The organism is Terriglobia bacterium (assembly GCA_020072565.1).
Classification (GTDB): domain Bacteria; phylum Acidobacteriota; class UBA6911; order UBA6911; family UBA6911; genus JAFNAG01.
The window spans coordinates 1-57,671 of sequence record JAIQGI010000018.1 but is presented as its reverse complement, the minus strand read 5'-3'; the positions used below and the strand labels follow the sequence as shown (position 1 = coordinate 57,671).

Below are 57,671 nucleotides of genomic sequence, written 5' to 3'. Positions count from 1 at the left end.
CGTCGAGCCGACAAACTTGAAGCCGCGTTTCTTCATGTCGGCGCTGATGACATCGGATAGGTCCGTCCATGCCGGCAATTCCGAGAGCTTCTGGAATCGGTTGTGAATCGGCCGGCCGCCGACAAATCCCCAGATATAGCGATCGAAGGTTTTGAATTCTCCCTGCACTTCCAGGAACCGTCTCGCGTTGTGGATGGCAGCCAGAATCTTCAGCCGGTTGCGGATGACGCCAGGATCCGCCAGCAGCCGTGCGACCTCGCGATCGCCATAGCAAGCGACCTTTACCGGATCGAATCTTTGGAAGGTTTTGCGGAAGTTCTCCCGTTTGTGCAGGATCGTCCTCCAGCTCAACCCGGCCTGCATTCCTTCCAGAATCAGGAATTCGAACAACTGCCGGTCGTCGTGCAGCGGCACACCCCACTCGCGATCGTGATACTCCAACATGAGCTCATCATCGCCCAGCCAGGCGCAGCGCCGCTTCCCGTCGCTCTTCATGGACAAATCAAAACACAAAGACCGCTAATAGCTCAAAGAAATAATTCCTTGCAGGTCGTGCCGGCACGTGGGATTGCCGACCGCCTCGGCGCTAAGCTGAAAGCACGGCATCCTCACCGCCTCAGTTTGGCGCTTCCGCCTGCCGGCTGGTTTTCTGTAATCCCTTGGAATTGGAGGGGATTGTGTCGGTGCTCGATGCATTGAACCTTTTGCCTCCACGGTGGATCATATTATTCGGAGCCCGAAGAAGCTGCCTCAGGAACTGTTGAGGCTGCTCGTAAATAGAAGGAAAATGAATATGAAACGCCAAATCTTATTCTGCGGGTTGGCCTTAGCGGCATGCCTCGTTGCCTTGCCATTGTCGGCGGCGCAGAGACAGCCGGGCGAGCCCGCCGCTACCGTTCAGCAGGGGGCCGGAGAGAATACACCCCCTTCAAGCCAGCAGGTTTCTCCCACGTTGACCTTGCCGGTGGGGACCCTGATTACCGTGCGAACCACACAGTTATTGTCGAGCGATCGAAACCAGCCGGGTGATGGCTTCACTGCCGTGCTGGAGCAGCCGCTCGTTGCCCAGGGTTGGGTGGTGTCAAGGCGAGGACAGACCGTGATCGGCCGGGTTGCCGCGGCCCAGAAGGCCGGCCGGGTGTCCGGTGTTTCCCAGCTGGCAGTGGAGTTGGACGAACTGGTCCTGGTGGATGGTCAGCAGTTGCCCATCCGAACCCAATTGATACAGAGTTCAGCCGGCCCGTCGCGCGGACAGGATGCGGGAGCCATCGCGGCCACAACCGGTATCGGTGCCGCCATTGGTGCCGCAGCCGGAGGGGGAGAGGGAGCCGCGATCGGAGCAGCCGCAGGTGCTGCCGCCGGGATAGCCGGTGTCCTGACCACACGCGGGCATGCTACCGAACTCCCACCAGAGACCGTGTTGACCTTCCGCCTGGAGGAGCAGCTCGCCATCGATACCCAGCAGAGCCAGCAGGCGTTCCGGCCGGTAACACCCCAGGACTATCCGGATCACGGCAGGCCGCAAACCTCGGAGCGCTACCCTGCTGCCCGTGTCTATTCATCTCCCCCGCCCTACTATTACGGGCCCTATGACTGGTACGGCTACTATCCGCCTTATGGGTATCCCGGATTTTATGGGTTCTATGGTTACGGTTTTGGGCCGCGCTTCTTCGTGGCCCCCAGGGTGTTTATCGGCCGGGGATTTGGCCGCCGCCGCTAGACTGATTCGGGGACAGCGCCATTCGTGACTGTCCCCGAGTTTGTTACGGCATCGTGACCCGTACCGTAAAGCCGGCGGTCAGGGGTTGCGGCTTTACTTTGATATGCAGCACGCCGCGGCGGTCTCCGGCGTCGAAGAACCAGCCTTCGGGGGCGGCGTTAAATTCTGCTCTGACCTTGTCACGGGATGCCCTGTCCGCCGCATTGGTTTCAAAACCCGGGAGGGACCTGTCTCCGAGCTTCACGCCCGCAGGTTTTGTCGGGACGTGGACGTCGACAACATAGGAGCGGCTCACCGGCATGTCCTTGTATTGGCCCTTGGCAGCTCCCACTTTGACGGCGACCTGTGCGCCGGCGGCATCGAGAAATTTCGGTGCCTCCACCTCGATCAGCGTTCGGGCAAACGCTCCGTTGCGATATTGCTGCGTCGCGCCGTCATCCTCGTAGAGATTGAAACTCGACTTTCCGGACGGATAGACGTCAACCGTCACCGGATCTTTGGCTTTTTCGCGGTCGTGGAGCATCTCCGGATACATGGGGATGATCGCCCCGGCCTTGACAAACAGCGGCAGCTTATCGAGAGGCGCGGCATAACCGTTCAGAACGACCGGACCGTTGAATTCGGTGCCGTCCCAATAATCAATCCATTTCCCCGCGGGCAGATAGATGTCGTTCCGGACGATGGTGTCTTCATAGACGGGCGCGACCAGGAGCCATTCGCCGCTCATGAGCTGATATTGTGTCCGCTTTGACCAGGTCACCGGATCGTCAGGGAACTCGAGGACCATCGCACGCACGGCCGGCACTCCGGTATCATGGGCTTCGCGGGTGTAAGTATAGATGTAGGGCGTGAGCCGCATCTTGAGTTTCAGGTATTTGCGGTTGGCGGTTGTGTAGGGCTCACCGAAGATCCAGGGCTGTTTCATGAGGTTGGTTTGCTTCGACCAGCCGCTGATGATCATCAGGACCGGGGTAAAGCACTTCCACTGCAGGTCACGGACCTGGGTCTGCGCGCTGCCGCCGAAGATCCCGTCCACGTCGCCCGTCGCCGCGTTGAATCCCGACAGGCCCGCGCCGAGCACGGTAGGGATGTGGAAGCGGATGTATTCCCAGTTGCCGGATTGGTCGCCCGACCAGATCGTGGCATAGCGCTGAGCGCCTGACCAGGCACAGGTTGTCCAAACGAAGCCGCGTGCATCGGCGTTCTTTTCGATGCCTTCATAAGCATCGCGCATGCCGTTGAGGGCGAACTGGTACCCACGCCCGACCCACGCCACGTCGAGCTTCATGACCCGCGAGCCGAGCGCGCCTACTTCATTGGCGACGCGATCAAGCCCCTTTTCAGTCCAGAGCCCGGTGTAGAACCCGCGCTTGTGGAGCTCCTGGATCGTGGTGTCGAGCTCGACGTAGCCGCAGCCGTAACCGTCGTTGGGCAGGATCCAGCCTCCCGGCATGTCGTTTGCGCGATAGACGTCCGCGACCTTCGAGATGACATCCGGCGTCTTCCCCTTTTTGTTGTAACAGTCGGCGTCACCGAACTCGAGCCCCCAGCGCGGTGGGAAAAACGGGCGGCCGGTGATGAGCGTGTAACCGTCGAGAATTTTCTTGAGCGACGGTCCATAGAAATAGTAGCAATCGAACCGCGGCTCATCGTGTGACAGGCTCAGGGGCGAGAGAAAATCATATCTGCCCGGCGTCATGGTGTTGCGGAAAGCGCCGTAGCCCGCCGTGCTCATGTAAAAAGGCGCCGGGTTCGGGGTCGTGCCGTCGCCCCAGCCGCGGGTATTGAGCCGGATGTTGACGGACGTGTCCCGGTGGGAAAAGTAACCGTTCTGCATGCCGCCGCCATAGAAGTTCTCGCTTTCTCCGCGCCTCAGGGTTTGGACGGTCGAAGGCCCATAGGTCAGCGGGCGGGTCTCCTGCCAGATGACGGTTGAATTGTCTTGGTCGAAGAGGGCGAACTTCAAAGGCCTCTTATAAACACGCAGCACGCACTGCCTGCTCTCCAGCCTGTAGTACTCGCCGGCATCCCTCCACGGCACCGGCACCGCGGGTCCTTTATAAACGACGATCTGCGCATCTTCCGGCGCCGGCTGCGCTTCGGTAAAAGTGCCGTCCGGCCCCACCCGGATCCTGAAAATGTCGTCGCGGTAGAAGATTACCCGGACCTGGTCCGAACCGGCGGCGATATTGAAAAAGTTGTCCTTGGCTTCAAAGTTCGTGACGTCTCCGAGCGTGATGCTTCTCCCGCGCGGTTGCGCCTGGCGCGCGCCCGCGCCCAGCTGGCCCGGCAGCGGCGCCGTCTGTCCCTGCCCGGACTCCTGGGAGGACTGCGCCCACGACAATTGAAGACCTATAAAAATCGAGCCGATCACAAGAAATCTTCTATGATTCATCTTCTAAGTACTCCTTGGCCGGGTTTGCGGGTTTATGAGAATGAAAGTCAGCGTGAGCTATTTCTATCTTGGGAGTGCCCGGGGCGCAAGCAGAAAAATCCAAAACCACGAAATTCGCCCAACCCCACACATGAGCTCGTTCCTTCTGCTCCGAAAATAGACGAATCGGTATCGCAATCGCTATCACCATCGCAATCGGAACTCTTAGCCGGCAAAAGCCGATAGCGACCTCCATAGCGATTGCGATACCGATGTTCACCAACCGGATAACATGAGCTTTTCATGCATCGCAGGGTGCGCCACGGCGCATGGGGAACTGTTCCGGGTATCCCCGGGTTTCTGCCGGGTCGCGGGCACGAGCCGCATATGCTATCATCCCATCCCATGGAAACGAGGAATATCGAAGAGAATGACGGCAAGCCGAACGAAAAATCTTTGGACTTTATCCGGATTATCATCGAAGCGGACCTGAAGGCCGGCAAGAACAATGGCCGCGTCGCCACACGATTCCCTCCGGAGCCGAACGGCTACCTGCACATCGGCCATGCCAAATCCATCTGCCTGAACTTCGGCATTGCCGCCCGGTACGGGGGCACCTGCAATCTTCGGTACGACGACACCAATCCCACCAAGGAAGAGGTGGAGTACGTCGATGCCATCCAGGCAGACGTTCACTGGCTTGGTTTTGACTGGGGTGGCCGCCGCTTCTACGCCTCCGACTATTTCGAGCAGCTCTGCCGGTACGCGGTCGAACTCATCAAAAAGGGCAAAGCGTATGTGGACAGTCTCAGCGCGGACGAAATCCGCGAGCATCGCGGCACCCTGACCGAACCAGGCAAGGACAGTCCCTATCGCGACCGCTCGATCGAGGAGAACTTCGACCTTTTCGAGCGCATGCGGGCCGGAGAATTTCCGGATGGGGCGCACGTGCTGCGCGCCAAAATTGACATGGCTTCCCCGAACCTCAACATGCGTGATCCCATCATCTATCGCATCCGTCACGCGGCCCATCACCGGACGGGCGACGAATGGTGCATTTACCCGATGTACGACTTTGCCCACGGCTTATCGGACGCCATCGAAGGAATCACACATTCGATCTGCACGCTGGAGTTCGAGGACCATCGCCCGCTCTACGACTGGTTCCTCGATAATCTGGAGGTGCCCTGCCATCCGCAACAGATCGAGTTCGCGCGCCTCAACCTCAACTACACAGTCATGAGCAAGCGCAAGCTGCTTGAACTGGTTGAGGAGGGCTATGTCAAAGGCTGGGACGATCCGCGCATGCCGACCATCGGGGGAATGCGGCGCCGCGGATACACGCCCGAATCCATTCGCGACTTTTGCGATCGGGTAGGAGTAGCAAAAAAAGAGAACGTGATCGATGTCGCCCTGCTGGAACATGCTGTGCGCGAGGACCTCAATCGGCGTGTCCCCCGGGCCATGTGCGTCCTGCGACCGCTCAGCCTGGTCATCGACAACTACCCGGAGGGCAGAGCCGAGGAAATGGAAGCGGTCAACAATCCCGAGGATCCGGCCGCGGGGAAGCGCAGGGTGCCGTTTTCCAGGGTACTGTATATCGAGCGGGAGGACTTCAGCGAGAATCCGCCTCCGAAATATCACCGCCTGGCTCCGGGACGCACGGTGCGCTTGCGCTATTCTTATCTGGTCACCTGCACAGCCGTGGTGAGGGACGGCAAGGGCGAGGTCGCGGAGGTCCACTGTACCTATCACCCGGAATCCCTGAATCCGAATGCCGAGGGTCTCCCAAAGGCCAAGGCTGCAATACACTGGGTTTCAGCGCCCCACGCCATCGGGGTCGAGGCGCGCCTCTACGAGCGGCTGTTTTCGGTGGAGGACCCCACTGACGAACAGGACGGACGCGACTGGAAATCCCACCTCAATCCCGACTCGTTGGAAGTGCTCGCGGGGTGCCAAGCCGAACCGTCCCTCGCCGGTGCTCAACCTGGAGCCAGGTTCCAGTTTGAACGGATGGGTTACTTTTGCGTTGATCCCGATTCCAGTTCCGGACCTTTGGTATTCAATCGCACGGTAACGTTGAAGGACACCTGGGCCCGCATCCGGCAAGCGCAGCAGACCGCGGGCGCGCAGCGTTAGGACTATGTGCGCACCGGAAACTGCCGGCGACCCTTGCGCCGAGTCTGCCTGCTCCGAAAACAGCGCCTGAAAAACGGAAAGCAGCCATTCGTGAAACTCGCCCCAGCCGTGGCCGCCTTTGAAAGCCTCCATTTTCAGGCGCTTGGGTGCGCCATCGCGCAAGAGGAATGTTCCCTTTTTCGTCACTCAGCGCTTGCAATTCCGGCGCCGTTTTCTTAGCATTAGTGCCTATTGGGAGATCGTTCAACGGTAGGACGGGTGGCTCTGGACCACTTAATCGGGGTTCGAATCCCTGTCTCCCAGCCAATCCTTCTCCGTCATCCCCTAATCCGGTGATTAATAAGAAGTTATCTCGCCGGGTTTGGTGGCTCTTCTGGCGTGAAAGTGCATCTTTTCGTCACAGCCCTTGTTGATTGGGATTCTCACCGTGTTGAAAAACGGTTCTTAATGCTTTCAGGATTTTGAAAATTGTCTTTAAGTCCGCCTTTCCATAATGACCCTTCCTGAAAAGCTCTCCGAGAATCCTCTTGGGCTGCCTGTAGAAACCCATATAGGCTTTCACAAGCATCTTTTCGAGTTCCTTGGAAGGAATGTGCGCAGTTTGAAAGACCGAATGCATCGCATCATAATGGTCCCAGTTTCTATCGGTGATTTTCGCCTCGACCTCATTCCATAGCCCCGTGCCGGGATACGGAGTTAAAATTGAAAATTCGGCGACACCGGGATTAAGAAATTTTGCAAACTGAATCGTCCTTTCGATATCCTGTATTGTCTCCGAAGGTTCGCCCAACAAAAAAGCACCCCAGGTCTCGATATCGTTGCGTCTAAGCAATTCGACGGCCTTCACTGAGACATCAGAAGATGCCTTGCCACCCTTTTTGTATGCCTTGAGAACCCGCTCTGTCGGGCTTTCTATTCCCAAGAACATCTGGCGCACTCCTCCCTTAGCCATTATCTCCGCAGTTTCCGGATGCTCGATAAGGTGGTCGCCTCTGCCCATAACCCAGTGAACCACCGGCAGCCCATGTTCGATAAGGGCACCAAACAACTCAACGAGCCTGCTGTTATCATAGTTGACTATGTCGTCGGCTATAAGAATGTTTTCAGCATTACCACATGTAACCACTTCTTCTATTTCCTTTACGACATTTTCCACGGACCGGGTACGAAAATGCCTGCCGGCTAAATTGCCAACATCGCAAAACTTGCAGTTGTATGGGCAGCCCCGCGAGGTGATAAGCGGATATTCCGTTACCCCGTTTGAATTAGTTTTGCTCTTATTGCTGCGCTGCCAATTGACGTCACGGAGCGGAAACGGGATATCGTCAAGGTTCTGAATAAACGGGCGGTCCGGGTTATGAAGCACTCTATGGGAGCCTTCGTCGATCCAGGATAATCCCAGGATCCTGCCTGCGTCGAAATGTCCATTTGAATTCAAACCTTCCAAAAGTTCCACCGAGGTCCATTCGCCCTCCCCCCGGACTACGTAGTCCACAAATCCGCTATTCAATGCTTCTTCCGGACTGCCTGTGGGATGCGGCCCGCCCATCACAACCGTCTTCCCCAGTCCCTTCGCCACTTCAGCAACCGTCAATGCCGAGTTAAATTGCACGGTATTACAGGAAATGCCGACTACATCAGCGCCTGCAAAATCCGGAAGTGTCGTTGGGTCCTCCAAGAGTACGATCTTCACATCGTGGCCAGCTCCCTTCAGAGCTGCGCCGACGTAGGAGATTCCGAGAGGCTGCATTTTCACGCCGGCTAATTCCAACATCGCGCCCCTGTAAGGAGAAACCAACAAGACGTTCATGGCAAATTCGTCCTTTCATTGGCAAAGTCCTGGAGTTGCGTTTGCCCAGGCAATTGTTCTGCAGCAGGATAAAATCGGTCGCAACCTCTCAAGGTCCATTTCTTTTGCTCTCGACCTTGCGGCTTCCACCATCCCGCTCGAGCCCTCTATTACCACAATGGTTGTCACCAATGAATTCTTTCTGCCAAATGTCATCAACTAGTTCGCAAAAATCTCGGTCGTACTTTACCAATCCTTCATAGTAAGCTGGATCTTCCAGAGCTATCGCGGCGTTGGGATCCACAGCCGACGGTTTGGTCTCTTCGAGGAGGTTGTGGGTAAACTCATAATGGTCCCTGATAATGCAAGGCATAATGAAATTACCGACTTCTTTGCCACGCTTCGCCAAACCATACTCGCGCTGCCAGGCTCTTATTCTGACCATCAAGTCGGACTTCAGCGCGTCATTCACATTCCCTCCCCGCGCATAGATTTCCTTTATATTATTCACCGCATACGGGAAAAACACGCAGGGCGGCACATTTCCGTTCCAATCGACATAAACATAGCCGCGCGCGCGGCCTGCTGCCATACATCCTTCAGAGTACACGCCGCCGTTCCAGAAGTCAGGGAAAAACACATGCTTCTCGTGGATGAAATGTTTTTCTCTTTCAAACATCCACTTCCTCTGGCCAGGAGTCACCATTAAATCGAGATTCTGATGCCGACCGATAGGCATATACTGGAAAATCCAACCATATATGGCACCCTGGTCGTCAAAATAAAAATCCACAAATTCATCCGCCAATATTTTCTCGGCATTGTCTCTCGTGGCAGTGACCGAGATGCCGAAAGGTACGCCTACCTCTCTCAGATTGGCCATCGCCTGGAGGATTTTGAGGTAGACGCCCTTACCACGTCTTTCGTCCGTTTCGGCTTCAAATCCCTCCACGGAAATTGCTGGAGTAAGGTTGCCGACGTCAGCCATGTTTTTTGCCATGTCTTTGTCGATCAGCGTACCGTTCGTGTACATCATGAAATAATTGTCAGGATGATCACGACATAAGTCGAGGATGCCTTTGCCGTCCGACTTCCAGAGCAGCGGCTCGCCTCCGGATATGGCGGTGAAGAACGAGGTCCACAGCTCCGTCTTCTCGTTCACTATTCTGCTGACCGTTTCATAGTCGAGCTTTTCAGCGGACTGTCCCGCGCTGGCAGCGTAGCATCCTGTACATGTCAAGTTGCATTTCTTACCGGGGCTGATGGTTATCCATCCGGGTGGCTCATAGCCAAATTCTTTCAAAAAGTCTCTTTTACTTTTCTCTTCGCGGGAATTTTTGTTTTCAAGAAAGACTCTACCGACAAAAACATCGACGAGCTTTTTCCTCACTGATGCAGAGATGTTCCGGTTGGTTAATGCCTTTTCGAGCGAGCGAACCAAATTAAACAATATGGAATACCTCTCGTATCTGATGTTACTCGTGTACGAATCGTCTTCTTCAACTATCTTCGCATAAATATACTTTCGCGCATAGTTGACTGCACGCCTTCTCAGCACGCTGTTTCCCAATATGAAGTTGATAACGTGCGGTGCAGCCTTTCTGAATTGACGATCAAAAGGTGGCATGATTCCCCCCAATTTTGTGTAAGTTGGCTCGACGGAGAGGATTCATCCTCTTATGGTCCGCTTTGGTTTGCCTGCACTCGTTCATGGACTTAAAAAAATGCTGCAGCCTATCTATGTTCTGAAGTTTTCAGCTGACATGGCCGGTTGGCGATCCCGTGGGGCAAGCAAAGATGGCCTTTGCGAGCACCTGGCATCGGAAAAATGAGCGCGCATACTGAATGACCGCAACCCGAGAACAAAATGGCCGCTTGAGCAAACACTTTATTAAAATGCCATAATTATACCACATATCGTTCCACGTCGGCAGGTGACGCCACGTTGGCATGTGGTGCCACGGTGGCGACTTGCGATGCTGGGAACCGATTGATGGCGGCGATGGTCTTGAGTAACTGATTCGTACCAGGCAGGGCAAAGCGTGAGCAGTCGATGGGAATCACTGCGGTGTCGGAGACGATGAGGGCATCCACCCTTGCTGATCGCATGGCGTCAGCTGCCGATCTTCAGCAGCGCCTCCCGCGTCGGGCCGTGGCGCACTTCCCCATCGTGGGTGATTACGGCGCCACTCAGAATTGCATCGCTCCAATCGAGCTGGAACGCATGGTTTTTCCAGCGGTGGCAAAGGCTGTGATCTTCCTGGCCGCCAGAGCACGGACGGCCTCGAGATTTCGCGCGGGAACGAGCGTCGTGACCAGCACGGCGCCGTTTCTCATCAAATCGACTTCAGGACGGCCGGCGGCCGTATTCATTCCCGGCGGATGGACTTTCAATATCATATCGGCGCCGGCTAACAGAGTGCCGGCATCCGGCATCAAAATGGCACCTGCTTCCTTAAAGGCTGCATCGGGGAAATACGCTTCAAGTCCCGCCCCGATCTCGACCCAAACCTCCATGCCTGCCTGGATCAACTTCTTGCAGGAGCCCGGAACCAGAGCCACGCGACGTTCGCCGGGCCATGTTTCCTTGGGAATGGCGACTTTCATTTCTGCGCAGATTCCATCAAGAAGCGACGACGGCATCCGCTTCGAGTTCCACGATTGCGGCAGGATCCGCGAGTGCCGAAACCTCAACCATTGTCGTGGCCGGCCTGACATCACCGAGCTTCTCGGCATGGACACGGCCAACCTCTTCCCAGAGTTGGATATCGGTGATATAGATCCGGGTGCGGATGATGTCGGTCCGGCTGCCACCCAACGCTTCTATCGCCGCGCACACGATCCCCAGCGCCAGGCGCATCTGTTCCGAGGCGGCCGGCGGGCAGGTGCCGTCAGGCCTCAAACCGATCGTGCCTGTGACTGCGATCCAATTTCCCGCCCGGACAGCCCTGCTGTACCCGACTATCGGTTCCCAGCGCGTGCCCGTCGACACAACCCGTCTTCCCGCGACAGTGCTCACTGCCATTACTCTTGCCATGGCTCACCTCTCCTCGCCTAGAGATCACCTCTCAGATCCCTGTCATCAAGAAGGTCCACCACCGGAGGTCTGAATGTCAACTGGCATTAACTGTTCGTTGATATTAATTATATTCCATCAGATTGGGTATGAATTTTATAGAGGGCGCCACAAGTTTATGCGCACGACTAGTGGTCCCGCGATATGAATCCTGTATTTATCTATTTCAATGCCTCCATTCCCGAGAAATCCCGATAGGGATCAAAACTCTTCAGAATGCGCCGGTCATCATCGTCGACCTCTCCTGCCACCATACGCGCAATCAGTTCACCAAGCCCGGGTCCGAGCATGAAGCCCTGGCCGCACATGCCGATGGCGTGGATAAAGCCAGGCAGCTCCCTGCTGCTGCCGACGATGGGGAAACCATCGGGCGTGTTGGGATACTGGCCGCGCCAGGCCCGGCGCACCTTCAGGTTGGCCAGGCGCGGATACAGACTGACCATCCGCTTGGCCACCATGGGGAAAAACTCAGACGTTGAATCGCTGTCCGCACCGTAGATCGCAGGATCCGGGGTTATGCAGAACACCACTTGGCCTTCGAAGTTCTGGTAGAAGTAATAATTCTTCGAGTCCATCGACGGACGCATGTCTACAACCATGGGTCCGAAAAACCGCCGCACCGGTTCACTGATCGCCGCTTCATGGCAGTCGGGCCGGATCAGGTACTCCTGTCCAACGAGGGAAGCAATTTCGGCACCTTCATTGCCGGCAGCATTCACAACGGTGGCGCTGCTATAGGCGCCCTTGTCGGTGATCACTTCGAAACCGTTCCCGTTCCTGGAGTGAATGGCCGTCACCTTTTCGTTGAAACGGTATCGGGCGCCGCATTCCAGGCTTTTAAAGTAGAAGGCATTTACTGCCATCAGGGGAGAGGCGCTGCCATCTCCGGGGGAATAGGTGGCTCCGCGCAGGCCGTCCATGTTGATGCCCGGCACCAGTTCGTTGTATTCCCCGGGTGAAACCCAGCGGATGTCCAGACCGTGGGAATGCTGGATTTCCATCAGCTCCTTGAGCTTCTTCTCGTCCTCTACGGTGTAGGCCGGGTAACTGTAGCCGTTGCGAAGCCATCCGATATGGCGGCCGTGAAGCTCCTCCCAATTCGCAAAAATCTCGATGCTGCGGAGGCAGATCCGGATTTTTGCGAAATCGGAGTGCGTGGCACGGATGCCGCCGATCGCCTTTTTGTTGTTTCCCTGCCCCGTTGACGGACACGGTTCGAGCACCAGCGTCGACAGTCTTTTCCCGGCGAGAGCCATCGCCGCGGGGATGCCGACGGAACCTGCCCCAATGACGATCACATCATAGCTCTCAGCCATTGCGCTCTCCCTCATCCACACCGGCCAGAATGCCGAACGGCACTTCCACAAAGACGGGCCGTCTGGTATTCCCCGTCACGCGTTCCATGGGAATACCCTCTTGCCGTAAAACAGTCTTGATGATGGCCTCGCAGGTTTTGCTGCCGCAGGCTCCCATGCCGGCGCGCGTCACGGCTTTGATCTGGTTGATATCGGTGATTCCCATTCTCACCAGGTCACGGACTTCACCGACGGTGACGCGTTCACACAGGCAAAGCTTGGCACCATCCCCGTCCTCCTCAGCACGAAGCCCTGCCGGCAGAGGCGTGGTCAGCGCCTCGTCCTGGATGCGGAAAGAGACGGCTTTCCTGGCCAGCGGTCTCGGCACCCGGATTTTGACGAGCTGGGTCCTGCTCTTTTTGTTGTTCAGAACTGCGCTGACTTCCATTTCGCCGAGAAAATCACCGTTGATGTCGACCGCTTTGACTCTGTCACCTTTCCTAACCACGAAGTTGGAGACCTCGTACGGCACCGTGACCTCTGGAAACTCCTGGTCCCTGCGGTAATCCAGCAGGGTGATCGCCAGCCCCGGACAGATCGTGACGCATTTGAGACAGCCGCTACATCCGCCTTCGCCGCCTGTGTAGATCGGGAGCCCCATCAGAGGGTCCCCTTCGATGCAGATCGATTCTGTCGGGCAGACGGTGGTGCAGGGATTGCATGGTATTTCCTGCAGGCAGTGAAGCATGGGCATCACGCCGGTTTCCCTTTCGGGAATCTTCTGTTCATGGATCGGCCCGGGATGCGACTTGAGAACTTCCGCCTTGGCATGCCAGCTCTCCGGGATCCCGGCCGCATTCGCCCCCAGTTCCCGGGCGATCGTCAGACCGGCAATCCTGCCGTTGAACATGGCCGAGGAAGCCTCGGCGATTTCGAGGGCGTCGCCTGCCCCATAAACCGGAATGCCGGCGCTGCGGGCTTCCTGGGTGAATTCATCAATTGGATTCAATCCGACCGCAATCAGGATCGTGTCGCAGGCAAACGTTTTTTCGGTGCCGCGAACCGGATGGAAATCACTGTCGACCTCGACGATCGTCACCGACTCGACTCTCTCCCGGCCGTTCGCCGCTTGAATGGTGTGGGAGGTGTAGATGGGCACACCGAGCCTCTTCAGCTTGTCGGCATGCACCTTGTAGCCTCCGCACTGCGGCAGGACTTCGGCGAGTCCCACCACGCCGATCCCCGCCTGGAGGGCGTGGTAGCCTGCGATCAGGCCCACGTTGCCACCGCCCAGGATGAAAAGCTTCTCGGACGGCCGCACCAGATCGCGATTGGCAAGCGTCTGGAAGGCACCGGCGCCATAGATCCCGACCAGGCTGTTGCCGGAAAAACTCAGGAACTTTTCGCGGGCGCCGGCGGCATTGAGAATGATCCTGGGCGTGACCAGCTTGTAGCTGCCGTCTTTGAGAATTCCGACCTTCTTGTCTTTAAAAATAAAAATTGCCGTGCTGTTGAGCCAGACGGTGATGTGAGGATCGCTGCCGGCGGTCTCGGCGAGCATCCGGCCGATCCGGCTGCCGCGGGTGCCGGCGTGGGAGTCCTCTACCGATCCGAAAAACTTATGGGTCTGCAGCACCAGTTTGCCGCCCAGTTCATTCTTGTCGTCGACGATCAGCGTCCTGATGCCTCTCTGCCCGAGCTCTATCGCCGCGGATGTTCCGGCCGGGCCGCCTCCGATGACCAGGACATCGGTCCGGATCTGCTCGATATCCTTCAGACCGGGCACTTCGGCGGCCGGCGGCAATTCGGGGAGACCGTCCACGGTCTCGACAATCATGTTTTCCCTGACGGCAGTCATGCACGACTTTACCGGGATCCCGTTCGCCATCACGGTGCACTTGGAGCACTGGCCGTTGGCGCAGAAAATGCCTTGGGCCGTGCCGTCGCGGTGATGACGCCCGAACACCTTGATTCCATTGGCGATCAGCGCCGAGGAGATCATCTCGTTCGGCTTGGCCGTCAGCGGGCTTTTATTCCAGTAGAAGAGGACGTCGGGCCTCTGTTCGACCGGCAGGATGGGGTGTTCGCTGATACGGCCAATCTCCATGTCGACTCCTTGCACGAACGCGATGATCGTGTACCGCCCATGGCAGGCACCCTAAATTACCATAAGAATGCCGACTCGGTCAACCATTTGTAAAAATTCTGTTTCATATTTCTTGACAAACTATTTATAAAGGCAAATATTTAGCAATCATGTCAAAAAAAGATCCCCATGAAAACAATGTTCGCCTCCGGCAGAACCGGCTTGCCCGCGCACACGGAGTGCCGCGATCGATGCTTGACCTGGCCTCCAAAGACAAGGCTATCCTGGCCGAACTGGGGCTGGATGCCCGACAGAATCTGACCGCACTGGCCCGAAATGTACACCTTTCGAAACAGGTGGTGAGCTATCGCATCAAGCAGCTCGAAAAAATGAACATCATTCGCGGCTATCACGCCATTCCGGACGTCTACCGCCTGGGCAAAGCCCATTTCAGGGTTTTCGTCAAGTATCACCAGCTCGACGGCCAGACTGAGGCCGGGCTGGTCAGGGAGCTGAGCCGGTGTCCCGAGATCTCCTGGCTGACGCTGCTGGACGGCGACTTCGATCTGGAGTTTGTGGTCTGGGCGGACAACATCATGGCATTCGAGGAGATCTACGATGAAATCCTGGCGCGCTTCGGCAGATATTTCCAGGAAAAGTACTTCTCCATAGGCACGCGCGTGGAATACCTCCCCCTCCGATTTCTGAACCCGGACGCACGTGCCGCCCGCGGCCTGGTCTTCGGAGGAACATACGAACACCGGATCCTGGATGAACAGGAGAAGCGAATCCTCTACGAAACCAATCACAACGGGCGCATCTCATTGGCTGACCTCGCCAAAAAGCTTGGAATTTCGGTCGCGGTAGCCAGGAAACGCCTGCAGGAACTGCTGGAAAGCGGTGTCATTATCGGCTTCGGATTGAAAATCGACCACAAACGCCTGGGGCTGACGTATCGCAAGGTGCTGTTGAAGCTGAATACTCCCGCCAAAGAGAGAATCGGTCGCATCGCGGCATACCTGAGAAGGCAGGAGAGCGTGATCTTTCTGGTTAAGACGATCGGCGCCTATGACTTCGAGTTCGAGCTCTTGACGGAATCCAACGAAGAGTTCTACCACTTCATGAAGGCTTTCCGTTCGCATTTCGCCGCCGAAATCAAGTTCCACAGCAACGTCATCGTGCACGACGAACTGAAGTACGGCCAACTCTCCCTGCGCTCCCTCTAACCCGAATTATCCGTGAAGCAGAACCAAACGCCGGTGAAAGGCAACAAAATTGGACGCGGCTAAACGCAGGCAGGAGCTTTTGCACGCCGACCAGGACCGAACGGTCAGCGTCTGTCGGCGTTTTTCCGCGTCCGAAAATTTCTTTTGATCACATATTCATGAATGATCCGTGCTAAGCGCCCGACAACCACGAAATTCACGAAAACTCTTTCGTGCCCTTTGTGCACTTCGTGGTCACTTTTGGGTGTCGGTTTGCCGGGTGAAGGTTTCAGTGGTCGTGATTTGTCCTCTCGCCATGCTTCGGCTGGTCTTGAGTGTCAGGATCTTCCCGTCCTTCGACAGTGAAAACTCCTGTTTGATCACGATGTCAAGACGCGCGGCGTCGTCACTTGAGCTGGACGGCTGCTGGGTTCCCAGAGTCACGAGTTTGTCCTTGTTCCACGATGTTCTCGATCTGAGTTCCCCGCCTGCAGGAAGCACCCGATTCACGCTCTCGCTCCCGTCGAGCTTGAAGACCTGTACCAACTCCTGCTGAGGCCCGCTGGGATTATTGACTTTATGAGTGACCTTCAGTTCGGTGTCCGTCTGGCTGATGATCAGTGCGGAATCCGTCAGCCGGGCGGCGCTGCCTGGGTCGTTGCCGCCGCGGCCGCCGCCGGTGCGCCCGCCACCCGGATACCTTCCGCCAGGGATCTGGCCGCCAGTTCTTCCTCCACGACCGCCGCCTCGTCCCATGCCTCCTGCACCTCCCCTTTGCGCGCCGGGGGCCTGCTCGACTTTGTTCTTCTCAAAAATCCAGGTCCCGCTGAAGTTGACTTTCTTCTGGGCCTTCTCAGCGGCCTCGGCAAAAGCCCCTAAAAATAACGTGAGGCTCGCAAGCAGGATCAAGCTCCGTTTCATTTCCCCTCCTTCCTGGGGGATCCCAACGGATCCACTCCAAGGACTCATTTAGAAGATACGACGCCGACACCTGAGAGTTACGTCGCATCGCACGGATTGTTCTTTTAAATGATGCCACCTTTCGAGTTGTTTCCCTGCGTTGACAGCAGCCGGGAGTCATGGTACGGTCGCGGTCACGCCAATAGGAGGCTCACGATGCGACCGAAGCTCACGATCCTCAGCGATACCATGGTCGACCAGATCATCACCGAGGCGATGGAGCTGCTTCGAGATCCGGGCGTGCGCGTGCACAACGAAGAAGCGCTCGCACTCCTGGCCGAGGCTGGCGCCACGATCGACCGGGCAAACGGAGTAGCTTATATTCCGGAGCCGATGGTGCGGAAGGCGCTCCAGACGGCGCCATCTGAGTTCCACCTTTACGGCCTCGACGGCCGGCCCGCAGTCCGTTACGGCGGTGACAGTGTGCAATTCGATCCCGGGTCCGCCGCGCTCGCGATTCTCGACAGCGGCACCCAGGAACAGCGCACGCCGGTTACGGCCGACTTCGTCAAGTTCGTGAAGCTGGTCGAGATGCTGCCGCAGATCGATGCGCAGAGCACCGCGATGATATGCGGGGACGTTCCAGCCGAGATCGGCGACCTTTACCGGCTCTACCTGGCGCTGAACTTCATGCGCAAGCCGGTCATTACCGGTGCGTTTCGCAAGGACACCTGGTGGACCATGCGCGAAATGCTGGTTGCCGTGGCGGGAGGATCGGCTGAGCTGGCCGAAAAACCGATCGCGGTCTTCGATGTGTGCCCGTCGCCTCCGCTGCTCTGGAGCGATCTGACCTGCCAGAACCTGATCGATTGCGCACGTAACAGCATCCCTGCGGAGCTGGTATCCATGCCGCTGGCAGGCGCGACGGCACCGGTGACACTGGCGGCCGCGGTTATCCAGCATGCCGCCGAGAATCTGAGCGGAGTCACGATCGGCCAGCTTGCCAGGCCCGGCTCGCCCATTGTCTGGGGCGGCTCCCCGGCGGCCTTCGACATGCGCGAAGGCACGACACCGATGGGCGACGTCGGCACGTGGCTGATCGACTGCGCCTATTCGCAGGTCGGCAAGGCGCTCCGGCTCCCGACCCACGCCTACCTCGGGATGAGTGACGCCAAGATCATCGATGCGCAGTGCGGACTGGAATCGGCGGGCGGCACGATGCTTGCTGCCCTCGCAGGCGTGAACATGGTCTCCGGAGCGGGCATGCTGGATTTCGAGAGCTGCCAGAGCTTCGAAAAGCTCGTGATTGACGCCGAAATCATCGGCATGGCGAAACGGCTCATTGGCGGCATCGATGCACGCGAAGACCCGATCGCGCTCACTCTGATGCGCAAGATCGGGCACCGGGCCGATTACCTGGCGCAAACGCACACCTTGAAGTGGTTCAGCAAGGAACTCTATCTGCCGTCGGAAACCATCGACCGCGGCTCGCTCGACGCCTGGAAACGAAAAGGCGCGAAATCGGCATGCCAGCGGGCGGCCGAGCGCGTCGATCAGCTGGTGGCAAAATACGAGCAGCCGCCGTTTTCATCCGAACTCTGCGCCGAGATTCGGGCCATCACCACAGCCGCGGCGCGCAAGTTCGGTTTGGAACATCTGCCGCCGCTTACCGAAGATCGTTGAAACATCAAGCGGCAGCAAGCTGCCGCACTCCAAGGAGCCTGGTTATGTCCAATCATCTCTATTCAAAGATCACCGCAAGCCTCGTCGACGGCGACCCCGATCTGACCGTGGCGGCAACCAGAGAGGCACTCGCAGCGGGTATCGAGCCGCTGGCCATCATCGACCGCAGCCTGGTCCCAGGCATGCGGATCGTGGGCGAGAAATTTTCTTGCGGTGAATACTTCCTTCCCAATCTGATCGTGGCAGCCAACGGCATGAAGCAGGCGATGCAGCTTCTGGAGCCGGAGTTGCGCGCCCGCCGCCAGGCTCTCAAATCCCCCGGCACCGTTGTGATCGGAACTGTGCAAGGCGACATCCACGAAATCGGCAAATCACTGGTAGCCACGATGCTGGCTGCGAATGGGTTCGAGGTGCACGATCTGGGCGTCGATGTGCCGGTCGATAGATTCGTCGGCACCGTCAGGGAGACCGGCGCTGAACTCGTCGGGCTCTCTTCGTTGCTGACGACCACGATGGTCATGCAGAAAAAGGTGGTCGAGGCGCTCGGGGGCGCCGGATTGCGCCGGCAGGTGAAAGTGATGGTAGGAGGTGCTCCGGTGTCCCGCAAGTGGGCCGAAGAAATCGGGGCTGACGGTTATGCCGAAGACGCCGTCGACGCCGTCGATCTGGCCATGAAACTTGCGGCCTCATAAAGCTTCAACGCAGGGGAAGTGTTCGTGTGCCGGGGCGCACCCACACGCATGAAAAACTCGTTCATCTATCGTTGGCGAACGTCGGTATCGGTATCGCTATCGGCTTTTGCCGGCCAAGAGTTCCGATTGCGATAGCGATCCCGATTCCGATGCCGATTTGTCTATTTTCGAAGCAGGGCGCTGAGGCATCAGGGGATTCTACCCTGCGCCGCCGGTATCGAAGATTTCCTGCGGTACAGTATGAAGCCAATGGCAAGTATGATCAGAGCCTGGCCGATGAGGTTGGTCTCGTAGTTCAGCACATTCCCCGTTCCCGGGGGTGGAACAAACACAAGACCGAGGGAGACGGCGGTCGCGATGCCGCCGGCACCGGCGACAAACCATAATCCCACCCGCCCGCCGGGCACGCGATACTGTGCCGCATTATTTTCCCTGGAATCCCGCGCACGCAACCGCACCAGTGAAATGAAAAGATAGAGATAGGGGAGAAAGTAAATCAGAATCGTCAGGTTTACCATGATGTCGTATGCTTCCTGGATCGACGTCCGGGCGCCGCCCACGGTGAAGAACAGGCTGACCAGGAAAATCAGCGAAGCGGCAAGACCCTGGAAGACGAGCACTACATGGGGCGTGCGATACCGGGGGTGAATCCGCGCGAACACAGCCGGAAGCGCCCGGTCGACTCCCGCCGCGAACGGTACGCGTGCCGCCCCGGCAAACCACGAGTTGTTCATGGCAACGGCTCCCAGTGCCAGCAGAGCCCCGGTCAGCGGGCCAAATCCTCCCAGCCCGATCCGTCCGGATGCCAGTTCGATGGCATCCGCGATACCGCTTCGTTCCAGCAGCGCCTTCGACGGCACTGCCACAAGCACCGACACCGAACCTGCCACATAGATGAGCGTCGCAGCCAGTCCGGCGATCATCACGCCGCGCGGCAGGTTCCGTTTCGGATTCTTCACCTCCTGCCCCACAAGAGAGGTCAACTCGAGACCGGAAAAAGCGAAGCAGATCGCCGACCACAAGCTGATCGTGGTCAATATGTCGTGTCTCGGCAGAAGTTCGCGTGGCGCGAAGGAAGTCGCGGATCCAAACCATGTAAAGGCAATCGCTCCGAAAATAATGAGCAGGCCGGCGGGCAGCCAGATGCCGATGCTGCCGATGTTCTGGAGCCATTTCGACCTCGACAGTCCTAGAATATTCAGGCCGACCGAAAACCAGAGCATGACTATGACGAAGGCAACCGAGTAGAGGCGCGAGTCGGCCAGCCAGGAAAGGCTCCCTCCAAAGACAAGCAGCGCATTAGCAGCTGCAAACAGCAGGAGCGAGGGATACCAGAAGAGGTTATTGACCCACAGGCACCAGCCGCAGACGAATCCGTGTGCCGGGCCGAACGCGCGCCGCGCCCAGGCGTAGAGCCCGCCCTGCTCCGGATAGCGGCTCGACAACTCGCAGACGGCCGCAGCAAGCGGCAAAAAAAACGAGATCCACGCAAAAAACCAGAGCGTCACCGACGGCGCTCCCATGCGTGCGGCGCGCGAAATCCATCGGAGCGACACCACTCCCACGAGCGTCATGGCGGCGACATCACGCAGCCCCAGCGCCTTGATGAATTCTGTGCCCTCAGTAGTTCCGGCCGATTTGGACAATTCTGTTACACCTGTTCAGCTGCCACGAGAATCCTCTGCCTTTCTCCGTGGTCTCCGGGTTCCCTGCGTTGAGGTCTTTGGGCTCGCGGCGATGCCGTGCCACGCACTTCAGGTTTAATGACTCCTTGTGTCAATCTGTCCCGGGCATTTTGCGGATCGTCGCCCGCTCGCCTCCCTTCAAGCAGGCAAGAATCGATGGCCGATGCCGGATGCCCCGTGGCATAGAATGCATGGGTAAAGCTTCATATCACAAAAGCGACGGACGCCACAATAGCGCGCCCATCGGGTTGTCTTCGTGGGACGTTCGTGGTTGAGTTAGTGCTGGACTGCGGCTTCCCAGGTTATTGACGAAGCAGCCACGAGTGGCACAATTTCGCCAATGCGCCATTCGTACTGCTTACTTACAGATCCTTGCTGTTTAGGCAAGAAAAATAAAAGATCAGCGCAGAGGTCGCAGAGATCGCGGAGAAAAGTCATGCGGAGGCGGAAATCCGCTGCGGCCTCTGCGCCCTGTGCGTTGAGGGTTTAGATTGCGGATATTCCGCACCGGGACATTCGGAGCCGCTTTCCGTCTTTTGAGGCGTGGTTTTAGGAACCTCCTCTCATGCGCCAGGATCGCTTTCCGGTCATCTCATGCAACTTGTGACTCGATTCACAGGCGTCTTCTCCAATATTATCAGGCGAGTGTCCAGTTTCCGGAGGCACCGCAGTCTTAGGTCCAGGGGGCCGGGAGCGACAACCGATGAAGGATACAAGTACGGCGATGCAAAGCATGAATTCCCGGCTCCTGCTTGTTTTTAGATTCCAGGAACTGTCCATGTACAGGAAAATCCCATGAAGCCCGTCGCATTCTCCGCATCCTCCGCCCCGGTTGATCGCGACACCCCGTTCCCGGGCGCCAGATCGGCGCTCGCGCTGCTGTTGTTGATAAACCTCTTCAACTATATCGACCGCCAGGTCCTTTCTGCCGTGGTCGGCCCCATCAAGGAAACCTTCTTCGATCAGGGCAACGCTACCGCCGCCGCTACCAGGAATGATCTGTTGACCGCCATCCTCAGTTGGTCCCAGACCCGGCTCGGGTTTAAGCCCGAGGACGCCCTGATCGGCTTGTTGGGGACAGCTTTCATGCTGATTTACATGGCGGGGTCACCCGTGTTCGCGCGGCTGGCAGAACGGAAACCACGTTGGGTACTGATTGGCATAGGCGTGATCCTGTGGAGCCTGGCGAGTGGTGCCTCAGGATTGGCAACGACATTCCTGATGCTCCTGATTACCCGCTGCTGTGTCGGCATCGGCGAGGCGGCCTACGGACCGGTGGCTCCGACGATGATTTCCGATTTGTATCCGGTGAAAATCCGCGGCCAGGTGCTGGCGTGGTTTTACGTCGCCATCCCCGTGGGGAGCGCCCTGGGTTACGTTCTCGGCGGCCTGATCGCAGGCTCCGGCATTGGTGCCTGGGGTGCTGCCGCTTTCGGTTTCAAACCCGAGAGCTGGCGCTGGGCTTTTTTCCTCGTCACGTTGCCGGGGATTGTGCTCGGGCTGTGGAGCTGCTTCATGCGGGAACCCCCTCGTGGGCAGGCGGATCTCGCATCCGCTGCCAAGCCTGCCGCCGTTCCCTGGCGTGACTATCTGATTCTGTTTCGCACACCCTCTTACATCCTGTGCACGCTCGGCATGGCGGCTATGACCTTTGCGATCGGCGGCATTGCCTTCTGGATGCCGTATTACCTGTCGAAGCGCCCCGGCGCGCCCGCATATTCAACGACAACGACGATCTTTGGGGGGATCACGGCGGTGGCCGGCCTGGCCGCCACTCTCCTGGGTGGCATCGCCGGGGACAAGTTGCGCGCGCGCTTTCCAGGCTCCTACTTTCTGGTATCCGGCTCCGCAATGCTTGCGGGATTTCCCATCTTCCTCCTGGTGTTAAGAGCACCTTATCCGTGGATTTGGCCGCTGATTTTTCTGACCTGCTTTTGCCTGTTTTTCAACACCGGTCCCAGCAATACCATCCTGGCCAACGTCACGCATCCATCCATGCGGGGGGTGGCTTTTGCGCTCAATATCTTCGTTATTCACGCGCTCGGAGACGTGATCTCACCCGTCATCGTCGGGTTCCTGAATGACTGGTTCCAGGACATGAACAAGTCCTTCCTCGTGGTCGGCTTGATGTTTCTTGCCGCCGGCGTGCTCTGGCTGCTCGGCACGCGCTATCTGCAGAAGGACACAGCGCTCGCGCCGTCACGGCTGGGCGGCACGGCCTCGTGATTGCTGCAGCCGATTGGCGAAGAAGTCCGTCGAGCGCGCAAGCTCTCTTGCGTCTATGGAGGAACAGCGAATATAGTGACAAAAAACTGAGCCCCGAAGGGGCGGCACATCTGACTCAGAGTGTTTGTCACAACATTATCTGATGATCATTAGTGGGCCGGTTTCTGCATTCCCATTCTCAAAGGCGACAGTGAGCTGCCTCGCTCCCGAGCAGCCTTGTCATGGAAATGCGGACAGCATGGTTGGGAGAGCAATCCTGGGAGTGCGCAGAAGACCAAAAGCTACTTCTTGCGCGTGAAGCGGAAAATCTCGATTGTGTCTGCCTTGCCCCGCTCGCGCCACGTCCATTCCTGGGTGAAGTGGTCCCCATCCTGGATCGTGATTGCCAGCCGATGCATGTGTCCTACCCCCGGATCGGCGAGATTGGTGGCTCCAACAAATGTAAAATCCAATTCGTTTGGATCCCCGGCGTTGGGCACGGTGCGCATCCGCGGCTGGTTGTTTGCGCTGCAGTAATGCGTGAGCGCCACCGCATCTCCATCCATGGTATAGATCGTGACCATCTCGGATTCGCCACCCGGGCTCAGAGTCTCCAGCAGCGCGGTTCCGGCAGATACCATCTTGTAGGATACGCGAACCGGTTTCTCCTGGGCATCTTTGCCTTCCCACTCACCCACCAGCATCCTGAGTTTATCAAATCCGGGATTCGCATCGCCACGCGCCCGCGACATTCCCGATACGAGGCTGAGAGTCAGGATCCAGAGCCCGATTCCGGCCGTCTTTTTCATGGTGACCCCTCCCTGAGAACACGATCATTCCTCAGAGAGAATCATATCGTGTCTTGAACCACTTGGCAAAAGGGTCCCGGGAGGTGGCTGCGCCTCAGCCGGGGAGCAGGCTGCCCTTTTCCAGGTGCCGGATGGCGTGTGCAAAAGCGGCAGCATGGGGATCGTGCGTCACCATGACAATCGTTTTGCGGAAATCTTTATTGAGGAGAGCGAGGATTTCCAATACCTCCGTGGCGGAGTGGCTGTCGAGGTCACCCGTGGGTTCGTCGGCCAGCACCAGGGTCGGGTCGCAAACGATTGCGCGCGCGATGGCAACGCGCTGCTCCTGTCCGCCGGAAAGCTGCTTGGGAAGATGGTTGACGCGATCCTCCAATCCGACCAGCTTGAGCGCGGTCATGACGTGATCACGACGTTGCGGCGCCGGGAGCCTGGTCAAAAGGAGAGGCAACTCCACGTTCTCGAATGCGGTCAGCACCGGGATCAGGTTGAAAGTCTGGAAGACATAGCCGACGTGCTCGTTGCGCCAGCGGGCAGCTTGCCGGTCGCTGAAGCCGAAGACATTTTCGCCCGTGACGAGCAGCTGGCCCGAAGTGGGGGGATCGATGCCGGCAATCATGTTCAGCAGGGTGGTCTTGCCCGACCCGGAGGGCCCCATGAGGGCGAGAAATTCCCCCGAGTCAATCTCGATCGAGACGTCGTCGAGAGCCCTGACCTCGAAGGAATCGCGCTTGTACACCTTGCTGACGTTATGCGCTTTCACCACCTCGGAGTTCGGATCGACTTTTGCGGTTGCCGTGCTCATGTTTGCCCCTTGATCTTGATTTTGTCGCCATCCTGCAACTTCGCAGGGCTGACTGTGATTACATCCTCGCCACCGGTGAGCCCTTCGACCAGGTAGCCGTTGCTCCGCGTGGCTGTGATGCGGACTTCGCGGGCTTTCGTTCTGCCGTCATAAGCAATGAGGACGATCTTCTTGCCGTTGCGATCGCGCACTGCCGCCTTCGGCACGAGAACTCCTGAGGGTCGCGTGCCCGCATTCCTGCCCTCGTCAGCCAGAAACTTGACCGAAGCGTTCATTTCCGGGCGCAGATATTCGTCCGGATTGAGAATCTGGACTTTTACCTGGACCGTTGCCTTCTGGCGGTTTGCTTCCGGCGAGATCTCCGCTATGACACCGTCATACTTGCGGTCCGGATAGGCATCGGTCGTGACGATTCCCTTCTGCTTGGCTCCCAGTTTAGAGAAGTCGTCCTGGGCAATGTCAAGTTCCACCTGGAGGTCGGTCAAATCGGCCAGCGCAACGACAGACCCTACAGGACCACCTTCGGCGGCGCTGGCAAATTGGGCGGTTATGAGTTCCCCCTTTTCGGCCGTGCGCTCGAGGATGGTGCCGCTCACGGGAGCGCGAATGATGGTCGCCTCCAGTTGCGACTCCGCAAAGGCCAGTTGCCCTTCAGTCTGCTGCAGCAAACCCTTCGCACGCGCGATTTCTTCCGGGCGTGGTCCGATCTGCGCGAGACGGTAGGCCTGCTCGAGCGAGTTCGCACGTTGCTGATCGGCCTCGAACTTGGCGCTGGTGTCGTCGAGCAGTTGTTTGGACAGGACTCCTTTCGCCACCAACTCTTTGGTGCGGTCCATCGTGATCCTGTCAACGGCCAGAGTTGCGCGGGCCTCGTCAAGGTTGTGCCGCGCCTGCAGGACCTCTTCCGGCCGGGAGCCGTTCTCCAACTCCTGCAGATAGGCCTTTGCGTTCTGAACCGCGCCTTTGGCTTGCTGCACCTGGGCGCGGAATTCGTCGTCTTCCAGGCGAACCAGGACCTGCCCCTGCTTCACCTTGTCGCCTTTTTCCACTCCGATCCAGGCGACACGGCCTGTCACCTTGGAGTTTACGTTGATTTTGTGGTGAGCCACGATATAACCGCTGGCGCTGAGCACGACGCCGGGCAGGTTGGCGTTTTCCGCGGAGGCGCGAACGACCTCCACCTCCAGCACATCCGGCGCAAGCCAGCGGTAGGCCATTGCCGCCATTCCCAGCAGCGCCACCACGATTATGCCGCCGAGGATGGTGCGACGCGCCCACGCAGGCGGTGCCCCCGCATCGCTGCGCTGGGACCGGTCGATACGCAGGTTCTGAAGCTGTTCGTGTTTATCGTCGCCGGGCATATGCATCCAATAGTAAGAGTCCAGCGTCCTGGCGTCGCGGCGGCACAGGGTGACAACCACCGCGAAGACTCAAAGACTCTGACACTGCAGGAATCCTCACTTCGAGGTTTAGTCGCGCAGGGCGGCGACCACGTTTTGGCGTGACGCATGCCACGCCGGCGCCAGCCCCCCGAACAATCCCATCACTACGGCAAAAACGACCGCCACTGCGACCACCCGCGGGGTCATGCGCAAGGCGAACACCACCTCGCTGAAAGTGACCGCGTTCGAGGTTCCAGTGGTCATACCGTTGAACGGCAGCATGAGCACGATGCCTGCCAGTGCCCCCAGCAATGAAAGCAGCAGTGATTCCAGGACAAACGAAGTGAGGATGCTGGGCCGCGAAAATCCCATGATCCGCAGCGTGGCAATTTCACGACCGCGATAGGCAACTGCCGCATACATCGTGTTCATGGCAGCAAAGCATGAGCCGATCGCCATGATAACGGCGACAATCATGCCGACGAAGGCAATCGGCGCGCCCGACCGCGTCTGCGAGGCGTAGTAGGCCGGCTCCAGCATGCCGTTGAGCTTCAGCCTCTGATCATCATTGACGCGGTTTTTCAGGGCTTCGGCGGCCGCAGGATCGGCCGCGCGAATCAGAACCGAAGAGTAGACGGTGCGCTCAAACTCGGTGGCGAGTTGATTAATGTCGCCCCAGATCTCGGATTCGTGAGCCGTCCCGCCGGCATCAGAGATGCCCACGACGTTCCAGCTCCCACTGCCGATCCCGATCGCGTCGCCGATGCCTGCCCGGGCGAATCTCTTGTTGACCGCGCTGCTCACCACGACTTCCCGCTGCCCGGGCGTGAACCACCGTCCGGCGATCAGCTTCACCTTGGGACGCATCTCGATGCCCAGGGGCGTCAGGAACCTGACCGTGACGTTGACTTCCCCGGTGCCGTCCCGCCTCGGCAGTACAATGACCAGGATGTCTTCGCCTGAAACCAGGGGCGTGCCCTGGCGGTTGCGCGCAATTCCGGGCAAGTCCTTGAAGACCTGCATGGCATCCCGCTGGATGCCTCCCGCAGCCAGTTCGGAGTCGGATCCCTTGCGAAGTACCAGAACGTTGCGCGGATCGCCTGTGGTGGGAAAAGCGTCGTTCAAGCCGGCAAGCAAGGCCATGATGAAAATTGCGATGGTGACGGTCAGCGCGATGCCCAGCGCGGTCATCACCGTAGCGCCTTTGCGTAGCCGAAGATTCCGAAGGTTGTAGCGAATGGGAATCGCCATGACTCTCCTCCGCTCACCCGATGTGGCGCAAACCGGCCACGATGTTTCGGCGCGAGGCATTATAAGCCGGCAACAACGCGCTCACCAAGCCTACGGCGACCGCCACCAGCAGTGCCGCCAGCAGCGTAGGAGTGGTGACCTTCATTCCAGTCAGAAACAGGCTGCCCTGCGGCGAGTGGGCCATGGCACTGATCAGGCCTGAAGCCGCCAAAGCCCCGAGCAATCCGCCTGCCAGAGCCAAAGTTGCGGCTTCGCCTACAAACAATCCCAGAATCGTCGCGCGGGTGAAACCCAGGGTTCTTAACACCGCCACCTCGCGAGTGCGTTCCCTTATCGACATGGCAATGGTGTTGGCGGACACCAGCAGGGTGGCGAACACGACCGCCATGCAGATGCTCATTATGAACGCCTTGACGTTCCCCAGCATAGCAATCCAATCCAACTGGAACGCCTTCTCGCTCTCCGTCTTGGTCGGACGCGGAGCATTGCGGAATTCCCCATCAACCTCCCGGGCCACGCGCGGGACTGCCGCCGGCGACTCCGCCAGGACACCAAAGAAGCCCACGTGGCCTTTGACATCCGGATAGGCTTCCTCGAGATAGACGTTGTTGAAGTAGATGGATTGTGTAGGCTGCGGCGCGCTGAATATACCCCGGATGTTGAGTTCGAGGTTCGCCGGGAAAATGGTCCCCTTGATGTACAGGCGGTCACCCGGCTTCCAGCCATATTTCTGCGCCAGATCCCTGTCCACAATGCAGCCGGCCCGGTCTCGTTGCCAGGCAGCGACCTGATCCGCCGGAATCTGCAACTCCGGATATACCTGCAGCAGTTCCTGCGGGTCCGTGCCAAACTGAGCAAAAAAGTTTTCCGGCCTATCGTCCTTGTATTGTCCGCCGAACCAGGTTTCATTGACTACCTGCTTGACCCCCGGGAGGGCCCGGATCTTTTCGCGATAATAGCCCGGCAGGAAAAAGACCAGCGAAACCTTGTGGCGCGTGATCAGGCGCTGCGCCGATTGAGGGTCGCCCTGGTCGATGAAGAAGACCCGCCATATGGTCATCATCAAGGTCAGCAGCAGCAGGGAAAACGCGATGCTGAGCACTGTCAATATGCTGCGGCGTTTGTTTCGAAACGCGTTCTTCGCAACAAAGCGAGTCAGGGTCATGATCAGACTCCTCAGAAGCCGACCAGGCACTCTTCCTGTCGCGGCTTTCAGAAATGATAGCCGACGAAATACCGCGACACAACCATAGTATGGACAACGGCAGCGATTTCAGTGAGAGGTTCCCGGAGTGCGGCGTCATGCCCGTGACGAGAAGGCCAAAGCTAATAAAGATCTAATACGGCCTGCAGTGCGAATTTTATATCTGCCGAAGAGCGAGCACGGATATAATCTGGTTTCGCTGTTCTGAAAATAGACAACCGGTATCGGGATCGCAATCGCTATCGCGGTCGCTATCGGCTTTTGCCGGCTAAGAGTTCCGATAGCGATTGCGATCCCGATACCGACGATCACAAACCGGATAACATGAGCTTTTCATGCGTCACAGGGTGCGCCACGGCGCATGGGGGGCTGCTTTGAAAAGAAGAATAAGGCTTGATTTCTTTATCCAAAGGAGGAGCAGTGCTTAAATCTACGCGGAAGTCATACTTCGCCTTTTTTATGGCATTGGTGTGCCTTCTGGGCGTACTGAGCTTTGGCCAGAATGCTCAGAGCCCGGTCACTACCGATGACTTTAACCAGTTCACCTGGCGGTGGGTGGGTCCGCAGACATTCTCAGGACGCATCACCAATTTTGCTGTGCCCAGAGGACAAACCACAACCTACTATGTCCTCACTGCCAGCGGTGGTCTGTGGAAGACCATGGACGCCGGCACCCACTTTGATCCTATCTTCGACAATTACGGGACCTTGAGCATGGGCTTTATGGCGATCGCGCCTTCCAACCCGGACATCCTCTATCTGGGAACCGGTGAGCCGATGCACGCCCGTGCCAGCACCCATGGCAACGGGATGTGGAAATCGACCGACGCAGGCAAGACGTGGACGCACATCGGCCTGGAGAAGAGCTATTTCATTCCCAAGGTCGAGGTTGATTTCAAAAACCCCGACATCGTTTACGTGGCGGCCGAAGGCAAGCTCTACGACAATGAGATGGACTGCGAGCGCGGCCTCTACAAGAGCACCGATGGCGGCAAGACCTGGACAAACATGGGCCCCATGAAAGACCGGGGCATCGCCGATTTCGTCATTGATCCGCGGAACTCCAATATCATCATCGCCGCGGCTTACAAGACCTTCCGCCGGGCCTGGACCTACCTGGACCGGTGGCCGGGCAACGACTTGTACAAATCTGTGGATGGCGGCAAGACCTGGAAAAAGCTCAGCAGCGGTTTGCCCGCAGGCGCCGAATTGGGTCGCACCGGCATGGCTCTTTTTGAGAAGAATCCAAGCATCATCTACGCCCGGCTCGACCAGGGCGTGAGCCTCGGCTTCACCGAGCGTGATGGCGCCGCAAACTTCCGCGCGGGTGGAGGTGGCAGAGGCGGCGGAGGCGGCGGAGGCAGGGGCGGTGGGGCCGGCGGGACCGTCCTCTTTCCGGAAAATTACACTTTCGACCAGTTCAAGTCCTACAAAATCAATCCGGATATAGCCAAGCTTGCGCCCAAGTTCACCCCGATCTCAGCGGCCAATGAAGCCGAGTTGGTAACCAAGCTCAACGAGATGATTCAGGACAAGGACTTCCTGACGAAGAACGGCATCGATATCGCCAGGTTCGATCAGGCAGCGCGGAAAGTTTACGCGAAAGACAGCGACATCATCGAGTCCATCAATGAGGTCGACAAGCTCATGAAGAAGGAGCCGGCGGCCCCTGACTCCACCGAAGCGAAAGGCCGGGCTCAGATCATCAACCGCCATGCTCTCGAGCTCCTGTACGCCAACGCGCTCACCGCCCTGCAGCCGATCAGGAGGAATGGCGCTATCTATCGAACGGACGACCAGGGCGAAACCTGGAAGCTGATGACGGAATACAAGCAGACCGGCGGCAGCGCTCAGATCAATCAGACCGAGGGCGGCTATTACGGCCGGATCATTGTGGACCAGACCAACGACCAGGTGGTGATTTGCGGTGATACCACCGCCACCATATCCCGCGATGGCGGCAAGACTTTCCAGAACACCACGTGGGATCGGGGCATCCCGATGCCGACGCACGTCGACCATCGCGGCATCTGGATCGACCCGGTCAACCCTAATCATATCCTGGACGGCAATGACGGCGGCCTCTGCGAAACCTGGGACGGCGGCAAACACTTCAGCCAGAAGAGCACCATCAGTGCCCAGCAGTTCTTCGACGTGGCCGTGGACAACGAGCAACCCTACAACGTCATGGGCGGGACTCAGGACAACGGCTGCTGGATGGGACCGTCTCAGACCCGGAATCGCCGTGGTATCTTCGGAGCCGATTGGCGCTACCTGCCCACGGGCGACGGATTTTACGCCGTTCGCGACTGGTGGAATCCCGAATGGATCTACTTCGAGAGCCAGTTCGGCGGATCGAGCCGGATGAACCTCAATACCGGCGAGACCAGCAACCTGGCCCCGCGTCTCACACAGGAGCAGATCGCGGCCGGCGCAGCCCCGCTGCGATTCCAGTGGAATGCCCCCATCGTACTTTCCCCGCATAACCCGGGCATCGTTTACGTCTGCTCTCAGTACGTGCATCGTTCGCTGAGCCACGGAGATCAAGGGACGTTCGTCACCGTCAGTCCCGACCTGACCAAGGCCAGCAAGGATAAGATCGATCTCTCCAAAAAGACCAACCTCCAGTGGGCGACGATCTACTCATTCGCCGAATCCGTGAAGAAGCCTGGCCTTTACTGGGCCGGCACCGACGACGGCAACGTGCAGATGTCTCCCGATGGCGGAGTGACCTGGGTCAACATCACCAACAAGTTCTATGACGCGAACGGCAAGCCCAAGCCGGGGATCAAGGGCGACCTCATTCCCTATGACCGTTGGGTCAAAGCCGTGGTCCCCTCGGCGTTCGAGGAGAAGACCTGCTACGTCGGCTTCAGCGGCTATCGCACCCACAATGAGGACAAGACCTGGCTGTATGTGACCCATGATTCCGGCGAAACCTGGACCGACATTTCCGGCGGGATGAACAATCCGATCTTCGAGGTCAAGGAAGATCCCGACAACCGGAATGTCATCTACCTGGCCACGGATTTCGGCATCTATGTAACGATTGATCAGGGCAAGACCTGGACCAATTTTTCAAACACAGCCCCCAACGTTACCATCCGAAGCCTGGCCATCCAGAAACGGGATCGGGAGATGGCGATCGGCACCTATGGGCGCGGCATTTATGTCTGCGACATCGGCCCGATCAAGGAGTTCACGCCTGAGATTTTCCAGGAAGCCTCTCACCTGTTCGACATCAAAAACACGATCCGCTGGAACCGGTACGAGCAGCGCGGCGATACTCTGGGCGAATTGGCCAAGGCCGATAATCCACTCGTCGGTGCAAACATTTACTACTACCTGAAGGCGGACGCCCAGAACGTGAAGGTCACCATCAAAGACCTGGAAGGCACAACCATCGCGGAACTGACGCCCAGCAGCAAAAAAGGCCTTCAGAAGATCTTCTGGGGCCTGAATAGGGTGACAGCCGGCCAAGGAGGCCCCGGAGGTCCCGGCGGCGGCCGCGGCGGAGGTGGCGGTGGTGGAGGTGGCGGCGGTCGCGGCGGCTTCGGCGGCGGCCAGATCGAGAACGGTGTCTACAAGGTTACTTTGACTGTGGATGGGAAGGATATTGAGACCAAGAAAATGACGATCCTCCCCGACCCTATGTTCAAATAGTGTTATTTTCCCCAGGAGGGAGCCGGCACGCAAAGCCGGCTCCCTCGACTTTCCATCGCTGTTGCCGACCCTGTCCGAATGGCCCTGTCGCGCACTTCAAAAACCGCAAAACCGGCTCCCTAGCCCGGATTACTCATGAATATGCGAACAAAAGAAACTTTGGGAGGCGGAAAAACGCTGACCGGCGACGACCGTTCGGTCTTGGTCGGCGTGCAGGAGCTTTTGACGAATCACGAGGTCGAATGAAAGCCGCCAGGCTTTCGTGACCGGCGCTGCCGGCCGGGGGGACGATGTCTCCCTGCCCTGAAAGCCTCACTTCTGGATCAGGCGCGTTTCTTCATGGGTTTCGCCCCCAATCGGGATGGTTGAATTCACCGGATCTCCGAGCGCAAGGTTGCCCCCGATGCTCCCCTTTGAGTCGGACTTGATGAGCATCCCTTCCTTGATGGCGAAATACCAGGTTTCCGAGCCCTCCATCGTGCAATCGAGTGACAATCCGACGCCGCCCTGCTCCAGGTTTCCCGTCAGCGTGCCCTTGACAGCAGTCTTGATGCGCGCACACTCGAATCCATCGACGGTCTCGAATCCGTCCAGGGTATGCACATTCTTAGTGGTGATGCGGAGTTCGCCGCTGCCGACTTTCTGGGTAACCGCATCTTCGCTGGGCCATGTGTCGCCTGTCTTGACCGGCCGGTCGGGCAGGTCAGGAAAAAACGACTGAAACCTCCCGGATAGATCCCTCGTGCCGGTGGAGCCAAACTCGTACTTAATTGCCGCCGCACCCGAAGTGTCGATCTCTTTGCCCAGACGCGAGAGAATCATGTCGAAGCTCTTACTCAGGACTGAACTCGTGTCCGCAGATACATCCCCCTGCGGGCTCGATGAGTCGATCTTGAGAGCGTTGATCGTTATGCCCAGGGTGAACTGGCCGTCTTTCAAACCCTTTTGCTTCGCCGTGAACTCGATGCTGGATTGGGTTTGGCTCGTCATGGATTGACCCATCATCTCCAGGTTTTGAGTCTCGGTGCCGGATTGCCGGTAGGCCAGCGCCTTGCCCTCGGGGAACTGGTAAGTAAGGGTCACAGGCGTATCGCTGCTCTTCCCGGCCTCGGTTTTTTGCATCGCCTGTCCGGCCAAAGCGCAGAAAGCCAGAAGAAGGGACACGACCTTCAGGCCGTTCCACAAAGATCTGATCGATATCATTACGAACCTCCTTGGGCTCATCCTCTTAGGGTCGTCACGCAGATTGCCGTAATGCAGGGCTTCGTCGTCTCTCACCATGAAACACGCTCATATACGATACTACAGGTATGAAAGGGCTGCCACGAAATACCCAAAAACCCGTTTCATGTTCTTTGTCTATTTCGTAGTCTCGTTCCGCTACCGCAGGTATGATTGGAAGAACTCAAGACGGGAGGAACACATGAATCTGACCGGGACGTCTCTGATTGCGCTCTGTCTCCTACTTTCAGGGGTTCAAGCCAAGCCTGCGGCACAGGAAGAGCAGGCTGTCGCAGGCTCCCCGATCAAGCAGCTTGCCCGCGACATTTTCAAGGAACTGATCGAGATCAACACCACGGACTCCGTCGGCAGCACCACGAAAGCCGCTGAGGCGATGGCGGCGCGGCTTAAGGCTGCGGGATTCGCTCCGGCAGATGTCCAGGTGCTGGGCCCGAATCCCCGCAAGGAGAACCTGGTCGCTCGTCTCCGTGGCACCGGCGCACGCAAGCCCATTCTGCTTTTGGCACATCTGGATGTGGTTGAGGCGCGGCGCGAAGACTGGTCGTTCGACCCCTTCAAGTTCATTGAACGTGACGGATACTTTTACGGCCGCGGCACGAACGACATCAAATCGGGGGATGCGGTTCTGGTTGCCAATCTCATCCGGCTAAAACAGGAGGGTGAAACGCCGGACCGCGACATCATCGTTGCCCTCACGGCCGACGAGGAAGGAGGCGGATTCAACGGAGTGGACTGGCTGCTCAACAATCACCGCGACTTGATTGACGCGGCCTATTGCCTGAATACCGACGGCGGCGGCGGTGAACTCAAAAGCGGCAAGCGCATGCTCAACGAGGTGCAGACAAGCGAGAAGGTCTATTTGAGCTTCAGCCTCGAGGTGCAGAACCGTGGCGGCCACAGTTCGCTGCCGGAGAAGGATAACGCGATCTATCACCTCGCTGAAGGGCTTACGCGTCTCGCCAAGTTTGAATTCCCGGTAAGGCTGAACGAAACTACCAGGACTTATTTCCAGAAAATGTCCAAAATCGAAAGCGGCCGGACAGCGCTCGATATGACGGCGATTGCCAAAATCCCTCCCGATCCGCAGGCCGCCGAGCGCCTGGCGGCGACACCCATTTACAACGCCTTCATGCGAACCACCTGCGTGGCTACGAAACTGGATGCCGGTCACGCTGAAAATGCTCTGCCGCAGCGGGCGCGCGCGATTGTCAACTGCCGCTTGCTTCCGGAAGACACCCCGGCCAATGTCCAGCAGACGCTCACAAGAGTGCTGGCGGACGACAAGATCACGATCACTCCACTGCAAAAGCCCAAACCCGGCCCGCTCTCTCCGCTCCTTCCCGAGGTAGTGGAACCGATCGAACGAATCACGGAAGAACTCTGGCACGGTACACCCGTCGTTCCTATCATGTCCACCGGAGCCACGGACGGGTCGAGACTCCGCCTGGCGGGAATCCCGACTTATGGCGTCTCCGGCTTATTCGATGATATCGATGATGTGCGGGCGCATGGCAAGGATGAGCGGATGGGAGTAAAGGAGTTTTTCGACGGGCTGGAATTCATGTACCGCCTAGTCAAAGCCCTCTCATCGTCCAAGTGACTCAATGCTGCCTGGCGCCGGGATTTTGGGGTTGCGGAAACCTCCAGTTTTGATAACTTGTCGCGACTGTCATAAGGAGGTCTGGAATGAGAAAGAGGCTGATTCTGGTTCCTTTTATGATCCTGTCTTGTGCGCTGCTGCTTCCGGCGGCATTCCGCAAGGAGGACGTAAAAGTCTACAAGCTGGACAACGGTTTAAAGATCCTGCTTCTGGAAGATCACGACATCCCCAACGTGGCTCTATACACCTTCTTCCATGTCGGATCCCGCAACGAGCGCCCGGGAATCACAGGAGTATCCCATTTTATCGAGCACATGATGTTTAACGGGACCAAGAAGTTCGGCCCAGGCGAGTTCGACCGGAAAATGGAGTTCTCCGGCGGCTCCAACAACGCCTTCACCGGCGATGACATGACGGGCTATACCGACTGGTTCCCGGCTGCGGCGCTCGAGCCCATGATCGAAATGGAGTCCGACCGCATGCAGGGCTTACTCCTGGATCCGCAGGTCCTCGAGTCGGAGCGGGGCGTTGTCGCCTCCGAGCGACGCATGAGCGTCGAAAACAACAACGACTCCATCCTCTCTGAGAATGTGCGGGCCACGGCCATCATGGCCCATCCCTACCACTGGGACGTCATCGGCTGGATGAGCGACATCCAGAGCTGGAAGCGCGACGACATCATGAATTACTATCGCACGTATTATTCCCCCAACAATGCCGTGCTCATAGTAGTGGGCGATATCAACAGCACCAGGGCTCTGGAACTCATCAGGAAATATTACAGCGGCATCCCGGCCGGACCGCCGCCACCTGCGGTGACGACGGTCGAGCCACCGCAGATGGGACCCAAGACCGTCCTGATTCGCAAAGAGGCACAGGCCCCGTCTTTCGAAATGGTCTTCCACGCGCCGAACTGTACTTCCACAGATTTTTATCCGCTCTCGATATTGGATCTGGTTCTGATGAACGGCCAAAGCAGCCGTCTCTACAAACGTCTCGTTCGCGATGAACAGCTGGCCATCAGCGTGGGAGGTGGGATCAGTGAAACGATCGATCCGCAACTGTTCACCATCAGCGTCAAGCCCCGTCCCGGCGCCGACCTGAACAGGATCGAGGCCGTGATTGAAGAAGAACTGGGCAAGGTAAAAAGCGCAGGGATTACGGAGCAGGAGTATCAGAAAGCCTTGAATATGGTCCGCAGCCAATTCTACTTCGGGCTGCAAACGATCTCGGGCAAAGCCAATCAACTGGGTGAGGCAGAAATCCTTTACGGGAGCTTCGAAGCGCTCTTCACGCAGATGGACAAATATGTGGCAGTCCAACGGGACCAGATCCGGGAAGCGACCAGAAAATATCTCACGGAAAACAACAAAACCGTCGGGAAGCTCATCCCCGAAGGAGGTGCGAAATGAAGACCGCGGCCAAGATAACGATATGCGCGGCCCTTTTGATGATGGCGGCCAGCTTTGCCCGGGGCGCTTTTCTCGCTTCTCCTGAGAAGCTGATCCTCAAAAACGGCATCACGGTCTACTATCTGAAAAACACGGATCTCCCTCTGATCAGCTTCCGGATGTGGATTAAAGGTGCCGGCTATGCGGATGAGCCGGCCGAGCTCGAGGGTGTGGCCAGTCTCACGGCCACTCTCATGCTCAAAGGCACGACCAGCCGCGATGCGGATGCCATCGCAGAAGCGGTTGATTTCATGGGCGCCAGGTTCAGCATCTCCGGGGGGGATGAGTATGCCGCTGTCAGCGGCGAAAGCATCGCCGAGCATTTTCCGAAGCTGCTGGAAATCGCGGCGGACTGTCTCAGAAATCCCTCGTTCAAGGAGGAGGAATTCACCAAGGAGCGCAAAACGCGGATCGACAGCCTCAAATCCGTCAAGGACAATCCCGGCGCCGCCGTTCGATATTATTTCCAGAAAGCCTACTTCGGCTCCCACCCGATGGGACATCTGGCTTCAGGCACGGAAACCTCGCTCAAGCGAATTACCGTGGCCGACGTCAGAAGCTATTACCAGAGATATCTCCGTCCTGAGAGAGGCGTCGTTGCGGTAGTCGGTGATATCGACAAAGAGAAACTCCTCGAGCTTTTAAACGCGACGGTCGGAGCATGGAACGGCACGGGCGCCGCGGCCCCGCTGACGACGATTCCTGCCTTGCCCAAGCCGAAGGGGCCTAAACTTCTCCTGATCGACAAGCCCGATGCCACGCAGGCGTACTGGATGCTGGGCGCCCCCGGTTACCCCATGGGCGATGCAGTTACACCCCAGGCTGCGGTCATGAACACGCTGTTCGGGGGCCGTTTCACATCCTGGCTGAGCACCGAACTCCGCATCAAGCGAGGATTGACCTACGGTGCAGGCAGCAGTTTCCAGACGTGGACCATCGGCGGTCTTTTCACCGCGAACTCGTATACCCGGAACGAGAAGATCGGGGAGATGCTCGATATCACCTTTGACCTGCTGAAGAAGGTGCGCAAGGATGGTTTCGCACCGGAGGAGATCGAGAGCGCGCGTAACTATATTCAGGGCCAGTTTCCCCCGACCCTCGAAGCCAACGCCAGCAAGGCCACGGCCTATGTCAGGCTCGTGTTCTATAATCTGGGATTTGACTACTACGATAAATACCTTGCGAACATTCAAAAGGTATCGCAGGCGGCAGCCCGGGATGCCGCCGCGAAGCTTATTCCTGAAACCGATTTCGTCCTGGTCGTGGTCGGCAAGGCCGCCGACATCAAGAAACAGCTCGAAAAATACGGAACCTGGACGGAAAAGAAAATCACCGATCCCGATTTCTGAAGAGTCCAGCCGCGAATGAATTGGAGCGGCGTTGCCGCAACCGCTTTTCCTGGAGTCCTGGCGGTTATGAAGCCTCATGAACCACCAGGACCCCAGGGCGCCGGGAGCTGCAGATACGCCAGGCGGCTATCGCTTCGCGGGTGACAGATCTTTCACCCGAATGTTTCGGAAGCGGACAACGGAGTCGTGGCTCAACCAGCCGATGTGTCCGGAAAGGCGCTGCAAACCAGGGTGCTGTTGGTGGTCGATCGTGCCGTTTTTACTGGCCTCCAGAATATCACCGTCGACTATTGCCGTGCCGTTCAATATCACCTGAATCCTGGAGCCTTTCGCGATGATCTGTTCGGAGTTCCACTCGCCCACCGGCTTCAAAAAGCCGCGCTTGGCGGGTATCACCCCATACACTGAACCGTGATATTGATACGCTTGAAGATCGGCATAGACCGGCGCAGTGTCATCGAGAATCTGGATTTCCATTCCCACGTACGCGGCATCGCCTTCGAGCGGCGCGCGAATGCCCACACCGTTGTTGGCACCGGGAGTCAGCTGGAATTCAAACCGGAGCTGAAAATCTCCGTACTCTCTTTCCGTATACAGGTTGCCGCGATTCTCAGCTGTCGGCTGGTAGACCATGATACCCTCTTCCACCTTGTAGCCGCCTTTGTTGCCGACCCAGCCCCCCAAGTCGCGTCCGTTGAAAAGAGAGGCGAATCCGTCGGTCCTTTCCTCGTCGGTCAAACTGTACTCGGTGTCTGAAATCTCACGCACATACACATCGCGGAATGCCAGATCCGTGCCGTGGGCTTGAAGTTCGATCGGGCCGCGAGGGAAAATGGCTTGCTTCCGATCCCAGTAATTTTCCAGGACCACGCTGTCGACCACCTTGATGCCGTTGAGGTACACAGTCACCTTTTCCCCAATCATGGCGATGCGGAACGTGTTCCACTCCCCGACGGGATTATCGGCTCGCAGCAAGGGCTTGCCGGGATTCTTCTGATTGTTATACAGCCCGCCTGAGCCGACTTGCGCGCCGACATCGACGCGGGCCGGATCCCATATTTGCACCTGCGGCGAGCCGCGCAGATAGATTCCGCTGTCGCCGTCTTTGGTGATTCTCCAATCCACCAGCATCTCGAAGTCACCATAGTCTTTGACGGAGCAGAGGTTGTCTCCGCTGCCGTTGAAGACGATAGTGCCGTCGCGCGTACCCCAGTTGGAGCGCATTTTTTGATCGGCTTCCGCTTGTTTTACCGCCAGCTCTTGAGGGCTCATTTTGGCTCGGGCAATCGGATTTTCCACAAGCCCTTTCCATCCGGCGAGATCCTTGCCGTTGAAAAGAGGCACAAAGCCTTCGTCCTGCGGCATGGCAGCCAGATAGCCGCGAATGTTCTCTTTATCGTACTCGCTCTCCGGACCGCTCAAAATCTGCACCACCTTGCTCAGAATCCCACGGACTACGGTCCCCCTCAATCCGTCCCGGCCTCCGGAGGAGGGCAAGGCAATTCGCATGGCGGCTCCGGCTGCATCGTTGGCGAGATCCGGATCGTCCAGGTAACGAGCCACAACCAGGAGGCTCTGAAAGGTCTTTGTCCCTTCCATCGCTCGGATGAGCGATCGGCGCTCGCTGGTCCTGGATGCAAAGGGGAGAATCTTGCGGAATTGAAGCAGTTTTTGATCTGCCGTCAGAGAGGAAGAACCGATTTGCCGCAAGAAGCCGGTGAACGCCTGGTCGCGATATTTTGCGTTCCCGCCGGCAACGACGGCATATAACCGTTGTGCGGCCTCCGGATCCTTCCATTGTACGAGAGCACGGAAGGCAACGTCTTTGCGTCTGGTGTCGGGTTGATCAAATTGTTCGGCCACGGCACGCAAGGATTCCGCTCCTCCAATCTGCGGCAGGATTTCCAGAATCAACTCCGGGCGTGGAGATGTTTTCATTGCCTCGAGCAATGCCCGGGACCGTGTCTGTGCAGGTTCCGCCTGGTTGACGGCTCTGACCAGGGCCGGCTGAACTTCCTTGATCAGAGCAGGTTCGCTGGTGGAATCGAGCAAGCGGAGGAGGACAGGGAGATCGTTCGCGCCTGCCAGACTCTTAAGCGCCGCAAAGGCAGCCGCTCTGATTTCAGCATTTTGATCTGAGGTCAGCGCGAAGATTTTTTCAAAGTATCGCTTTCCACCTTTGGCTGCAACCACACCGATCGCGCCTGCTTTCGCGGCGGGCGGCAGCGTGTCCATCATGGAGACGAGCGGGTCGAGATGCCGTTCGTCCAGGATCCAAAGCAGAATGTCGGCAATGCGGCGGGCGTCTTCTCCCTGCCTGGTTTTGAGCAGGGGGAGGAGGTCCGCTGCGGCATCTGCTTTCTTCATCCGGGCGAGCGATTCCGCGGCCGCCAGGCTGACCTGCGGTTCGGCCGCATTCAAGGATGATTGGATGAATCCCAGCGCCCGACTGTCCCCTTGGCGCCCGAGCATGCCGATGATTTCAGCACGCAGCTGGGGGTTCGCTCTTTGCGCCTTGGCAAGCCACTGACGCGTGGCAGCCACGCCGGTGATTTCTTCTGCAAGGTTCAGCGCCGCATTGCGATAAGCTTTGTCTTTGTTGTCCACTGCCCGGAGAAGATCCGGAAGCGCCTCGTATCCGCGATTTTCCACCAGAATCCCGAGGGCCGCGGAGCTGTTGGGGAGGCGCTCCGCATCGGCACAATTCTTCAGGATTAACCGGCAAACCTTTTCACAGAGTGCAATGTTTCCTTTTTCGCCCAGGTTTCTCGCGTAACTGAGCAGGGCGCTCGTGGCGTTCGCAGGATCATAGCGATAGCCGGCCTTGCGCGCGGCCTTCGTCAAGGCGCTGAAGGAATTCGGACTGGCGATCTGCGCCAGCGCGGCGAGGGCGGCTTTCCTCATGGGCACACCGGAGGCATCGGCCAGGGAAAGAATGGCGTCGTTCGCTTCCTCCACCCTCAGCTCGCCCAGCGCTTTCACAATAGTGACTTGGTTGGCGTCCTTCGCCTTTTTGAGCGCGTTGCGAAGCGCTTGCCGGGCAGCAGCATTTCCCGCGGAAAGCATCAGCTGGGTCGCAGGTTCGAACAAGGAAGCGTCCAGCAGATACGGTGCCGCAGCTTTAACAGCTTCCTCACCACCCACGAGCCTCAGCTGGCTCAAGAGAAATGTCTTCACTTCGGGATCGGGGGCGGTAGCAAGCGCTCCGATCAGTGCTTTCTCCGCCAGTGCCCGCTTCGGTTCCGCCCCAAATTCGCCGGCATGGACCGCCATGCAGTTCAAGGCAAAGCGAACGGCGGTGTCGTTGCCCGACCCGGCAGGAATCAGTTGACGCGTGAATTCGGCGATACCGGTTTCGCCAAGACTGAGAATCTCGTCGGCGAGCCGGTCGCGGTGCGTCGAACTCGTCGCAGGGAATTGCGCCAGGATGTCGGCCACCTTCGTGGCAAGCGTCCTCCTGTCCTGGGGTGAGGCCGTCACTGCCGCGAATAAACAAACAAGCAAGAGCGAAAGGGAGAGCATTCGGATCTTTGTTTTTTCCATCGCCGTCGTTTCCTTGTTCGCGCCGATTTCGGCGCGCTCAACTGTCTCCAGACTCCAATGCACCTACAGGACCCAAGGAGCTCGCATGGGTTGATGAATAAGCCGGTTGGCGACTTCGTCATCCCGGAAGCGTTGGGCGACAGGATCGTAGTGCAACGTCCGGCCCAAGCGTACGACGATGACGCCCAGATTGACCAGTGTGCAGGAACGATGGGCGTTCATTTCGTTCAGCGCGAATTTTTTGCGGGTGCGCACGGAATCGGAGAAGGTTCCAATCTGGGGTTCGGGATCCGGAAGGGTTTCGAGCAGCCTGGGAAGATCGGGGATATCAGACCTGAACCCGCGATAGATCCTGCCGTTGGGCCCTTCAATGTAGGCAGCGTCGGTGTCGCGATTTTCCCCGTCCAGGATGATCTTGCAGCCGTCGGCATATGTGTACTCAATGCGCCTCCAGGAACCGGCAGCGTCGTAATGCTGTTGCGGCGCATCCACATCCACACGAACGGGGCTGGTATCATCTTTGCCGAGCAAATATTGAACGGGATCAAGATAATGTTGTCCCATGTCGCCCAGGCCGCCCCCATCGTAGTCCCAATAACCGCGGAATTTGGCATGCACCCGTTCCGGGTTGTAGGGCTTGTAGGGAGCGGGGCCCAGCCACATGTCATAGTCGAGTTCGGGGGGCACCGGCATGGGGACAAGATCGGTCCTGCCACTCCAGTAGAACTTCCAGTCATATCCGGTAACCCCACTCACAGTGACCTTCAGCGGCCACCCCAATACACCGCTTTGAACCACCTTCTTCAGCGGCTTGACATCCGTGCCCAGGCCGTAAAATGTATCCTTGAAACGAAACCATGTGTTCAGCCGGAACATCCGCCCGTATTTGTTCACTTCATCGGTGACGCGGATGCCTTCTCCAATGGTGCGGGTCATCGGCTTTTCGCACCATACATCCTTCCCTGCCCTTACGGCCTCGACAGACATCAGGGCATGCCAATGAGGCGGGGTGGCGATGTGCACGATATCGACGTCTTTTCGCGCCAGAACTTCGCGGTAGTCGCTGTACCCTCTTGCATCCTTACCGGCCTTGTCGAGCACTTCCCTCAGGTGATTCCGATCCACATCGCAGACGGCCAGCAGGCGGGTCCCTTCGTAAGGTATGTGCCCCCGTCCCATGCCGCCTACACCGATGATCGCCTTGGTGAGTTGGTCGCTCGGTGCCCTATAGCCCGTGCCGCCCAGCACGTGCCTCGGAACAATCATGAGCCCGGCGGAAGCCCACACCGCCTTCTTGATGAACTGTCTTCGATCAGTCGTGTGTTTCATACGCATTTCCTGTATTGAAACTGGGGATGGGCACAGATAAACGCCGATTCTCATCCGCGTTCATCAGCGTGTATCTGCGGCTTGCTCTCTGTGGCCTTGCCTCGTGGCTGCCATGATAATCGAAAACGACCGAAGAATGCGATGAGAATGTCGATGAGAATGCAGCTTCATCGGATTATAATCGCCGGAATCCAAGGGATAGTGCAAATGATGCCTCTCGGTTCTGCTCCTGTTATCTAAAAGGAAGGAAACAATGGAAAAGCAACGATCGATGCGCCGCCGGGATTTCCTTACCAAGGTTCCCCTGGCTGCAGCCGGGGCGGCCGCCTTCCCGGCCATCATCAAGGCGTCGGCGCTGGGTTTGAATGGTGCGGTCCCGCCGAGCGACCGGATCGTCATGGCGGGCATCGGCTTCGGGATGCAGGGCCCTGGGAATATGCAAAATTTCCTGGGAAAGAACGAGGTCCAATGGGTGGCAGTCTGTGACCTGGACGATATCCACATGGCCGAGGCCCGTGACACCGTCAACAAAAAGTACGGCAACAAGGACTGCGCCACTTACAAGGACTTTCGCGAGCTTTTCGCCCGGGCCGATCTGAACGCCGTGTCTCTGGCCATTCCCGATCACTGGCATGCCATTTTGTCCATCACCGCGGTCCGGAACGGACTGGATGTCTACGGCGAAAAGCCCTTCACCCACAGCCTGCGCGAGGGCCGCGCACTCTGCAACGCGGTGAAGCGCTACGGCCGCGTCTGGCAGACAGGAAGCTGGCAGCGATCCACCGACAACTTTTACCGGGCGTGTGAAATCGTACGAAACGGCCGTATCGGCAAAATCCAGCGCGTCGAGGTCGGCCTTCCTTACGGCCATCACGACTTCGCCGGCACCTTCGGACAGGAAAAGATCGAACCACCACCTCCTGAGCTAGACTACGAGACCTGGCTCGGCCCGGCCCCGGTTGCACCTTACTGCAAGGCCCGCGTCCACATGAACTGGCGCTGGAACATGGACTTCGGCGGTGGCCAGCTCATGGACTGGATCGGCCACCACCTCGATATCGCTCATTGGGGCCTTGGGTTCGACCTCACCGGGCCCGTCGAGGTTTGGGGCAAAGGCGAATTCCCCACGACCGGCATTTACAACAGCCCCACCCGCTATTGGGTTGAAACGCTCTACGGCGATGGCACACCCATCATCATTGCCGGGGGCTACCCGGAAATCCAGAGCGGCACGAAATGGATCGGCGAGTACGGTTGGGTGTGGGTCGACCGCGGCGGATTCGAGAGCCAGCCCGCCCACTTGGTCAACGAGGTCATCGGCCCCAACGAGATCAAGCTCTACAGGAGCCGCGACCACTACCAAAACTTCCTCGACTGCGTCCGGAGCCGGGCGGCCACTATCGCTCCAGCCGAGGTTGCCCACCGCTCTGCCAGTGTCGGCCATCTCGGCGTCATCGCGATCGAAACCGGCCGGAAGATAAAGTGGAACCCGGCGACGGAAACCATCATCGGCGACCCGGAGGCGGAGCGACTGCTCAGCCATTCCTACAGGAAGCCTTGGCAGATCCCAGCGTGAGGAAAGGTGCGACCATGCGATACCACAAAAGGATGAGCAAAATCGGAACTGCCGTCGCCGCCCTGGCCATCATCGCCGGAACCGGATTTTCTTTGCGGGCACAGATCCCGGCGGCCGCCGCCTCGCTGGACCAGATCCTCAAAGAGATCTCGTCCTTCGACGGGGGCATCGACTCGGCTCCGTTCTGGAAGCTCCGCGACTATGTCTATGCCCGCAAGGATACGCCGGCAGCACGGGCCGAATGTGAGACAAGGCTCCTGGAATTCCTCGGGACCAGTGCGACGCCGGTCGCCAAAATGGCAGTCTGCCGCCAGCTCCGCGTGATCGGAAGCGATAAGTCGGTGCCTGTCCTCCAAGCCATGCTTCTGGATCCGAATACGTCGGACATGGCCCTCTATGCTCTGCAAAAAATCCCCGGAACGGCCGCGGACAAGGTCCTCATTCAAACCGTGTCGAAAACCGAAGGCGCCATGAAGACCGCCGTCATCGCGGCCCTGGGTGACCGCAAATGCAACGAGGCTGTGGCAGTCCTCGTCTCCCTGCTCAAGCCCAACGGCGAATATGCCGGCGCTGCGGCCCTCGCCCTGGGCGAGATCGGCGGCGAGACGGCCGCCAGGCCGCTCGTCACGCACCTCGCAGCAGCACAGGCAAACCTCAAGCCCATCGTCGCCGCATCGATAATGAAGTGTGCCGAAGGGCTCATGGCGGTGAAGAACGAACGTGCCGCGAGCGGCCTCTATGACAAGCTCCTGGGAGATCCGACCCTTCCCGTTCCAATTCGCAGGGCGGCCATGATCGGCAAGATTTCGGTAGCGGGAGATCGGTCCGCGGCGGTTCTGATGGATCAGCTCAAGGGCTCCGACGTGAGCATGCAGGAAGCAGCCATCGTCAAGATCAAGGACGTTTTCAAGCCCGAGGCCATCGGTCCGGTCTGCAGCCTTCTCCCCGGCTTGCAGGAAACGGCCCAGATCAAGCTCCTGGCGGTACTCTCCCTGTATCCGAAAGAACGAGTACTTTCTGCTGTGCTCCTGGCTGCACGGAGCGGCGCGCCGGCAGTCCGGATCGCGGCATTGAAAGCTCTTGAATCGGTGGGAAATTCGTCCACCGTACCGTTCCTGCTCGAGTCGGCGAGCAAGGCCCGCGGGGCCGAGCAGGGTGCAGCACGCAATGCTCTCGGCCTGCTCAAAGGGCGTCAGGCAGACGACACCCTGCTCGCCTTGTTGGCACAAAGACCGTCGGATGATGTTCAAGGAGAGATCCTTCTGGCGGTTGCCGAACGGCGCATCTTTACGGCGAAAAGCACAGTCGCCGGGCTCCTGAGTTCAGCCTCCCCGAGGGTACGTCTCCAGGCCCTGAGAACGCTGCGCGCGATCGGCACACCCTCGGATATGCCGTCGGTTCTGGCACTTCTCGTGAAGAGCGACGAAGAATCGGAGCAAATGGAAGCCATGACAACAACGGCCGCACTGGCTCAGAAGATCGCCAATCCCGACGGCCGCTCCAACTCAGTCAAGGCGCGGCTGGCCGGTGAGAAGGATGCGAATGGCCAGTTGATCTTCGAGCAAGACCCGAAGGCTCGTGCCCGTCTCTACCGCGTTCTCAGCCGGATCGGCGACGACAGCGCTCTTCCGCTGCTGCGCCAGGCGCTCAACGACCAGAACGAGGAGATCGTGGACGCGGCCGCCCGGGCCATCGCTGCCTGGCCGACGACGGGCGCGCTCGACGACGCCGTCCAGCTTGCCCAGAAGTCCAGGAACGAAACCCATCGACTGCTGGCCCTTCAAGGAATGCTGAGGATGATCCGCCAGGCAAGATACCGCAGGCCGGAAGCTGCCGTCGCCGACCTCAGGCAGGTCTATGTCCTGTCCTCCCGCACCGAGGAGAAGAAACTCATCCTGGGTGTTCTGCCGAACTTCGCTTGTCCGGAAGCGCTCGATCTGGCGGGAATTCTCCTCGGAGATCCGTCCGTAAAGGCGGAAGCTCAAGCCGCGATTGAGAAAATCAAGCCCAGGCTCACAAACAAATGACCTGTTTCATGGAGTTGTATCTGCAACAGTCAAAAACTCGCCTGAAATCCTGACTCTTGTAGATACGAATCGGCCGGCAAGGAGGTCGAGCATGATTGAAGGACAGGAATCAGCGGCGAAGGCTTTTCGCCTCAAATACGGAATGGTCGGCGGGGGCAAGGGCGCCTTCATCGGCGGCGTTCACCGCAAAGCCATCGCCATGGACGGACTGGCCGAACTGGTTGCGGGATGTTTTTCCACCGACTTTGAAAACACGCGCAAAACAGGCGAATCCTGGGGCCTCCCGGCTGACCGGCTCTATGAGGATTATCGGAAGATGATGAGAGCCGAGGCCAGACGACCCGACAAGATCGATTTTCTCGTCATCGTCACCCCCAATGATACTCATTACCCCATCGCCAGGCTCGCACTCGAAAACGGCATTCACGTCGTTTGCGAGAAACCGCTGGCCACCTCGAGCCGCGATGCCCGGGCGCTCGGAGTCCTGGCCAGAAAAAAAGGGTTGCTATTCGGTGTCACCTACGCCTACACCGGGTATCCGATCGTGCGGCACATGCGCGAGATGATCGCCAGGGGTGAGTTGGGAACGATTCGGTTCGTTGCGGCTGAGTATCCCCAGGACTGGCTGGCTACTCCCCTGGAAAAAACCGGCCAGAAGCAGGCCGCCTGGCGGACCGACCCAAGGCGGGCCGGCATCTCCAACTGCGTCGGCGACATCGGGAGCCACATCGAGAACATGGTGTCGCACCTCACGGGTCTCGAGATCCGTTCGCTTCTGGCTCGCCTCGATCACGTGGGTGAGGCTCGCGTCCTCGATGACAATGCCTCGATCCTCATCGAGTACACAGGCGGCGCGAAGGGCCTGTATTGGAGCTCGCAGATCGCTGTAGGCCACGACAACGGATTTCGCGTCCGGATCTACGGAACCAGGGCCTCGCTCGAATGGGCCCAGGAAAATCCCAACTATTGCAGGGTTGCCTACGTCGACCAGCCCACGGCCCGTTTGTCGCGCGGCCGGGACAAGATGTGCCCTGCAGCACAGAAATGGTCGCGCCTCCCCTCCGGACATCCCGAAGGCTACTTCGAGTGCTTTGCCAACATCTACTCGACGTACCTCACGGCCCTCCAGAAGAAAAAGGCCGGGGAAAGCCTGACTAAAGACGACCTCGACTTCCCGGGCATCGACGATGGTATCCGGGGCGTGAAATTCATCGAGAAGTGCGTCAACAGCTCCCAAAAAGGAGCTGTATGGGTAAAGTTTTAATTTCGACGAAGAAAAAATGTTGTGCTTTTGTGGTGAGCTGAAGAAAGTGGGCGTCACGATGGTAAGGTTTGGGGTGCACCCGCCGGAAAATCGGCGGTTCTTCATTCCACCCATGAGGAGAGTGAGATGAGCAGACCGGTCACCCTGTTTACCGGCCAATGGGCGGACCTCCCATTCGAGGAGATCTGCAGAAAGGCATCCGCCTGGGGCTATGACGGGCTCGAAATCGCCTGCTGGGGCGATCACATGGATGTTCGCAAAGCGGCAAACGACCCCGCCTACGCGAAAAGGAAACGGCAGACGCTCCAGAAATACAAGCTGGGCTGCTGGGCCCTCGGCGCCCACCTTGCCGGCCAGTGCGTGGGGGACTTATACGATGAACGCCTGGACGGATTCGCCCCGGCCGGGGTCAGGGGCAAGCCCGAGGAGCTGCGTCAATGGGCGATCGAGGAAATGAAGGCCACGGCGCGGGCCGCCAAATCCATGGGATGTGATGTTGTCAACGGATTCATGGGCTCGCCGATCTGGAAGGCGTGGTACTCGTTTCCGTCCACGACGGAGGAAATGGTCGAAGCCGGTTTCGACAGGATCGTCAAACTCTGGACACCCATCCTGGACGAGTTCGACAGGTGCGGCATCCGATTCGGCCTGGAGGTTCATCCAACGGAGATCGCCTTCGACTTCTACACTGCGCAGCGGCTCCTGGCCAAGTTCAAGGACCGCCAGGCGCTCGGCTTCAACTTCGATCCCAGCCATCTCATCTGGCAAGGGCTCGAGCCGCATCTGTTTGTCCGCGAGTTCTCGAAGAGGATCTACCATGTCCACATGAAAGACGCGGGGGTGACCCTGGACGGCAGATCCGGGATCCTGGGCTCACACCTCCCCTTCGGCGACCTGCGTCGCGGCTGGAATTTCCGCTCGCTTGGCCACGGCGACGTGAACTTCGAGGAGATCATCCGCGAGCTGAACGTGGCCGGTTACTCCGGGCCGTTATCGGTCGAATGGGAGGACAACGGTATGGACCGAGAGTCTGGCGCGCAGGAATCCCTCGAGTTCGTCCGTAACATCAACTTCTCCCCGTCCGATGTCCGCTTCGATAAGGACATGAAAAAATAGCAGGCCGGGAAATGCACGAAACACTCAAAAAAACCTTCCCGTATTTCGTAGGTTTCATGGTTTGATAAGAGCGTTATGAAGAAGACCAGTTCAGGAAAATTCGTTATCCCCCTCGTTTTGATGCTGGGCGCCGCTACCGGGACCTGGGTACTTTCCCAGCAAGACCCTACCAAGGAAGAGCTTAAGCTCCAACTGCCCAAGCCGATGTTCATCGGAACGCCGAGCAACATCAAGAGCCCGAACCTCGAACCCATCACGGGCAAGCCTCGTGGCCCTTTCTTCGTACCGAAGGGGACCAGGCTCCTGTCGCTGAACCGGCCGGTCACATCGAGCGACATGCAGCCGGTCATCGGCGAGCTGAACTTCGTCACAGATGGCGAGAAGTCCGGGGGGGACGGCTATTTCGTAGAGCTCGGCCCCGGCAAGCAATGGATCCAGATTGACCTTGGCGCTTCCTATGCACTCAACGCCATCCTGGTTTGGCACTATCACAGCCAGGCCCGCGTCTACCGCGATGTCATTGCCCAGGTTTCGGACGACAAGGACTTCCTCAAAGGGGTGGTCATAGCCTTCAACAACGACCACGACAACTCTTCCGGCCTCGGCATCGGCAAAGACAAGGAATACATCGAAGTGAGCGAGGGGCGCCTCATCGATCCCAGAGGGATCAGGGGGCGTTACGTCCGGCTCTACTCTGACGGGAACACCTCGAACGACCTGAACCACTACGTCGAAGTGGAGATCTACGGCACGCCGATCAAATGAGCAAGGCCGCTTTCTTAAGATTTTTTCTGGCCGCCCTGTTCGTCGGGCTCGCCTTCCGTCTCTGGCGCCTGGACAGCCGGCCCATGCACCATGACGAGGCCAACCAGGCAGTCAAGTTCGGTACACTGCTGGAAACCGGCGAGTATCGATACGACAGGAACGACCACCACGGACCGACGCTATACTACCTGACGCTGCCGGCTGCCTGGGTCCGCGGCCAGAAGACCCTGAGCGCATTGGATGAATGGACGCTGAGAGCCGTGCCCGCGGCTTTCGGCGTCGGCCTGCTCTTGCTTTTCGGTCTCCTGACCAGGAAGCTGGGACGGGAAGCGGTCGTCCTGAGTGCGTTTTTCGCGGCTCTCTCCCCGGCCCTTACTTATTACAGCCGGTTCTACATCCAGGAGTCTCTCTTCGTTTTCTTCTCTCTGGGATTCCTGATCGCGCTCGGGAGATACGCCTTCCACCCGGCAGCCGGCTCGGCACTGGCTGCGGGCGCATGCGCCGGGCTGGCCTACGCCACGAAGGAAACGTCAGTCGTCATGTTCGCGGCGGCAGGCGCGGCCTTCGTTGTTGCCATGATTTCGACAATAGGAATCCCGCGCCTCTCAAATCCATACGCCGATCCGCGCCGTATCAGAATCGTCCACATCCTGGCAGGACTGGGCGTGGCTGTGTCCATCGCGTTTGTCTTTTACTCCTCTTTCTTCCGGACTCCAGGCAGTACCGTCGAGTCCGTACGGGCATTCAAAGACTATTTCGCCCGCGGGACAGAACCGGGACTCCATGTGCATCCCTGGTTCTATTATTTCCAAATGCTGGTGTACTCCTCATCAGGCGGGCTGGTCTGGACGGAGGGTCTGATACTGGTTCTTGCTCTGGTGGGGACGGTCATCGCCTTCGGGCGAACGCGCACGGCTGGCGATCCGGATCAGATCGAGCCGGCCCAAATATCGTATGCCGAAGAGTGTTTCTGGCCACGCTACTTCTTTCTGTATTCTCTTTTCACGGCCGCAGCCTTCTCCATCTTCAGTTACAAGACGCCATGGAACCTGCTGGCTTTCTATGCCGGTCTGATTCTGCTGGCCGGAAGCGGTGCGGCGGCTCTGCTGAAAAGTCTCAGGTCACCCCTCGCGCGCAGCCTCTTGCTCATCCTGCTGCTGGCCGGATCCTGTCATTTGGGCCTCGAGAACTGGCGCGCGAATTATTCCTATCCCGCCGATCCGCGCAATCCCTATGCCTACGTTCAGACGAGCTCCGACTTCCTGCGCCTGGTCAAACGAGTGCACGACCTGACTGCCGTTCACGGGGATGGGAAGGATATGCTTGTCAAGGTTGTCGCCGGCCCTTATGAGCAATGGCCCCTCCCCTGGTACTTGAGGGACTTGCGGCACGTCGGATATTGGACCAGTCCGGCAGATGCGGGCGGGTTCGACCATGTGCCGGTTGTCATCGCCTCGCAAGAAAATGTGCAAAAACTGGAGAGCATCCTGGGCGATCATGCCCAAACCGAGACCTATGGCCTCCGGCCCGATATTCTCCTGACCCTATACATCGACCGTCCTCTCTGGGAACGATTCCTGAACCGCAAATGATCGTGGATAGCCGCAGATGGCAACCGGCATTTATCTGCCCCGCGAACACGCAGATTCCTGTTTTGCGAAGTATCTCTCTGCGACCTCCGGAACCATATAAAGAGGGCTTGGCAAGTGCTTGAAAACACTATCTAATGCGAGCGAAAAGTGTGGACTTCGCGCGCAATGAGATTACGGTGCTGGACGGCAAGGGCTGCAAGTATCGCGTGACCATGCACTCAAGCAGTGCCAGGGATGCCTTGCGCGCGCATCCGGAGAGGACCCGCGAACTGCATCAAAGGGGGTCTCGGGCAGTCCGGAGTCCGGCGGATGCGCTTTGAGGTTTTGGGAGATGTCTCTCGCAACTGCTACACTGCCCGGAACCGAGGCCTTTGATCGCTGAGCCAATCAGGGCATATCAGGGATAAATCGAGCACACAAAAGGCGTTGCAAACCTCATCCCCAAGATCTATATTCGCCAAAAGACCGGCAGCCACGGCTGTGTTCCTCGCTTTTCCCCCCGCGTGCCAGGCTGGTCAGCCTACTTACAAGTTAGCAAGACCTTGGACATGTCGACCACCAGCTTGAGCAAGCGCGAATTGAGGCAACGTACCGCTGAGCTTCGCGCGCTGATGTGTGAGTGGGATCCAATCGGAGTGATGGACGATCCCGGGTGGCCGCGCGACGAATATGACTGCCTCGTCGGTCCGGTTCTGACAAAGCTCCAAGCCGGCGCATCTACATCTAACATCGCGGACTATCTTCGTGATGAGGTCAGGGATCATTTCGGACTATCGCCCAAGCACTACGATTTTCTAGCTGTAGCGTCGCGCGTCCAAAGCTGGTTCAACCGAAATTGGCGAGACCTGGCGGAACCGGTAACGATCTTCGGGGCGCTTCTGAACGAAGGCGTGGATGTTTGGCGTCCGGTCCAGGCCCGGCCACTCGGACCTGGAGTTTTCAGAATCGTGGGTGTGGACGCGGACGTCACCGACGAAACCTGGCAGTTTCCCGCGGGAGCAATCCATAGATGTGAACCGAAACAGCTCAGCGATGGGACTGTGCAAATGACAGCCGTCGAACTGGTGGAGGCGGCCGGCTAACCTGCCGATGAACCTGATGAAGCCGGCCCACTTCGCGGCCGACTTCGCAGGTTAGCGGCTATATGTTAGGCAACCGAGGAGGGGGCGATGGATCCGTTGCAACGGCGAGCCGCTAGACTGCTCGTCATTGATCCCGAGAACAGTGTCCTTCTCTTCCAGTACGAAGATGATCGGCTCAAGTGGTGGGCGACGCCCGGCGGTGGGCTCGAAGGCGAGGAAACCTTCGAGGAGGCCGCTGCTCGGGAGGCGGCTGAAGAACTCTCTCTCACTGGTGGGACACTCACGCCGCTTTGGTGCCGGACCGTGGAGTTCACATTCCGCGGCCAGTCGGTCCGGCAAGTCGAGCGCTATTTCCTCATGCGAATATCACGGCATGACGTCGCACTCGCCGAAACCGTGCAAGAGGCGCATCGCCGCGAGGGCATCATCGCCGCGCGCTGGTGGTCGCTCGCGGAGCTCGAAACGACGTCCGAGCGAGTCTTTCCCGAGGACCTCTGCGAATACCTCCGTGGTCTGCGGCCATCCGATAGTCTTCGCGCGCCTCGTTCCTTCGGATCTCTCGCCGGGACCGAAGGCTGAGGGCTCGGTGTAAGTAATGCAAGGACTGCCCGACAAGCGGTTGAAGCTGCCCGTGCGTCCCGTAACCGCCCGTGCTTGCGCACGGTCCGCGCCAAGCCGCCCCGCAGCTTAGCCGCGGCGTTGGGTGGACAGGCAATCGAAGGCAAAGATGCTCTTCAAGACCTTGAAGACCCTTGATGTGCGGAGCTGCGAAGAATGGCGGAAGTGGCTCGCCGAGCATCACGATTTGGAATCGGAGGTGTGGCTTGTATTCCACAAGCGTGAGACCGGGCAGCCATCCATCGCCTACGATGATGCCGTCGATGAGGCCCTGTGCTTCGGCTGGATCGACAGCCTGATCAAGCGTCTCGATGAGGGGCGGTATGCCCGCAAGTTCACGCCTCGGAAGCCTGACAGCAGGTGGTCGACCGCCAATCGCAAACGGTATGCGCAGCTTAAGGCAAGCGGACGGTTGATGCCGGCTGGGTTGAACCGAGCTCCAACTGATCGAAGCGGTGATGCGCCAAGGCCGTCGCCGTCGATGGTCCCACAGTACATTCAAGAAGCACTTAGAAGGCACCCAACAGCGTGGAACTATTTCGAGGGCCTCGCGCCATCATATCGGCGCATGTACATCGCTTGGATCGATTCCGCCAAGCAACAAGAAACGAAGATGAGGCGGCTGCAGGAGGCCATCGGCCTGCTCGCCGCGGGCAAGAAGCTTGGATTGAAATAACGCAGCGCCGCGGCTCAGGGCCGATCGTTGATCGGCATTGGGGCGACGGTCACCCGCCAGCTCCTGCCACACCACTGTGCATACGGGTCCGTACACGGCGGTTCGATCGGTTACCCTGGCACTCGCCGACCTCTGCGTCGCGGCTGCGGTGCACCATGTACAACCGCCGCTTCATTTCTTGAGGAGTGGCAGGTAAGGATTGGTCGTTTTGGGATCGTCGCCTGAAGCGGGAACGCGCGCGGCCCACAGCATGCCGCGCTTGACGATCTCGCGCGCCTGCGGCACGTTGAAATCCGCTGCGGAGTGGCCGAGCGATGAGTAGAAAATCCGGCCCTTGCCGTACATCTTCTTCCACACGACCGGCATGACCGAGCCCTGGATCCAGGGGGCATCCTGTCCTGAAAACACGGTGGTGGCCAGGACCTCGACACTGGGATCGACGAGCAGGTAATACTGCTCCGAATGCATCTTGAAATCGGTCAGATCCCTGGTGATGGGATCGTCATGGTTGGTGATGCTGACCTCGTAATCGATGATGCCACCCGGATGGGCCACCCAGATGCCGCCGACCATAAACTCGTACTCCGTCTCCCCCCGGAAGGAGTCCGCCATGCCACCGTGCCAGCCGGCCATGCCCACACCGTTCTTGAGCGCATCAAGAAGCCCTTTTTCCTGCTGCGCAGTGATCTTGCCTGCGGTGATGGACTGGACAACGAGCGATAATGATTTCATCTTTTCGGCGTCCAGATAGGAATCGAGCGTCTGGGAAATCTCGACGTCAAAACCCTGTTCGATGAGCCAGGGGGCGAAAATATCCACACACTGCCTGGGTTCGTGCATAGCCCCGCCCCAAACCATGAGGACGCGCTTCTTGGCGGCGGGGGTCTAGTGTGTCCAGGCGAAAGCACTGAAGACGAAGATCGATATTATGAGAGAGATGATCATCAGAAATCGAAGCATGGTTTCCCGGCGTTCCCTGCTCATCCTGCCACCATCCTTTCGGCATTTCGGACAAAGTCTCTGTTTTACGGCACTTCCTCACTCATGGGGATCGTCTAAAAAGGTGTTTGTTTCTTGTTCAGAATCCTCAGCACCCGATCGAGAAGACTGACCTTGCTCTTATGGGACATGAACGCGCTCTTGAATCCCATGATGGTGATGCTCTTCAGATCTTGCTCGGTCAAGCCAAAGGTGCGGCAGGCGGTCAGGTACTCCTTCGTGAGCGTGGTTTCGGACATCAACCTGTTGTCCGTGTTCAGCGTGAGGCGCAATCCCCAATCGTAATACAGGCGCAGAGGGTGCTCTTGCAGTGACTTGACCGCCCCGGTGTGGACATTCGAAGTCAGGCAGATCTCCAACGGTATGCGGTGATCGTTGACATAGTTCAACAGATCTCCGTCTTCCTTCAACCGCGTACCGTGGCCGATGCGGTGAGTGTTCAGGTTGTGGAGGGCCTGTTTGATGGAATCCGGGCCGTAAGCTTCCCCGGCATGCACCGTGCAGTTGATGTTGTTTTTGCGGATCAGGTAGAAAGCTTCGTTGTGGTCTTTCGCCGGGTACTGGTCTTCGAATCCGGCAAGGTCGAATCCGACAACCCCCTGGTGCTTGTAGGCGACAGTCAGCTCAGCCAGGCGCAGTGAAGTCTCGGGCGAAATGTTGCGAATGCCGCAAACGATGACGCCGGTCTTGATGTCGACTTCCCGCTCCGCCCTGGCAAGCCCATCCAGGACCGCGTTCATCACCTGGGTCAACTTCATTCCCTTGCGCGTGTGCAGAATGGGCGAATAGCGCACTTCCAGGTAAAGGATGTTTTCCGCCGCATTATCCAGAGCCAGTTCGTAGGCGGCGCGGGTCAGCGCTTCCGCGTCCTGCAACACGGCGAGGGTGTAGTCAAAGCGCTTCAGATACTCAACCAGACTGCGCGGCGTTTTCTTCGGCAGCAGGAAGAGTGAATGCAATTCATCGAGCGAATTCGCCGGCAGCGACACGCCCCGGCTCTGCGCCAATTCCCATATTGTCTCCAGGCGCAGGGATCCATCCAGATGGCAATGCAGCTCCACCTTGGGCAGCGAGCGGATGAAGTCCTCGGAAGGAACTTCGCCGGACCCTTCGGATGGTTTCACCGAATCAAACTTTTCCCGATCGTCTCTCGTGCTCATCGCGTCCTTCAGGTTCTGATGCTCTCCGCAGCAAGGCTGAACCCCATTTTCGATTATGCGAGCAGTTGCCCCTCCTTGAACAAGGCGTTCATGGCCTTGAACTGCGGATGATTTTTGTCCTGCGCCCATTCGAAGGCGACAGATTCATGGTTGGTGAGCACGGCGCCCGCCTGGGTCATGCGGTCGAGCGCATGCCGGCGATACTCCGCGCCGCGGCCGCTGATGCACTCCCAGCAGAGATAGACCTGGCTGCCCTGCCTCAGGAGCTCTATGACCGTCTGCATCACGCAGATGTGGGCCTCGATCCCCGCCACGACAATCTGCTGCTGCGCACTTCCAAGACCCGGCCTCGCCTCTCGGAACAGGTTTTCGAAACCGGGATCGCCGCAACAGCCGAAACTCGTTTTATCCAGATACCACTTGGGTGTTTTCACCGCATCGAAAGCGGCGCGAATCTCGGAATGAGTTCCTCCCAGGCCTTGCGGGTACTGCTCTGTCATCACGATAGGCACTTTGAACAGTTCTGCCAGCTTCAGGAGCCTCTTTGTCGCTGCAATAACCAGGCCGGGCCGCTCAATCATTTCCATCAATTTGCCCTGAAGATCGATGATGAGCACGACGCTGCGGTTCACATCCAAAAGTTCCATGTGCGACTCCTCTCCTCTTTTCCATGCATAGGAAAGCACGGCCGCTGCAGGTTGTCAAAATACCCGAGCCGCAACCGTTTGACAATTCCTTTGTGGCCGCGCGCCCCAACATTATCCTTGCCTCGGCTTGAAAATGGGAACTAACATCTGCGCGCTCTCCTTACCCTGGTCCATATGCGGTCGAAGGCATCCCAATGAAGTTCATCATCGACGGGAAAGGGATGATCCAATTCAAGAGCATCGGATGCGGCAGCGGCGGGCAAAGGACCCATGAGGGGATCCCCGCGCCCGCCATTCCGACAGGAGATCAGTTTCATTCGATGGAGTAGCTGAGATATGCGTCTCGCGATCACCCGTGAGGTCAGCCGGCAGATTGGATTGTGCGAGCTCACCTATCAGGCCCGCCAGCCGATCAACATCGACCTGGCCAGGATACAGCATCGTCTTTATGAGGAATGCCTGCGTGCCGCAGGCTGTTCGGTGCACCGCCTTCCCGAGGAACCCGATCTCCCGGACTCCGTGTTCGTAGAGGATGCCGCTGTCGTGTTGGATGAGTTGGCGGTGATCACACGGCCGGGAGCCGTCATACGAAGGCAGGAGACTCGATCTGTCGCAGATGCCCTGCGCCCCTACCGGCACCTGGTCTGCGTTGAAGCCCCGGGAGTCCTTGATGGGGGAGATGTGCTGCGCCTCGGCAGGAACCTGTTCGTTGGCCTCTCGCAAAGAAGCAACGAGGCGGCCACCCGGCAATTGCACGAAATGCTGCAGGGCTACGGCTACGCCGTGACCGGTGTGCAGGTGAAGGGCTGCCTGCACCTGAAGTCTGCCGTGACGCAGGTCGCCGAGAACGTGGTGCTGATCAATCCTCATTGGGTTGACGGTAGCGCATTCAATTCGATGCAGTTGATCGAGGTAGATCCCAACGAGCCGTCCGCAGCCAACGCGCTCATGATCGGCGACAGCGTGGTGTTCCCTTCGGCGTATCCGGCCACGCGGAGGCGTTTGGAGGCACGCGGAATTCAGGTCCGCGTCGTCGATGCCTCGGAGCTGGCCAAGGCCGAGGGAGGAGTCACCTGCTGCAGCCTGATCCTTTAAAAAGACATTCTGATCTGCTTTGCTTTGTCCCGGGCCGCGTCAGTCAATAATGACAATCTCGACTTGGTCGTTCCTCGCCTCCGGTTTGGCCCCGGGCGATCGCACGGAAAATCCTTTCGACAATCGGCGTCATCCTGCCGTTCCAGTGCCGGGCAGAGACGCCCGAATTCACCTGCCCTGCCAGCTGTTTTCATTAAGAATTGCCAATAAATCAAAGCCCTTGGGCGTAATGAAGGAATTCAAACAGGCTGAGATCCTTCATGAGGCTCTGGGCGATCGCCGTGCTTCCTCTGCGGAGGCTGAGGCCAGCTTTTACCCGGAAATCCGGGACCCCGCAGCGTGCTTTTAAATGCATCTCGAGGAGAGGGCCGAGGACCGAGTTCCAGCGAGCCCGGCAAATCGATCCGCTAATAGCATATTGATGAATAATCCGGACTAAGCGCAATACTGTTCACTTAATGATTTGGATATGATCCTCGATCCTCAGCCTTTCCGTGCCAGACCGCTTCCGTGGCCTGAGTTTGTAATTACTCATCTTTCGCTTGATGCCGCGCGGATTACGCCGCGATCGACTCGACAC

The 57,671-nt window shown here is 58.3% G+C and carries 42 protein-coding genes and 1 tRNA gene (1 of these 43 running past the window's edge); 21 read left to right on the top strand and 22 right to left on the bottom strand.

All coding sequences use genetic code 11. The annotated features are described in order from the left end of the window. Window positions 1–495 carry the 5' portion of a DNA-3-methyladenine glycosylase I gene (locus LAP85_12390; GenBank protein MBZ5497194.1) on the bottom strand. It extends 96 nt beyond the left edge of the window, so the window shows 495 of its 591 coding nt (coding positions 1–495); the start codon lies at window positions 493–495; the stop codon falls past the left edge of the window. Between the two features lie 298 nt (window positions 496–793). On the opposite strand from LAP85_12390, the gene LAP85_12385 reads away from it, so the two are divergent. After that, window positions 794–1,720 carry a hypothetical protein gene (locus tag LAP85_12385; protein ID MBZ5497193.1) on the top strand — a complete coding sequence of 309 codons (927 nt, stop codon included), beginning with the start codon at window positions 794–796 and terminating at the stop codon, window positions 1,718–1,720. Window positions 1,721–1,763: 43 nt separating this feature from the next. On the opposite strand, the gene LAP85_12380 is transcribed toward LAP85_12385, so the two are convergent. Beyond that, window positions 1,764–4,115, bottom strand: coding sequence for a DUF5110 domain-containing protein (locus LAP85_12380; GenBank protein ID MBZ5497192.1), 2,352 nt, complete (start codon window positions 4,113–4,115; stop codon window positions 1,764–1,766). 384 nt (window positions 4,116–4,499) lie between these two features. Between LAP85_12380 and LAP85_12375 the strand changes: the two genes are divergently transcribed. Both LAP85_12375 and LAP85_12370 read left to right on the top strand, forming a co-directional pair. Further along, window positions 4,500–6,233: a glutamine--tRNA ligase/YqeY domain fusion protein gene (locus LAP85_12375; protein MBZ5497191.1), complete on the top strand. Its 1,734-nt coding sequence runs from the start codon at window positions 4,500–4,502 to the stop codon at window positions 6,231–6,233. 232 nt (window positions 6,234–6,465) lie between these two features. Next, window positions 6,466–6,539: transfer RNA gene (locus LAP85_12370), tRNA-Gln, on the top strand. A gap of 91 nt (window positions 6,540–6,630) precedes the next feature. Here the strand turns inward: LAP85_12370 and LAP85_12365 are convergent. From LAP85_12365 to LAP85_12335, 7 genes are all read right to left on the bottom strand, one after another. Further along, the gene (locus LAP85_12365; protein MBZ5497190.1) at window positions 6,631–8,043 is read right to left on the bottom strand and encodes a B12-binding domain-containing radical SAM protein; all 1,413 of its coding nucleotides are present in this window, start codon (window positions 8,041–8,043) and stop codon (window positions 6,631–6,633) included. 88 nt (window positions 8,044–8,131) lie between these two features. After that, complete coding sequence (locus tag LAP85_12360) at window positions 8,132–9,649, bottom strand: radical SAM protein (GenBank protein ID MBZ5497189.1); 1,518 nt, start codon at window positions 9,647–9,649, stop codon at window positions 8,132–8,134. Window positions 9,650–9,927: 278 nt separating this feature from the next. Continuing rightward, window positions 9,928–10,131, bottom strand: coding sequence for an AAA family ATPase (locus tag LAP85_12355; GenBank protein ID MBZ5497188.1), 204 nt, complete (start codon window positions 10,129–10,131; stop codon window positions 9,928–9,930). 81 nt (window positions 10,132–10,212) lie between these two features. After that, complete coding sequence (locus LAP85_12350; GenBank protein MBZ5497187.1) at window positions 10,213–10,629, bottom strand: hypothetical protein; 417 nt, start codon at window positions 10,627–10,629, stop codon at window positions 10,213–10,215. 16 nt (window positions 10,630–10,645) lie between these two features. After that, window positions 10,646–11,047 carry a RidA family protein gene (locus tag LAP85_12345; protein MBZ5497186.1) on the bottom strand — a complete coding sequence of 134 codons (402 nt, stop codon included), beginning with the start codon at window positions 11,045–11,047 and terminating at the stop codon, window positions 10,646–10,648. 212 nt (window positions 11,048–11,259) lie between these two features. Continuing rightward, the gene (locus LAP85_12340) at window positions 11,260–12,414 is read right to left on the bottom strand and encodes an FAD-binding oxidoreductase (protein ID MBZ5497185.1); all 1,155 of its coding nucleotides are present in this window, start codon (window positions 12,412–12,414) and stop codon (window positions 11,260–11,262) included. Next, window positions 12,407–14,500, bottom strand: a complete 2,094-nt coding sequence (locus tag LAP85_12335) for an FAD-dependent oxidoreductase (protein MBZ5497184.1) — start codon at window positions 14,498–14,500, stop codon at window positions 12,407–12,409. Before LAP85_12335 ends, LAP85_12340 begins: the two co-directional genes overlap by 8 nt. A gap of 230 nt (window positions 14,501–14,730) precedes the next feature. Between LAP85_12335 and LAP85_12330 the strand changes: the two genes are divergently transcribed. Continuing rightward, complete coding sequence (locus tag LAP85_12330; protein ID MBZ5497183.1) at window positions 14,731–15,705, top strand: Lrp/AsnC family transcriptional regulator; 975 nt, start codon at window positions 14,731–14,733, stop codon at window positions 15,703–15,705. A gap of 234 nt (window positions 15,706–15,939) precedes the next feature. Here LAP85_12330 and LAP85_12325 read toward each other — a convergent pair whose 3' ends face one another. Beyond that, entirely contained in the window at window positions 15,940–16,605 is a 666-nt protein-coding gene (locus LAP85_12325; protein ID MBZ5497182.1) for a hypothetical protein, read from the bottom strand. 195 nt (window positions 16,606–16,800) lie between these two features. Between LAP85_12325 and LAP85_12320 the strand changes: the two genes are divergently transcribed. Together LAP85_12320 and LAP85_12315 are read left to right on the top strand one after the other, a co-directional pair. Further along, window positions 16,801–18,267 (top strand): trimethylamine methyltransferase family protein, encoded by a 1,467-nt coding sequence (locus tag LAP85_12320; protein ID MBZ5497181.1) that lies wholly within the window; start codon window positions 16,801–16,803, stop codon window positions 18,265–18,267. A 44-nt stretch (window positions 18,268–18,311) separates the two neighbouring features. After that, window positions 18,312–18,959, top strand: a complete 648-nt coding sequence (locus LAP85_12315) for a corrinoid protein (GenBank protein ID MBZ5497180.1) — start codon at window positions 18,312–18,314, stop codon at window positions 18,957–18,959. 188 nt (window positions 18,960–19,147) lie between these two features. Here LAP85_12315 and LAP85_12310 read toward each other — a convergent pair whose 3' ends face one another. After that, window positions 19,148–20,605, bottom strand: a complete 1,458-nt coding sequence (locus LAP85_12310; GenBank protein MBZ5497179.1) for an APC family permease — start codon at window positions 20,603–20,605, stop codon at window positions 19,148–19,150. Between the two features lie 834 nt (window positions 20,606–21,439). Between LAP85_12310 and LAP85_12305 the strand changes: the two genes are divergently transcribed. Next, on the top strand, window positions 21,440–22,870 hold the full coding sequence (locus LAP85_12305) for an MFS transporter (GenBank protein MBZ5497178.1): 1,431 nt from the start codon (window positions 21,440–21,442) through the stop codon (window positions 22,868–22,870). A gap of 281 nt (window positions 22,871–23,151) precedes the next feature. Here LAP85_12305 and LAP85_12300 read toward each other — a convergent pair whose 3' ends face one another. The 5 genes from LAP85_12300 to LAP85_12280 form a co-directional block, all read right to left on the bottom strand. Then, on the bottom strand, window positions 23,152–23,658 hold the full coding sequence (locus tag LAP85_12300) for a hypothetical protein (GenBank protein ID MBZ5497177.1): 507 nt from the start codon (window positions 23,656–23,658) through the stop codon (window positions 23,152–23,154). A gap of 94 nt (window positions 23,659–23,752) precedes the next feature. After that, on the bottom strand, window positions 23,753–24,460 hold the full coding sequence (locus tag LAP85_12295; GenBank protein ID MBZ5497176.1) for an ABC transporter ATP-binding protein: 708 nt from the start codon (window positions 24,458–24,460) through the stop codon (window positions 23,753–23,755). After that, the gene (locus LAP85_12290) at window positions 24,457–25,821 is read right to left on the bottom strand and encodes an efflux RND transporter periplasmic adaptor subunit (protein ID MBZ5497175.1); all 1,365 of its coding nucleotides are present in this window, start codon (window positions 25,819–25,821) and stop codon (window positions 24,457–24,459) included. Before LAP85_12290 ends, LAP85_12295 begins: the two co-directional genes overlap by 4 nt. Before the next feature lie 108 nt (window positions 25,822–25,929). Continuing rightward, the gene (locus LAP85_12285) at window positions 25,930–27,093 is read right to left on the bottom strand and encodes an ABC transporter permease (protein MBZ5497174.1); all 1,164 of its coding nucleotides are present in this window, start codon (window positions 27,091–27,093) and stop codon (window positions 25,930–25,932) included. Window positions 27,094–27,106: 13 nt separating this feature from the next. After that, window positions 27,107–28,258: an FtsX-like permease family protein gene (locus LAP85_12280; protein MBZ5497173.1), complete on the bottom strand. Its 1,152-nt coding sequence runs from the start codon at window positions 28,256–28,258 to the stop codon at window positions 27,107–27,109. A 459-nt stretch (window positions 28,259–28,717) separates the two neighbouring features. On the opposite strand from LAP85_12280, the gene LAP85_12275 reads away from it, so the two are divergent. Continuing rightward, window positions 28,718–31,960: a hypothetical protein gene (locus tag LAP85_12275; GenBank protein ID MBZ5497172.1), complete on the top strand. Its 3,243-nt coding sequence runs from the start codon at window positions 28,718–28,720 to the stop codon at window positions 31,958–31,960. A 312-nt stretch (window positions 31,961–32,272) separates the two neighbouring features. Here the strand turns inward: LAP85_12275 and LAP85_12270 are convergent, their stop codons facing one another. Next, on the bottom strand, window positions 32,273–33,163 hold the full coding sequence (locus LAP85_12270) for a hypothetical protein (protein ID MBZ5497171.1): 891 nt from the start codon (window positions 33,161–33,163) through the stop codon (window positions 32,273–32,275). 220 nt (window positions 33,164–33,383) lie between these two features. On the opposite strand from LAP85_12270, the gene LAP85_12265 reads away from it, so the two are divergent. The 3 genes from LAP85_12265 (at window position 33,384) to LAP85_12255 (ending at window position 37,602) form a co-directional block, all read left to right on the top strand. Then, the gene (locus tag LAP85_12265; GenBank protein MBZ5497170.1) at window positions 33,384–34,802 is read left to right on the top strand and encodes a M20/M25/M40 family metallo-hydrolase; all 1,419 of its coding nucleotides are present in this window, start codon (window positions 33,384–33,386) and stop codon (window positions 34,800–34,802) included. Between the two features lie 86 nt (window positions 34,803–34,888). Then, the gene (locus LAP85_12260; protein ID MBZ5497169.1) at window positions 34,889–36,214 is read left to right on the top strand and encodes an insulinase family protein; all 1,326 of its coding nucleotides are present in this window, start codon (window positions 34,889–34,891) and stop codon (window positions 36,212–36,214) included. Continuing rightward, complete coding sequence (locus LAP85_12255) at window positions 36,211–37,602, top strand: insulinase family protein (protein MBZ5497168.1); 1,392 nt, start codon at window positions 36,211–36,213, stop codon at window positions 37,600–37,602. Before LAP85_12260 ends, LAP85_12255 begins: the two co-directional genes overlap by 4 nt. 126 nt (window positions 37,603–37,728) lie before the next feature. On the opposite strand, the gene LAP85_12250 is transcribed toward LAP85_12255, so the two are convergent. Both LAP85_12250 and LAP85_12245 read right to left on the bottom strand, forming a co-directional pair. Next, window positions 37,729–41,145 carry a DUF1080 domain-containing protein gene (locus tag LAP85_12250; GenBank protein MBZ5497167.1) on the bottom strand — a complete coding sequence of 1,139 codons (3,417 nt, stop codon included), beginning with the start codon at window positions 41,143–41,145 and terminating at the stop codon, window positions 37,729–37,731. Window positions 41,146–41,208: 63 nt separating this feature from the next. Beyond that, window positions 41,209–42,480: a Gfo/Idh/MocA family oxidoreductase gene (locus LAP85_12245; protein ID MBZ5497166.1), complete on the bottom strand. Its 1,272-nt coding sequence runs from the start codon at window positions 42,478–42,480 to the stop codon at window positions 41,209–41,211. A gap of 265 nt (window positions 42,481–42,745) precedes the next feature. Between LAP85_12245 and LAP85_12240 the strand changes: the two genes are divergently transcribed. From LAP85_12240 to LAP85_12200, 9 genes are all read left to right on the top strand, one after another. Then, window positions 42,746–44,050, top strand: coding sequence for a Gfo/Idh/MocA family oxidoreductase (locus tag LAP85_12240; GenBank protein MBZ5497165.1), 1,305 nt, complete (start codon window positions 42,746–42,748; stop codon window positions 44,048–44,050). A 14-nt stretch (window positions 44,051–44,064) separates the two neighbouring features. Next, a complete protein-coding gene (locus LAP85_12235) occupies window positions 44,065–46,077 on the top strand; it encodes a HEAT repeat domain-containing protein (GenBank protein MBZ5497164.1) in 2,013 nt (670 codons plus the stop codon). Window positions 46,078–46,168: 91 nt separating this feature from the next. Beyond that, window positions 46,169–47,341 carry a Gfo/Idh/MocA family oxidoreductase gene (locus LAP85_12230; protein ID MBZ5497163.1) on the top strand — a complete coding sequence of 391 codons (1,173 nt, stop codon included), beginning with the start codon at window positions 46,169–46,171 and terminating at the stop codon, window positions 47,339–47,341. A gap of 126 nt (window positions 47,342–47,467) precedes the next feature. Next, window positions 47,468–48,457, top strand: coding sequence for a sugar phosphate isomerase/epimerase (locus LAP85_12225; protein MBZ5497162.1), 990 nt, complete (start codon window positions 47,468–47,470; stop codon window positions 48,455–48,457). A gap of 204 nt (window positions 48,458–48,661) precedes the next feature. Further along, window positions 48,662–49,222, top strand: a complete 561-nt coding sequence (locus LAP85_12220; GenBank protein ID MBZ5497161.1) for a discoidin domain-containing protein — start codon at window positions 48,662–48,664, stop codon at window positions 49,220–49,222. Continuing rightward, on the top strand, window positions 49,219–50,814 hold the full coding sequence (locus tag LAP85_12215) for a TIGR03663 family protein (GenBank protein ID MBZ5497160.1): 1,596 nt from the start codon (window positions 49,219–49,221) through the stop codon (window positions 50,812–50,814). Before LAP85_12220 ends, LAP85_12215 begins: the two co-directional genes overlap by 4 nt. Window positions 50,815–51,362: 548 nt before the next feature. Next, the gene (locus tag LAP85_12210; protein ID MBZ5497159.1) at window positions 51,363–51,896 is read left to right on the top strand and encodes a hypothetical protein; all 534 of its coding nucleotides are present in this window, start codon (window positions 51,363–51,365) and stop codon (window positions 51,894–51,896) included. A gap of 87 nt (window positions 51,897–51,983) precedes the next feature. Further along, window positions 51,984–52,475 carry an NUDIX domain-containing protein gene (locus tag LAP85_12205; GenBank protein ID MBZ5497158.1) on the top strand — a complete coding sequence of 164 codons (492 nt, stop codon included), beginning with the start codon at window positions 51,984–51,986 and terminating at the stop codon, window positions 52,473–52,475. Between the two features lie 148 nt (window positions 52,476–52,623). Beyond that, a complete protein-coding gene (locus LAP85_12200; GenBank protein MBZ5497157.1) occupies window positions 52,624–53,190 on the top strand; it encodes a YdeI/OmpD-associated family protein in 567 nt (188 codons plus the stop codon). 171 nt (window positions 53,191–53,361) lie between these two features. Here the strand turns inward: LAP85_12200 and LAP85_12195 are convergent, their stop codons facing one another. From LAP85_12195 to LAP85_12185, 3 genes are all read right to left on the bottom strand, one after another. Beyond that, window positions 53,362–54,048 carry a ThuA domain-containing protein gene (locus LAP85_12195; protein ID MBZ5497156.1) on the bottom strand — a complete coding sequence of 229 codons (687 nt, stop codon included), beginning with the start codon at window positions 54,046–54,048 and terminating at the stop codon, window positions 53,362–53,364. Window positions 54,049–54,245: 197 nt separating this feature from the next. After that, window positions 54,246–55,349, bottom strand: a complete 1,104-nt coding sequence (gene add / locus LAP85_12190; GenBank protein ID MBZ5497155.1) for an adenosine deaminase — start codon at window positions 55,347–55,349, stop codon at window positions 54,246–54,248. 53 nt (window positions 55,350–55,402) lie between these two features. After that, window positions 55,403–55,996 (bottom strand): isochorismatase family protein, encoded by a 594-nt coding sequence (locus LAP85_12185; GenBank protein MBZ5497154.1) that lies wholly within the window; start codon window positions 55,994–55,996, stop codon window positions 55,403–55,405. A 336-nt stretch (window positions 55,997–56,332) separates the two neighbouring features. Between LAP85_12185 and LAP85_12180 the strand changes: the two genes are divergently transcribed. Next, on the top strand, window positions 56,333–57,091 hold the full coding sequence (locus tag LAP85_12180; GenBank protein ID MBZ5497153.1) for a dimethylargininase: 759 nt from the start codon (window positions 56,333–56,335) through the stop codon (window positions 57,089–57,091). The last annotated feature ends 580 nt before the right edge of the window (window positions 57,092–57,671 follow it).

Coding starts and splice junctions, on each gene's coding strand:
- LAP85_12385 (MBZ5497193.1), top strand. CDS start 794: ATGAAACGCCAAATCTTATTCTGCGGGTTGGCCTTAGCGGCATGCCTC.
- LAP85_12380 (MBZ5497192.1), bottom strand. CDS start 4,115: ATGAATCATAGAAGATTTCTTGTGATCGGCTCGATTTTTATAGGTCTT.
- LAP85_12375 (MBZ5497191.1), top strand. CDS start 4,500: ATGGAAACGAGGAATATCGAAGAGAATGACGGCAAGCCGAACGAAAAA.
- LAP85_12365 (MBZ5497190.1), bottom strand. CDS start 8,043: ATGAACGTCTTGTTGGTTTCTCCTTACAGGGGCGCGATGTTGGAATTA.
- LAP85_12360 (MBZ5497189.1), bottom strand. CDS start 9,649: ATGCCACCTTTTGATCGTCAATTCAGAAAGGCTGCACCGCACGTTATC.
- LAP85_12355 (MBZ5497188.1), bottom strand. CDS start 10,131: ATGCGATCAGCAAGGGTGGATGCCCTCATCGTCTCCGACACCGCAGTG.
- LAP85_12350 (MBZ5497187.1), bottom strand. CDS start 10,629: ATGAAAGTCGCCATTCCCAAGGAAACATGGCCCGGCGAACGTCGCGTG.
- LAP85_12345 (MBZ5497186.1), bottom strand. CDS start 11,047: ATGGCAGTGAGCACTGTCGCGGGAAGACGGGTTGTGTCGACGGGCACG.
- LAP85_12340 (MBZ5497185.1), bottom strand. CDS start 12,414: ATGGCTGAGAGCTATGATGTGATCGTCATTGGGGCAGGTTCCGTCGGC.
- LAP85_12335 (MBZ5497184.1), bottom strand. CDS start 14,500: ATGGAGATTGGCCGTATCAGCGAACACCCCATCCTGCCGGTCGAACAG.
- LAP85_12330 (MBZ5497183.1), top strand. CDS start 14,731: ATGCTTGACCTGGCCTCCAAAGACAAGGCTATCCTGGCCGAACTGGGG.
- LAP85_12325 (MBZ5497182.1), bottom strand. CDS start 16,605: ATGAAACGGAGCTTGATCCTGCTTGCGAGCCTCACGTTATTTTTAGGG.
- LAP85_12320 (MBZ5497181.1), top strand. CDS start 16,801: ATGCGACCGAAGCTCACGATCCTCAGCGATACCATGGTCGACCAGATC.
- LAP85_12315 (MBZ5497180.1), top strand. CDS start 18,312: ATGTCCAATCATCTCTATTCAAAGATCACCGCAAGCCTCGTCGACGGC.
- LAP85_12305 (MBZ5497178.1), top strand. CDS start 21,440: ATGAAGCCCGTCGCATTCTCCGCATCCTCCGCCCCGGTTGATCGCGAC.
- LAP85_12300 (MBZ5497177.1), bottom strand. CDS start 23,658: ATGAAAAAGACGGCCGGAATCGGGCTCTGGATCCTGACTCTCAGCCTC.
- LAP85_12295 (MBZ5497176.1), bottom strand. CDS start 24,460: ATGAGCACGGCAACCGCAAAAGTCGATCCGAACTCCGAGGTGGTGAAA.
- LAP85_12290 (MBZ5497175.1), bottom strand. CDS start 25,821: ATGCCCGGCGACGATAAACACGAACAGCTTCAGAACCTGCGTATCGAC.
- LAP85_12285 (MBZ5497174.1), bottom strand. CDS start 27,093: ATGGCGATTCCCATTCGCTACAACCTTCGGAATCTTCGGCTACGCAAA.
- LAP85_12280 (MBZ5497173.1), bottom strand. CDS start 28,258: ATGACCCTGACTCGCTTTGTTGCGAAGAACGCGTTTCGAAACAAACGC.
- LAP85_12270 (MBZ5497171.1), bottom strand. CDS start 33,163: ATGATATCGATCAGATCTTTGTGGAACGGCCTGAAGGTCGTGTCCCTT.
- LAP85_12265 (MBZ5497170.1), top strand. CDS start 33,384: ATGAATCTGACCGGGACGTCTCTGATTGCGCTCTGTCTCCTACTTTCA.
- LAP85_12260 (MBZ5497169.1), top strand. CDS start 34,889: ATGAGAAAGAGGCTGATTCTGGTTCCTTTTATGATCCTGTCTTGTGCG.
- LAP85_12255 (MBZ5497168.1), top strand. CDS start 36,211: ATGAAGACCGCGGCCAAGATAACGATATGCGCGGCCCTTTTGATGATG.
- LAP85_12250 (MBZ5497167.1), bottom strand. CDS start 41,145: ATGGAAAAAACAAAGATCCGAATGCTCTCCCTTTCGCTCTTGCTTGTT.
- LAP85_12245 (MBZ5497166.1), bottom strand. CDS start 42,480: ATGCGTATGAAACACACGACTGATCGAAGACAGTTCATCAAGAAGGCG.
- LAP85_12240 (MBZ5497165.1), top strand. CDS start 42,746: ATGCGCCGCCGGGATTTCCTTACCAAGGTTCCCCTGGCTGCAGCCGGG.
- LAP85_12235 (MBZ5497164.1), top strand. CDS start 44,065: ATGCGATACCACAAAAGGATGAGCAAAATCGGAACTGCCGTCGCCGCC.
- LAP85_12230 (MBZ5497163.1), top strand. CDS start 46,169: ATGATTGAAGGACAGGAATCAGCGGCGAAGGCTTTTCGCCTCAAATAC.
- LAP85_12225 (MBZ5497162.1), top strand. CDS start 47,468: ATGAGCAGACCGGTCACCCTGTTTACCGGCCAATGGGCGGACCTCCCA.
- LAP85_12220 (MBZ5497161.1), top strand. CDS start 48,662: ATGTTCATCGGAACGCCGAGCAACATCAAGAGCCCGAACCTCGAACCC.
- LAP85_12215 (MBZ5497160.1), top strand. CDS start 49,219: ATGAGCAAGGCCGCTTTCTTAAGATTTTTTCTGGCCGCCCTGTTCGTC.
- LAP85_12210 (MBZ5497159.1), top strand. CDS start 51,363: ATGTCGACCACCAGCTTGAGCAAGCGCGAATTGAGGCAACGTACCGCT.
- LAP85_12205 (MBZ5497158.1), top strand. CDS start 51,984: ATGGATCCGTTGCAACGGCGAGCCGCTAGACTGCTCGTCATTGATCCC.
- LAP85_12200 (MBZ5497157.1), top strand. CDS start 52,624: ATGCTCTTCAAGACCTTGAAGACCCTTGATGTGCGGAGCTGCGAAGAA.
- LAP85_12195 (MBZ5497156.1), bottom strand. CDS start 54,048: ATGGTTTGGGGCGGGGCTATGCACGAACCCAGGCAGTGTGTGGATATT.
- add (MBZ5497155.1), bottom strand. CDS start 55,349: ATGAGCACGAGAGACGATCGGGAAAAGTTTGATTCGGTGAAACCATCC.
- LAP85_12185 (MBZ5497154.1), bottom strand. CDS start 55,996: ATGGAACTTTTGGATGTGAACCGCAGCGTCGTGCTCATCATCGATCTT.
- LAP85_12180 (MBZ5497153.1), top strand. CDS start 56,333: ATGCGTCTCGCGATCACCCGTGAGGTCAGCCGGCAGATTGGATTGTGC.